This is a genomic window from Pseudomonas sp. GW822-FHT02D10, assembly GCF_058802345.1.
Genome location: NZ_JBXAOB010000002.1, coordinates 344,714 through 399,992, shown reverse-complemented (window position 1 = coordinate 399,992; position 55,279 = coordinate 344,714). Strand labels below are relative to the sequence as shown.

Below are 55,279 nucleotides of genomic sequence, written 5' to 3'. Positions count from 1 at the left end.
CAAGCCCATGATCGGCGCCCAGGAACACATCAAACAGCTGCGCCACGGTGCCTTCATCGCAGCTTTCATCGAGACTCAAACCCAGTTGCCCACGCCCGAGAATCCGCAGGTTGATCTGCGCCGCTCTGGCGCTTTCGAGGATTGCGGTCTGACTGCCGCCGACTTCCAGGGTCAAGGTGTCGAAGAACTGTTTGTTCAGCCGGGTAATGCCGTTGCGCTCAAGCCCGGCGGCGAGGATGCAGGTCAACCGATGCACCCGCTGAGCGATGCGTTTGAGCCCCTGCGGGCCATGGTAGACCGCGTAAAAACTGGCGATGTTGGCCAGCAATACCTGGGCCGTGCAGATGTTCGAGTTGGCCTTCTCGCGGCGGATGTGTTGCTCGCGGGTTTGCAGGGCCATGCGCAGCGCGACGTTGCCGCGAGCATCTTTCGAAACGCCGATAATCCGCCCGGGAATCGCCCGTTTGTATTCGTCGCGGCTGGCGAAGAACGCTGCGTGAGGGCCGCCATAGCCCATCGGCACGCCAAAGCGCTGGGACGAGCCGAACACCACATCGGCGCCCATTTCACCCGGCGGCGTCAGCAATAACAGGCTCAGCAGATCAGCCGCCACGCAGGCCAGCGCCTGCTGCGCATGCAAGTGATCGATCAGCGGGCGCAGGTCGCGGATCTCACCGTGGGTATCGGGGTACTGCAGCAGTGCGCCAAATACCTGATGCTGTTTCAAGTTATCCACAGCGTCGACGATCAGTTCGAAGCCAAAGCCTTCGGCGCGGGTCTGCACCACGGAAATGGTTTGCGGGTGGCAGTTTTCGTCGACGAAGAACAGATTGCTTTTCGACTTCGCGACACGCTTGGCCAGCGCCATGGCTTCGGCCGCCGCTGTGGCTTCGTCGAGCAACGAGGCGTTGGCCAGTTCCAGGCCCGTAAGGTCGATGGTCAATTGCTGGAAGTTGAGCAGCGCTTCGAGTCGCCCTTGAGCAATCTCTGGCTGATACGGGGTGTAAGCGGTGTACCAACCGGGATTTTCCAGCACGTTGCGCAAGATCACCGCCGGCAGGAGGGTGCCGTGGTAACCCATGCCGATCAGGCTGGTCCAGACCTGATTCTGTTCGGCATAGCCACGCAGTTTTGCCAGCGCGGCCTCTTCATCGAGCGCTGGCGGCAAGTCCAGTTCGCGGTTGAGGCGAATGCCCGGCGGCACCGTCTGCTCGATCAGCTCGACACGGCTGCCGAGCCCGAGGCTGTCGAGCATCGCCTGCTGCTCGGCGGTGTCCGGCCCCAAGTGGCGCCGCAGAAAGGCATTCGGGTCTCGTAACTGGCTCAAGGATGGCAACTGGGACATGACGGGCTCTCTCTTGAATGGCGCTCAACGTCGATGCAACTCGATCAAAGCAGCATAGCTCCCCCTGTGCACTCGGCATGGCGTCTTTGCTCAATCAGGCTCATCATGTGCGGCGCATACATCTACCGTCAGCCAATCGGGTGCACTGATCGTCATGAGCCAACTGCCTTTTCTGCCGTTTTCCAAACCTACTATCGATGAAGCCACAATTGCCGCTGTCGGCGATGTCCTGCGCTCCGGCTGGATCACCAGCGGGCCCAAGGTTCAGGCGTTCGAAGCCCAGCTCTCGGAGTTTTTTGGCGGCCGTCCGGTGCGCACGTTCAACTCCGGGACCTGCACCATGGAGATCGCCCTGCGCATCGCCGGGATCGGTGCCGGTGACGAAGTCATCACCACGCCGATTTCCTGGGTCGCCACGGCCAACGTGATTCTCGAAGTGGGCGCCACCCCGGTGTTTGCCGACATCGACCCGATCACCCGCAACATCGACCTGGACCAACTCGAAGCGGCCATTACCCCGCGCACCAAGGCCATCATCCCGGTGTACCTCGCCGGTTTGCCGGTGGACATGAGCCGTCTGTATGCGATCGCGAAGAAGCATGGCCTGCGCATTGTCGAAGACGCCGCCCAGGCACTGGGTTCGAGCTGGAATGGTCAGCGCATCGGCGCTACGGGCGACTTCGTGTCGTTCAGCTTCCAGGCGAACAAGAACGTCACCTCCTCGGAAGGTGGCTGCCTGGTGTTGAACAACGCTGAAGAAGTACGGCTGGCCGAGAAGTATCGCCTGCAAGGCGTGACCCGCACTGGTTTCGATGGCCTGGACGTCGATGTGCTGGGTGGCAAGTTCAACATGACCGACGTGGCGGCCGCCATTGGCCTGGGCCAATTCGCGCACATTGATGCCATCACCGCTCATCGTCGCGAGCTGGCCAAGCATTACTTCGCTTGTTTCGGCAATGATTTCGAAGCCAAATACGGTGCGCAGCTGCCACCGGCGGACTTCACCAACAGCAACTGGCACCTGTTCCAGCTGGTGCTGCCAGAGCGCAAGGACGGCAAACCGGCCCGCGCGACGTTCATGGAGCAAATGCAGGAACTGGGCGTCGGCATCGGCTACCACTACCCGCCGATCCACCTGCTGAGCCTTTACCGCGAACGCGGTTTCAAGGAAGGCATGTTCCCGGTGTCCGAGCGCGTCGGTCGTCTGATCGTTTCGCTGCCGATGTTCACGGCCATGAGCAAAAGCGATGTCGAGCGTTCAGTGGCGGCGGTGAAGGCCGTTTTGCAGGCTTGATACATGCCTGACTCACCGTAGGAGCTGCCGCAGGCTGCGATCTTTGTTCAGAAGATCAAAAGATCGCAGCCTGCGGCAGCTCCTACGGGCGAGCATTACTCGCCGATGGCGTTCTTGTAGCCAGTAGGGTCGAGCAACTTGTCCAGTTCAGAGGTATCACTTGGCTCGAGCTTGAAGAACCAGCTGTCGTATGGCGCGCTGTTGACCAGTTCCGGGTTGTTGGCCAACTCTTCGTTAATCGCAATGACGGTACCGGAGACCGGCGAGTAGATATCCGACGCGGCCTTGACCGACTCGACGACGCCCGCAGTCTCACCGGCAGCGAACACCTTGCCGATTTCCGGCAGCTCGACGAACACTACATCACCCAAGGCTTCCTGAGCGTGGTCTGAAATACCGACTTTTACGCCGCCATCTTCATCCAGACGGGCCCATTCGTGACTTTCGGCAAAACGCAGGTCGGCAGGGATATCGCTCATGTTCTGTGTCCTCAAGAAGAAATGTCAGCGGTTGATTGCCCGCCAGAAAAAGTTAGATCAGGGTTTTGCCATGACGCACGAAGGTCGGTTTGACCACCCGAACCGGGTACCACTTGCCACGAATTTCCACTTCTGCCCGGTCGGCGGTCGCCATCGGCACACGCGCCAAGGCGATCGATTTGCTAAGCGTAGGAGAGAAACTACCACTGGTGATCTCCCCTTCGCCAACATCAGCGATGCGAACCACCTGATGGGCGCGTAAAACTCCACGTTCTTCGAGCACCAGACCGACCAGTTTGTGCTTCACGCCAGTCGCCCGTTCAGCCTCTAACGCCACCCGGCCGATGAATTGACGGGTGGCCGGTTCCCAGGCAATGCTCCAGGCCATATTGGACGCCAGCGGTGAGACGTCCTGATGAATGTCCTGACCGTAGAGGTTCATTCCGGCCTCAAGGCGCAGCGTATCGCGAGCGCCGAGGCCAATGGGCGATATGCCGGCGCCGACCAGATCGTTGAAAAACCCCGGCGCCTGATCGGCCGGCAGGGCAATCTCCAGACCGTCTTCGCCGGTGTAGCCGGTACGGGCGATGAACCAGTCACCGTCACAGTGCCCTTCGAACGGTTTGAGTTGCTGGATCAGCGTGCCACGGGACTGGGTCACCAGTTCGGCGATTTTTTGCCGCGCGTGCGGACCTTGAATCGCCAGCATCGCCAACTCGCTGCGCTCATGCAGTTGCACCTGATAGTCGCCAAGCTGGGCCTGCATCCAGGCCATGTCCTGATCGCGGGTGGCGGCGTTTACCACCAGACGGTAAGCGTTTTCCAGGCGATAGACGATCATGTCGTCGACCACCCCGCCCCGCTCATTGAGCATGGTGCTGTACAAGGCACGGCCGACACTGTGCAGACGTTCGACATCATTGGCCAGCACATGCTGGAGCCAAGCCTTGGCCTGAGGGCCGCTGACATCGATTACGGTCATATGGGAGACATCGAAAACCCCACAGTCGCGGCGCACCTGATGGTGTTCCTCGACCTGCGAGCCGTAATGCAATGGCATATCCCAACCGCCAAAATCGACCATCTTCGCGCCGAGTGCGAGATGAAGGTCATACAGAGGCGTACGCTGTCCCATGGGTTTCTCCTTCCGGGCGTGGCGAAGGTACGGACAGGCGCTGCATGGTTGAAAGCCTTGAAATAGAGGGCTTCCAGCCAATTTCAGCAACCCGGTCTGAAGGACGATCCGCACCGAATGCCGCGCATTGTAGCCGCAAGGTGTAGGACTGACACCTAGCCGTTTCGATGTGCCGAGCGGCGGATCAATCCGATGACCGGTAACAGTCCCACCAGAATCAACGTCAGCGCGGGCAACGACGCCCGCGCCCACTCGCCTTCGCTGGTCATTTCGAAGATCCGCACCGCCAGCGTGTCCCAGCCAAACGGGCGCATCAGCAAGGTCGCGGGCATTTCCTTGAGCACATCGACGAACACCAGCAACGCCGCGCTCAGCGTGCCGGGCAGCAACAGCGGCAGATACACCTTGAAAAACAGTCGTGGCCCACTGACACCCAAACTGCGTGCAGCTTCCGGCAATGACGGGCGGATCCGCGCCAGGCTGTTTTCCAACGGCCCGTAGGCCACCGCAATGAATCGCACCAGATACGCCAGCAGCAACGCCGACAAGCTGCCCAGCAGCAACGGTTTACCTGCACCGCCGAGCCAGCCTGACAGCGGCACCACCAGTTCGCGGTCCAGATAACTGAACGCCAGCATGATCGATACCGCCAGCACCGAACCGGGCAAGGCGTAGCCGATATTGGCCAGGCTGACTCCGGAGCGAATCGCCCGTGTCGGTGCCAGGCGTCGGGCAAACGCCAGCAGCAGCGCGACGCTGACGGTGATCAGCGCGGCCATGGCGCCCAGGTACAGCGTCTGCGTGATCAGCCCGGTGTAACGCTCGTCCAGGTCGAAGCGCCCGCGCTGCCAGAACCACGCCACCAGTTGCAGCAACGGAATGACGAACGCACAGGCAAACACCAGCCCGCACCAACTGCTGGCAGCCGCAGCCTTGAACCCGCGCAGGTGATAGAGCGCCTTGCCCCGTGGCCGCTCGTTACTCGCCTGGCTGGCACCGCGAGCGCGGCGTTCGCCGTAAAGCAGCAGCATCACCACCAGCAGCAACAGGCTGGCCAGTTGTGCGGCGCTCGACAGGCTGAAGAAGCCGTACCAGGTTTTGTAGATCGCCGTGGTGAAGGTGTCGAAGTTGAACACCGACACCGCACCGAAATCCGCCAGCGTCTCCATCAACGCCAAGGCGACACCGGCACCAATCGCTGGCCGGGCCATCGGCAAGGCCACACGCCAGAATGCTTGCCACGGTGACTGGCCTAGCACTCGCGCAGCCTCCATCAAACCTTTGCCCTGAGCCAGAAACGCCGTACGCGCCAGCAGGTAGACATAGGGATAGAACACCAGCACCAACACCAGAATCACCCCACCGGTGGAGCGCACGCGCGGCAGCCGCAAACCGCTGCCGAACCCTTCGCGCAGCAGAGTTTGCACGGGGCCAGAGAAATCCAGCAGCCCGACAAAAACGAATGCCAACACATAGGCCGGGATCGCAAACGGCAGCATCAGCGCCCAATCCAGCCACCGTCGCCCTGGGAACTCGCAAAGGCTGGTCAGCCACGCCAGGCTCACGCCCAGCAGTGTGACGCCAACCCCGACGCCGAGGATCAGCGTCAGGGTGTTGCCCAGCAAGCGCGGCATCTGGGTGTCCCACAGGTGCGACCAGATCTGCAGGTCGACGGTTTGCCACGACAGCAGCAATACGCTGAGCGGCAGCAGCACCAGGGCGGCAACGACGAAAACCAGCGGATACCAACGGCGTTGGGCGAGATGGGCCAAGGAAAAGCTCAGTTCCAGCCCGCGCGGTCCATCAGGCGAATGGCTTCAGCCTGACGCAGACCCGCCACTTCAACCGGCAGGGTATCCGGGATGAACGTGCCCCAGGCCTCGACTTCAGCGGACGGTTTCACCGTCGGGTTGGCCGGGAATTCCTGGTTAACGTCGGCGAAGATTTTTTGCGCTTCGGGGGTGGTCATCCATTCCACCAGAGCCTTGGCGGCTTCCGGATGCGGCGCGTATCGGGTCAGGCCAATGCCCGACAGGTTCACGTGTACGCCACGGTCAGCCTGGTTTGGCCAGAACAGTTTGACCGGCAGATCCGGCTTCTGCTGGTGCAGACGGCCGTAGTAGTAAGTGTTGACGATACCGACGTCGCATTGCCCGGCGCTGATCGCTTGCAGTACGGCGATGTCGTCGGAGAACACGTCAGTGGACAGGTTGCGAACCCAGCCCTTGATGATTGCTTCGGTTTTATCCGCGCCATGGGTTTCGATCAGGGTGGCGGTCAACGACTGGTTGTAGACCTTCTTCGCGGTACGCAGGCACAGGCGACCTTCCCACTGCTTGTCAGCCAATGCTTCATAGGTGGTCAGTTCCGAAGGTTTTACCCGCTCGGTGGAATAGGCCAGCGTCCGTGCCCGCAGGCTCAGACCGGTCCAGGCATGAGAAGCGGCGCGGTATTGCTGCGGGATGTTGGTGTCGATCACCTTGGAGGTGAACGGCTGCAGGATGCCCATTTGCTCGGCCTGCCAGAGGTTGCCGGCATCGACGGTGAGCAGCAGGTCGGCGGTGGCGTTCTCGCCTTCGGCCTTGATGCGCTGCATCAGCGGCGCTTCCTTGTCGGTGATGAACTTGACCTTTACGCCGGTTTTTTGGGTGTAGGCATCGAAGACCGGTTTGATCAGCTCGTCGATACGCGAGGAGTAGACCACCACCTCGTCAGCGGCCTGAGCGGTGGTGCCCAGCAGAGTCAGGGCGAGGGCTGTCAGTAGACGCTTCGGTGCCAACATGGGAGCGGTCTCTCGAAATCAAAAATGAGCCGAAATGATAAGGACTCACATTTAGCTTCTCAACCGATCCTGCCCCGGAGGAGTTACCGGATGTTGCACCACCGGGGATTGATGGTGAATGTGCAGCCGCCATCGCGAGCAAGCTCGCTCCCACAGGGGAGCACCTGTCATCACAAAACCTGTGAACACCGGGGATACTGTGGGAGCGAGCTTGCTCGCGATGGCGGCATCGGCTCCGACGCAAAATGTCAGGCCTTGGCGAGCTCCGGCAGATCCCCGATCAATCCAAGCGCTTCGCGCACGAACAGCGCCTTGGCTTCGGGCATCTGGTCGACCATTTTCAACCCGGTGTTGCGCAACCAGCGCAGCGGCAAAGGGTCGGCCTGGAACAAGCGCTCAAAGCCTTCCATCGCCGCCATCAGCGCCAGGTTGTGGGGCATGCGACGGCGCTCGTAGCGACTCAAGACCTTCACATCCGCCAGGCGCTCGCCACGGCTGGCCGCGTGCAGCAGCACTTCGGCCAGCACCGCCGCATCGAGAAAACCGAGGTTGACGCCCTGCCCGGCCAACGGATGAATGGTGTGAGCGGCGTCGCCGATCAGCGCCAGGCCCTCAGCCACATAGCGCTTGGCGTGGCGCTGACGCAGCGGCACGCACAGTCGCGGGTCGGCGCTCAGCACGCTGCCCAGGCGCCCTTCGAAGGCGCGCTCCAGCTCATGACAGAAGCCTTCGTCATCCAGCGCCATCAGGCGTTCGGCTTCGCTCGGGGTGGTCGACCAGACGATCGAGCACCAGTCTTGCTGACCGTCACGCTCCAAGGGCAGGAACGCCAGCGGACCGTGGTCGGTAAAACGCTGCCAGGCCGTCATCTGGTGCGCCAGCGTGCTGCGAACGCTGGTGACGATGGCGTGATGCAGATAATCCCACTCGCGAGTCGCGACACCGGTGAGGCGGCGCACAGCCGAGTTGGCGCCGTCCGCCGCGATCACCAGGGGGGCACGCAGCGTGCGGCCATCGGCCAGGGTCAGCAGCCAGTCGTCGCCGGAACGGCGCATCTGCTCCAGACGCGCGTTGGCCAGCAGGCCCAGGTCGCAATCATGCAGGCGATCGAGCAGCGCATCCTGCACCACCCGGTTCTCGACGATATGCCCGAGCGTCTCGGCGTGGACGCTGGTGGCCGAGAAATGAATCTGCCCGGTGCCGCTGCCGTCCCAGACATGCATGTCGGTATAAGCGCTGCAGCGCCGACTGACGACGCCCTCCCACACACCCAGACGCTCGAGAATCCGCTGACTGGCGGCCGACAAGGCACTCACCCGAGGCTCGAACGCCGACTGTGCGTCGAAGGGTTTCACGCTCATGGGGCTGCCGTCGAGCAGCAGGACTTCCAGCCCACTGTTCTGTAACGCCAGCGCCAACGCGCTCCCAACCATTCCGGCCCCGACAATCAGCAGATCTGCGCGCATTTCCATGCTTTAAGCCTGTCTCGCTTGCGGCTTGAGCCGCACGTAAAGGGTTTTATCGACCAAGGTGCCGGCGCCGTCGTGAATATCTAAACGCTGGGTTAACCACTCAACCATCGGAACGTGTTCCCAAGCCCATGGCTTGCCGGGCGAACCAGCGTTTGGCCGGCGGCAACAGATCGAGGCCCAGCAGGCCAATATTGCGGCCCAGCGATACCAGCGGTTGGGTACTGCCGAACAACCGGGTGACCTGATCGGAGAAACCTACGGTGAGGTTCTGGTCCAGGCGCTGGCGTTCGCGGTAAGCCTGCAAGGTCGCGAAGTCGCCCGGTGCACTCTGGCTGGCGAGCAGCGCTTCGGCCAAGGCCTGAGCGTCGCGCAGCGACAAATTGAAGCCCTGGCCGGCAATCGGGTGCAGGCTGTGGGCGGCGTTGCCCAGTACAGCCAGATGCGAACGCACCTGTTCTTCGGCTTCGATCAACGACAACGGGTACAAATGCCGCGCGCCAACCTGTTTAAGCGTGCCGAGGCGATAGCCGAACACACCCTGCAACTCGCTGAGGAAGCTGCGCTCATCCAGTGCGGCCAGACGCTGCGCGTCCATGCCAAGGCGAGTCCAGACCAGCGCGCAGCGGTTTTCCGGTAGCGGCAGCAAGGCCATCGGACCATCATCGGTGAAGCGCTCGAACGCCATGCCGTTGTGGGCTTCGCTCGGGGTAATGTTGGCGATCAACGCACTTTGATTGTATGGACGCTTTTTGACGCCGATCCCCAGCTGCTCGCGCAAGCCCGAACGGCCGCCATCGGCCAGCACCGCGAGGTCGCATTCAAGGCTGGTTTCGTCGTTGAGGGTCAAGCGGTAGCCGTCTTCCAGCGGTTCCATGCGCGTGACTTCGGCCGGGCAACGCCAGCTGATCACGTCCTTGTCCAGGCCCTGCCAGAGGCATTGGCCGAGCCAGGCGTTTTCCACCACATAACCCAGGGCCGGAACGCCCTCTTCCATGGCCGACAGCCGCGCGGTCGAGAAGCGCCCACGGTCGGAAACATGGATTTGTTTGATCGGCTCGGCGCGGCGGGAAATTTCCTGCCACAGGCCCAGCCGCTGATAAATTTGCCGAGCCCCAAAGGACAGCGCCGAAGAACGCGCGTCATAGCTTGGCTGGTAGGTGTGGCCGGGCGCGAACGGTTCGATCAGCACGATCTTCCAGCCACGGGCACGGGCACCGGCTTGCAAGGCCAGCGCCAGACTGGCGCCCACCAGACCGCCACCGATGATTGCCAGATTGACTCTGCTCATGCTGCTTCAATCCGTGCAGCGGCCATCAGGGCCTCGATCTCGACGACCGTTCTCGGCACGCCATTGGTGAGGATTTCACAGCCCTGTTTGGTCACTACCACGTCATCCTCAATGCGCACGCCAATGCCGCGCCATTTCTTCGCCACGTTCAGATTGCCCGAGGCAATGTAGATGCCCGGTTCGACGGTCAACGCCATACCGACTTCCAGCACCCGCCACTCACCGCCGACCTTGTACTCGCCGACATCATGCACATCCATGCCCAGCCAATGACCGGCGCGGTGCATGTAAAACGCCTTGTAGGCTTCGCTGGCAATCAACTCATCGACCTCGCCCTGCAACAAACCGAGCTTCACCAGACCGGCGGTAATCACCTGAACCGTCGCCTCGTGCGCCTGATTCCAGTGCTTGTTGGGTGCGATCTGGGCAAATGCGGCTTCCTGCGACGCCAACACCAACTCGTAGATCGCCTTCTGTTCCGGCGAATACTTGCCATTGACCGGCCAGGTGCGGGTGATGTCGCTGGCGTAGCAGTCGATCTCGCAACCGGCGTCGATCAGCACCAGATCGCCGTCCTTGAGCTGCGCGTCATTCTGCTGGTAATGCAGGATGCAGCTGTTGCGCCCGGCAGCGACGATCGAACCATATGCCGGCATTTTCGCCCCACCTTTGCGGAACTCGTAATCGAGTTCGGCTTCCAGGCTGAACTCATGCAAACCGACACGGCTGGCCTGCATGGCGCGGACGTGCGCCTGCGCGGAAATCCGCGCAGCTTCGCGCATCACCTTCACTTCTGCCGCCGATTTATACAGGCGCATGTCGTGAAGCAGATGATCCAGCGCAACGAATTCGTTCGGCGGCTGGGCGCCCAGGTGCGCTTTAGAGCGGATCACGTTGATCCAGTCCATCAGGTGGCGATCGAATTCGGGATTGCTGCCCATCGCCGAATACACCCGGTCACGACCTTCGATCAGGCCCGGCAGGATGTCGTCGATGTCGGTGATCGGAAAAGCGTCGTCGGCACCGAAATCGCGAATCGCGCCTTCCTGCCCGGCACGCAGGCCATCCCACAGTTCGCGTTCGGCGTTGCGTTCACGGCAGAACAGGATGTATTCGCCATGCTCACGACCGGGCATCAGTACGATGACGGCCTGAGGCTCGGGGAAACCACTGAGGTACTGGAAGTCGCTGTCCTGTCGGTAAACGTGCTCGACGTCGCGATTACGGATCGCCACGGCGGCGGCCGGCAGGATTGCGATGCTGTTGGGTTCCATCTGCGCCATCAACGCCTTGCGGCGGCGGGTGTATTCCGATTTAGGGATATGAATCATGGGCAGATGGCAGTCCCTTACAAACGATCAGTGCAGAGAAGGTTTGGCAGCAGCGGCTTGCGCCGGTTTTTTGGTCTCGGTGAACAGCAGCAATGGCGCGACCCGCAGGTACTCCATGACTTCCATATAGTCGCTTTCGCCGTCGTCGGATTCTTCCAGTGCATCCTGAACCTGGGCGATGGCCGCCAGATCCTGCAACACCTCAGTGGCCTCGGTGCTCAGGGTGCTGCTGTCACGGCAGTTCAGGCCGAAGCCGCTGAGGAAGCCATGGCACCACTGGCCCAGTGCAGCGGCACGTTCGGCGAGTGGCGCGTCGTCAGTCGGCAACAGCAGAACGACGGTCATGTCGTCGCTGGTCAGCTCGCCCTTGACCATCTCCTGCAGGCCGATCAGGGCGTTGCGGACGTTGTCTTGTGGCTCGCCTTCGAGCAATTCGGCGGCGTCGACTAGCCAGCCGTCGACTTCAAAACCGGCACCGGCGCAACTGCGGCCGAGCAGCAGGCCGTGAAGTTCAGCAGGCGAGGCAGGATGGCCGCTGGTGCTCAGCAGGGTGGCGAAGGCTTGATACGGAGAATTCTGAATGGGCATGGGCAGCTAGGCGCCAGACGGCGCTATGTCTAGAATGAAGGCCTTGTATCCTACATCGACAGACTCGCCAAGACTATTAAAGGCTGCCAGTTACCACCCATCAGACAAATCCCGTGGAACACTATGGAAGACAACGACCTGCAAGCGCTGATGGCCAGACTCGAGCTGCTAATTACCCGAGTCGAGCAACTTAAGAGCCAAAACGGACTCCTATTAGCTCAGGAAAAGACCTGGCGCGAGGAACGCGCGCACCTCATTGAAAAAAACGAAATCGCCCGGCGTAAGGTCGAATCGATGATTTCGCGCCTCAAGGCCCTGGAGCAAGACTCATGAGTTCAAGCAATAGCGTTACCGTGCAGATCCTCGATAAAGAGTACTCGATCATTTGCCCCCAGGAAGAGCGCAGCAACCTGGTGAGCGCCGCCCGTTACCTGGACGGCAAAATGCGCGAAATCCGCAGCAGCGGCAAAGTCATCGGCGCCGATCGTATCGCCGTGATGGCCGCGTTGAACATCACTCACGATCTGTTGCACACCCGAGAACGTCCTGACGTACAGGCCAGTGGCTCGACCCGCGAGCAGGTGCGTGATCTGCTTGATCGAGTGGATCTGGTGCTCGCCACCGATCCGGATGTCAGCAAAGGCTGATTCCTGGGGGTGGTTGCGGTATACTCGCGCCACTCCCTGGGGTGCTTGCCAGTTGACGATGTCCCTGAGCCGATTCGCACTACCCTGGAAGTTGCACGTTGGGCTGGTGTGCATGTCCGCTAGACGGAAAGCCTTAAAGCCTACTGCATCTTCCACCTTGAACTTTCGGGTTCAAGGGCTAAGTCGACAGCGGTTCATCCGGGGAGCCTGATTCAAGCCGATGCCAGTTTATTGCTGGCATCGGCTTTTTACGAAGGCACCAATCTGGTGCCCTCGACACTCGAACAGCCCATGACGATGACCGAACCTGCGCCGCTTTCCCGCCCGCAACTTCGACGCATGCTGCGCAAGGCCCGTCGCGCACTGAGCAACAGTGAGCAACGCCAGGCCGCCCGCGGGCTGTATCGGCAATTGGCGCAACATCCGCTATTTCGCCGCGCCAAACACATTTCCCTGTACCTGCCCACCGACGGTGAAATCGACCCGCGCCTGCTGCTGCGCGCCGCTCAACGTCGGGGCAAGGCAACTTACCTGCCGGTACTCAGCGCCTGGCCGCGAACCAAGATGGTTTTCCAGCGGATTCGCCCCGGTGAAAAGCTGCGGCCTAACCGCTTTCGCATTCTCGAACCACGGGTCAACCGGGCTAAGCAACGCAAGGTCTGGGCACTGGATCTGGTGCTGTTGCCGCTGGTCGGTTTTGACGAACACGGTGGACGTCTGGGGATGGGGGGCGGTTTCTACGATCGCAGCCTGGCCTATCTGGCGCGCCGCAAAAACTGGCGCAAGCCGACGCTGCTGGGCCTGGCCCATGAATGTCAGAAAGTCGAAAAACTGGCTCAAGCGAGCTGGGATGTACCGTTGCAAGGAACGGTGACTGACAGGAAGTGGTATTTCGCAGACTAGACTCAGACGCCACTGCCATCAGCGGCGTCGCTTGCAGCGGGTTTAGCGCTTGTGCGGCTTTAGATGTTGTTGCTGTTGCGCGACGTCGATCGGTGCATCGGTCTTGTTAGCCCAGAGGCTTTGCGCATAACCCGTGGTTACGACGCCCAGGCCGAACACAATAACCAAAATCCACAGTAAATCCGGTTTGCGTTTCATCGATTGCCCCCCTCAAGGCATGTCGCACACGATGACAGCAACGGTACCGAAATAGGCCGTGCTTGCCGCGTCTCGCTTAAAAGTCCGGCATTTTGCGGTAACGTGAAGCGACACGCAAACGCTGGCGTCAACCGACCGTCGGTTTGTCATAAAATTGCCGGGCACCTTTCCCGGCCACCGCTTTCGGAGCAAAAAAGATGGCCTATTGGCTTATGAAATCCGAGCCCGACGAGCTCTCGATCAAAGGCCTGGAGAAGCTCGGCGAAGCCCGCTGGGACGGCGTTCGCAACTACCAGGCACGCAATTTTTTGCGGGTCATGGCCGCCGGTGACGAATTTTTCTTTTATCACTCCAGCTGCCCCGAGCCGGGCATCGCCGGGATCGGGCGGATCATCGAAGCAGCGTATCCGGACCCGACGGCGCTGGAACCCGAAAGTGTTTATTTCGACCCGAAGGCCACTCCTGAGAAAAATGCCTGGAGTGCGATCAATGTCGCTCACGTCGAGACATTTCCCAAGGTGCTGAAGCTCGACTATCTGAAACAGCAGGCAGCACTGGCAGAGATGCCGTTGGTACAGAAAGGCTCGCGACTGTCGGTGATGCCGGTGACCGCCGAACAATGGGCGGTGGTGCTCGACCTGCGCTAAATAACGCAGAACCGCCCGGTCACCCGATCAATCGGGTTAGGCTTGGCCCTCAGTTGACGGACATCAAGTCGCCTCGGCGCTCGTCCGTTCAAACTAGGACGTTACCGTCGCAGGATGCCCGAATGTCTATACACAGCCGTTCTTCGATTTTTTTTGCCAGTTCTCTGAGCATTCTGCTGCTGGCCGCCGGAGGCTTCGGTTACTGGAAGTCGATGCATGACCGCCTGCCTGAGGGCCTGAATGTCGGTAACGGTCGCCTCGAAGCCACTGAAGTGCAAATCGCCAGCAAAACGCCCGGGCGACTGGCTGAAGTGCGCGTCAATGAAGGCGACAAGGTGATCAAGGGGCAATTGCTGGCGCGCATGGACACCCGCACCCTCGAAGCCCAGCGCAACCAGGCCGAGGCCGAGGTACTGCGCGCCCGGGAAAACCTCTCCGCCGCCCAGGCCAATGTGCAGCTGCGCCAGAGCGAACAATTGCTCGCCCAACAGGAACTCAAACGCTCCCAGGAACTGTTCAAACGCGGTTACGCCAGTGGCCAGATCATCGATCAACAACAGGCGCGCTTCGACACCGGCAATGCCGCCGTCGCTGCTGCCCGCGCCCAGGTTTCGGCCGTCGGGGCCGCCATTGGCGCGGCTCAGGCGCAGGTCGCCCAACTGACCAGCGAAATCGACGACAGCAGTTTGCGGGCGCCAATCGACGGCGTCATCCAGCTGCGCATGGCCGAGCCCGGCGAGGTGCTCGCGGCGGGCGGCCGCGTATTAATGCTGATCGATCCGAATGATCAGTACATGAATCTTTACCTCTCAGCGTCCGTAACCGGGCGCCTGACCGTCGGCGATGAAGCCCGGATCCTGCTCGACGCCCTGCCCGGCCATCCACTGCCGGCAAAAATCAGTTTCGTGGCGGCCAAATCGCAGTTCACGCCCAAAGAGGTCGAAACGCGCGACGAGCGGCAAAAACTGGTGTTCCGCGTCAAGCTGCGACTGACTGACCCGAGCACCATGCCCCAGGCCAAACCGGGCATGCCCGGTGCCGGCTATGTGCGCACCGCCCCTGTTGACTGGCCGGCTAATCTGCAATGACCGGCCTGGCGCTGCGCACCACCGGCCTCCAGCACCGTTACGGCAAACAGCAGGCACTGACCGACATCGCGTTCAGCCTGCCGGCCGGCACTCGCTGCGGGCTGATCGGCCCGGATGGCGCCGGCAAGTCGAGCCTGCTGGGGCTGATTGCCGGTGTGAAGACCCTGCAACAAGGCCAACTGGAGGTGCTCGGCGGCTCAATCCAGGATCGTCTTCATCGCAAGAGCCTCTACGCCCGCATTGCGTTCATGCCCCAGGGCCTGGGCGGCAATCTGTACCCCGAGCTGTCGATCCGCGAGAACATCCACTTTTTTGCCACCCTGTTCGGGCTCTCGAAAGCCGACTTCGAGCAGCGCATGCGTAGTCTGTTGCTGGCCACTGATCTGCTGGGTTTTGCCGATCGTCCTGCGGGCAAGCTGTCGGGAGGCATGAAACAGAAGCTCGGACTCTGTTGTGCGCTGATCCACGAGCCGGATTTGCTGATCCTCGACGAACCCACCACCGGCGTCGATCCCTTGTCACGGCGGCGCTTCTGGGAGCTGATCGACGATGTGCGTCGCCAACGTCCGCAACTGACGTTGCTGGTCGCCACCGCCTATATGGAAGAAGCCGAGCAATTCGAACATTGCCTGATGCTCGACGGCGGCAAGCTGATCGCTACCGGCATGACGCACGAACTGGTCGCTGTCACCGCCGGTGGCAAACTCGATGAAGCGTTCACTCATTTTCAAGGCGGCCACGACCACGACAGCCAACCACTGGTCATTGCCCCCAGAACCCGCGCCAGCGCCGACATTGCCATCGAAGCCCACGACCTGACCCTGCGCTTCGGTGACTTCACCGCAGTAGACAAGGTCAGCTTCGCCATCGGACGTGGGGAGATTTTCGGCTTCCTGGGCTCCAACGGCTGCGGCAAAACCACCACCATGAAAGTCCTCACCGGGCTGATACCGGCCAGCGAAGGCCGCGCCGCGCTCCTGGGCAACCCGGTGAATGCCAAGGACCTGGCCACCCGCAAACGGGTCGGTTTCATGTCTCAAAGCTTCTCGCTGTATGGCGAGCTCAGCGTGCGGCAGAACCTGGATTTGCATGCGCGACTGTTCGATTTACCCAAAGCCGGCAGCGCCCGGCGCATCGACGAGCTGATCCAGCGCTTCAACCTGGGCAGCGTCGCCGAACAGCAATCCGGCGCATTGCCGTTGGGCCTGCGCCAGCGTTTGTCGCTGGCGGTGGCGGTGCTGCACCGCCCGGAAGTGCTGATCCTCGACGAACCGACCTCCGGCGTGGACCCGGCAGCACGGGACGATTTCTGGCGGCTGCTGATCGAATTGTCCCGCGAGCAAGGTGTAACGATCTTCCTCTCGACCCACTTCATGAACGAAGCCCAGCGCTGCGACCGCATTTCGCTGATGCACGCAGGCAAGGTACTGGCCTGCGATACCCCGGCAGCGCTGCAACAGCAGTTCCGGGGGCAGACGCTGGAAGCGGCATTTGTTACCTGCCTGGAACAAGCTCAAGGCCCGGCCGAGTCACCGACGCCTGCTGTCCCCGCCGACGCGACGATCAACCCGGTCATGTCGTTGAAGGATCGCGGCTTCAGCCTCCGGCGCCTGCTGGCGGTCGCCAGTCGCGAAGGCAAGGAATTGCTGCGGGACAAAGTTCGGATGGCCTTCGCCCTGTTGGGGGCGATTTTCATGATGGTGATCTTCGGCTATGGCATTTCCCTGGACGTGGAAAAGCTCGCCTTCGCCGTCTACGACCAGGACCAGACGCCGCAAAGCCGCGCCTACCTGGAAGCTTTTCGCGGCTCTCGCTACTTCACCGAGCAGCCGTCCATCCGCGATGCCGCTGAGCTGCATCGCCGTCTTCAGCGCTCGGAAATCAAATTGGCGCTGGAGATCCCGCCAGGCTTTGGTCGCGACCTGTACGCCGGTCGCCAACCGACCGTGGCGGCCTGGCTCGACGGCGGCATGCCGTTTCGCGCCGAGACCAGTCGCAACTATGTGGAGGCCGTGCATCTGGCCAACATTGAACAACTGGCCGAGCAGAGCAGTCCTGCGCTGAATCGACAGCCAGCCGCCAAACTGGAAACCCGTTTCCGCTACAACCAGGATGTGGTGAGCGTCAACGCCATCGGGCCCGGGGTGATGGCGCTGATCCTCGCGTTCATTCCGGCCATGCTCACCGCGCTGGGGATCGTGCGGGAGAAAGAACTCGGCTCGATCACCAATTTCTACGCCACGCCCCTGACCCGCCTGGAGTTTTTGCTGGGTAAACAGGCGCCGTATCTGCTGGTGAGCCTGATCAACCTCGCGGTCCTGACGGCCATGAACCGCTGGCTCTTTGGCGTACCCTTCAAGGGCAGCGCGTTGACCCTGGCCTTCGGCGGGCTGCTGTATGTGCTGGCAACCACCAGCATGGGTCTGTTGATTTCGGCGTTCACCCGGACCCAGATCGCCGCCATCCTCGGCACCATGATCATCACCAGCCTGCCGACCATCCAGTTTTCCGGACTGATCGTGCCGCGCTCATCCCTCGATGGATCGGCGGCGGTCATGGGCATGCTGTTTCCGGCGGGCTATTTCCTCGATATTGCCGTCGGCACCTTCACCAAGGCGCTGGATATGCGGCAGTTATGGCCGCAATGCCTGGCGCTGTTCGGATTCTTTGTCGGGTTCACCGGGCTCAGCCTGGTCATGTTGAAAAAGCAGGAGGCCTGATGCACAAGCTCGCACACATACTGCGCCTCGGCCTCAAGGAGCTGAGCAGCCTGCAGCATGACAGCGTCTTGCTGCTGTTCCTGTTCTACGCCTTTACGGTAGCGATCTACATGCCGGCCGCAGGCTCGGTGATCGGCGTGCATAACGCCAGTGTGGCCATCGTGGACGAAGATCACAGCAACCTGTCGCGACAATTGGCCCAGAGCCTGCAGCCCCCGGAATTCCAGCGTCCGGTGCTGTTACCTTACGGGCAACTGGATCAGGTCATGGACAGTGGCCAGTACACCTTTGTCATTAACGTACCCGCCAGTTTTCAGGCGGATATGTTGGCCGGGCGCCAGCCTGCGGTGCAGGTCAATGTCGATGCCACGGCCATGAGCCAGGCGTTCATGGGCGCGGGTTACATCGCACGGATTTTCCAGCGCGAACTGTTGAGCTACAGCGGCCAAAGCGACCCGACCGGCAAAGCCCCCGCCCTGCTGACAACCCGTTCGCTGTTCAATACCAATCTGGAAGGCGGCTGGTTCCTGGCGGTGATTCAGATCGTCAACAACATCACCATCCTCGCCATCATCTTGACGGGCACGGCACTGCTACGCGAACGCGAACATGGCACGCTCGACCATTTGCTGGTGCTGCCGCTGACGGCACTGGAAATCATGCTGGCGAAAATCTGGAGCAACATGCTGGTGGTGGTGCTGTGCACCTGGGCATCGCTGGAGGTGATCGTCAAAGGCGCACTGGGAGTGCCGCTGGCGGGCTCCATGACATTGTTTTTGCTGGTAACCGCCGTGTATTTGTTCGCCAGCACGGCGCTGGGTATTTTCCTCGCGACCCTGGCCCGCTCGACGCCGCAGTTCGGCCTGCTGGCCATTCCAGTGATTATTCCGATGCTGCTGCTGTCCGGCGGCAGTACACCGCTGGACAGCATGCCGCAATGGCTGCAATGGGTGATGCAGGGCTCGCCGTCAACGCACTTCGTCAGCCTCAGCGCCGCAATACTGTTTCGCGACGCCGGAGTCAGCGTGGTCTGGCCGGACTTACTGGCGCTGAGCGCCATTGGCTTACTGTTCTTTGCGATTGCGCTGAAGCGGTTTCGCAAAAGCCTGGCGTCCTGAACACATCATCTGGCGAGGGGCTTGCCCCCGCGCCACAGTCTGTTTACTGGATGATCAGGTTATTGAACAACAGATCTTCAACCACCGGTTTGCCGGTTTCGTCATTCATCACTTGCTGGGTCTGCTTCAAGGCTTCCTGACGCAACTTCTCTTTGGCCTCGACGTTGTTCATGGTTTCAGTGGTTTGCTGGGCGAACAGTGCCACCAACTGATTGCGGATCAACGGCTCGTTGGCCTTCACCGCCTTGACCGCGTCGTCACCGGTTACCCGCAACGCCACGTCAGCCTTGTAGACCTTGAGCTTCGGGGTGCCATCCAGCCCGTAGTTACCCACGAACGGTGGGGTCAGGCTGACATAGCTGACTTTCGGCGCTTCGCCTTCTTTGGCTTCTTTGGCTTCTTCGGCCATCGCTGCCACAGGCAGAGACAGGGCCAGCATCAACATGATCCACGCTTTCACAATTCGCTCCTCGTCCGGTTTGCGGCCTAGCATAACGACCCGCAGCCCAAGCACAAAGCTTATGGCTGACTATCAGGGTCAGGCATGCTCGTTGACCCGTTGACTCACACACCTACACTTATCGGCCATCACTCCCAAAGGAATAGCCCTGATGAAAGCCGTGCTGTGCAAAGCCTTCGGCCCTGCCGAATCGCTGGTGCTGGAAGACGTCGCGAGTCCTGTCGCCAAGAAGAACGAAATCCTCCTGGACGTGCATGCGGCCGGGGTGAACTTCCCGGACACGCTGATCATCGAGGGCAAATACCAGTTCAAGCCACCCTTCCCGTTTTCGCCGGGCGGTGAAGCCGCTGGAGTGGTGAGCGCGGTAGGCGAAAAGGTCAGCCACCTCAGGGTCGGTGACCGGGTCATGGCACTGACCGGATGGGGCAGTTTTGCCGAGCAAGTCGCGGTGCCGGGCTACAACGTACTGCCCATCCCGCCGTCCATGGACTTCAACACCGCCGCCGCGTTCAGCATGACCTACGGCACTTCGATGCACGCCCTGAAACAGCGTGGCAACCTGCAACCGGGGGAAACCCTGCTGGTGCTCGGCGCTTCGGGTGGTGTAGGCCTGGCCGCCGTGGAAATCGGTAAAGCCATGGGCGCCCGGGTCATCGCTGCCGCCAGCAGCGCCGAGAAACTCGCCGTGGCCAAGGCTGCCGGTGCCGATGAGCTGATCAACTACAGCGAAACCAACCTCAAGGACGAAATCAAACGCCTGACCGACGGCAACGGCGCCGACGTGATCTATGACCCGGTGGGTGGCGACCTGTTCGACCAGGCGATCCGCGCCATTGCCTGGAACGGTCGCCTGCTGGTGGTTGGTTTCGCCAGCGGACGCATCCCGGAACTGCCGGTAAACCTCGCCCTGCTCAAGGGGGCAGCCGTGCTTGGCGTGTTCTGGGGCTCCTTCGCCCAGCGCCAGCCGCAAGACAACGCCGCAAACTTCCAGCAACTGTTCGGCTGGTTCGCCGAAGGCAAGCTCAAGCCGCTGGTATCGCAGGTTTACCCGCTGGCTCAGGCTGCCAACGCCATTAATGACCTGGGCCAGCGCAAGGCCGTTGGAAAGGTGGTGGTGCAGGTACGGTGAACAAGACTCCCTGCTACGCTTCGAGTCTGTTTACCCATCACAGGACGGAGGTTGAGCATGATGCTGCGTAAATTGTTATTGGGTCTGGCTGTCTTGCCTGCGCTGGTGACTTCAACGCAGGCACCGGCAAATCAGAGTGACAAGGCGGCCCAGGGTCTGAAAAATGTCACGGTGCTGATCGTCCGGCACGCGGAAAAGCCCGATCAGGGCATAGGGCTTAGCCCTCGTGGCGAGCAACGCGCCGAGGCTTATGCGCGCTATTTCGACCCGCTGCAGCTGAGCGGTAAAAACCTGGTACCGCAACGACTGATCGCCACCAGCGACAGTAAGTCCAGCGCACGACCACGGCTGACCCTGACACCGCTGTCGCAACGTCTGCACATTCCAATCGAGCAACCCTATGCCGATGAAGAAGTCGACAAACTGGTTAAATCGCTCGGCAAGAAAAACCAGGCCCCGGTCGTATTGATCGCCTGGCATCACGGGCATATCGACAATCTGATCGAAGCGTTCGGTGGCGATGGCCAAGCGTTGACCGGGCAGAAATCCTGGCCAGAGGACGTCTATGACTGGCTGATCGTATTGCGCTTCGATGACCAGGGGCAATTGGTCGAATCCCACAGCCAGAAGATCCAGGAACATCTGTTGCCCGGAGATGGCAGCTGATTATCGGGGTGGCAAAAGCAAGTCGCCCGTCAGGATCGTAAAGCGCTCGCTTAATGCGCTGCTGATTTACAACGCTTGAGCCGCGCTTCCAGATTCCGGTCTGGCATGGCGTGGCTACGCAGGGCGTTGACGGTCTGCTCGACATAATCGCGCGTGGTGCCGTAACGCCCGCAAGCGCTTTCGAATACCTGGCTCAGCACATGGTCCGGCAAGTTGCCGGCGTAGCTGGGCAGGTGCCGCTCCAAAACAAACCCCAATGCCTGAACCTTGCTTCCGTCTTCCAGTCGGCAATTGAGCCAGTGTGGACGATAAGACGGCACCGGCATCTCGCGCTGCCACAAGGCAAACAGCGAGGCTTCCAACTGGTCTTCCGGCAGTCGATAGGCAAAACCGCTGCAAGAGCCACCGCGATCCAGTCCAAATACCAACCCCGGCATTTCCGGTGTACCGCGGTGTTCGTGGGACCACAGGTACAAGCCGCGATGATAACCATGCACGCGCCCGCGAACCCGCTCGACTGCCGTGCATTCCGGGCGCCAGATCAATGAACCGTAAGCGAATAACCAGACGGGCCCACCCTTGTGCCTGGCCATGGTGGCCTGCATCGAGCTGAGCAATTGTTCGTGAGTCAGCTGCGCGCCCAGATCGAGCCGCGGAGGGTAAGCCAGATTCAAACAAGCAGATTCGATGGCGGTCATGGTGAATGGTGTTCGGCCCCACAAGTATTACAAGATGTAAGCAAGATTAACGTCATAGAACATATAGCAGTAAACGTAAAACGAAAAGTGCTAAAGGACGTATGACCCTTCTATATCAAGGACTGCAACCCATGAAATAGCCTGATATATAGCCTGATACTCTTTTGGAAATACCTTAAATACCCGAATGAAATATGCATAAGCCTTGCTTCCGTTCAGAATCAACGGTCTCTTAACAGATCTTTCTGACGTATTCGTCTGATACCCTGCCGCCCCTTCTTTGAATGCAGGCGTATAGCAGCCTCCACCGGCGCAAGCCGAATTGCCCAATAGAGGTCGCAAGATGAAAAACCTGAGAATTTACGGTCTGCTGTTACTGGCGCTGGCCAGCCCGGCGCTCGCAGTCGAAAACCCGACTCAAGAAGACAAGGGTTTCTGGTTCCTGCAAGGTAGCCTCTACACCAAACACTATTCGCCAGATCCCGATCACAATAACAATCAGGACCTGATCGGCCTTGAACGCAATGAAGCGTCCGGCTGGTTGTTTGGCGCAGCGACTTTTCGTAACTCGTTCAGTCAGCGCTCGTATTACGCCTATGCGGGGAAACGTTACGAGAGCGCCGACTATCCGGTTTATATAAAGCTGACCGGTGGATTACTCCAGGGTTACAGCGGCGAGTACAAGGACAAGATTCCGCTCAACCACTTCGGCGTAGCGCCCGTGATCATTCCATCACTGGGCGCTCATTACGGCCCGGTCGCCGCCGAGCTGGTTCTGCTCGGCTTCAACGCCGCCATGATCACCACCGGTATTCGTTTCTAGCTTGCTTGCGGCCGGGGCGCGTAGGCGAAGACGTCAGCGCGCATCTGGTGCGCGTCCATCCCGGCGTTGACCAACGCATCCAGGGTGCCGTAAACCATCGCCGGCGAACCGCTCGCATACACATGCAGGGATTTCAGGTCGGGGAAATCCTCGCAAACCGCCTCGTGCAACATGCCACAACGCCCCTCCCAATCGCACAGATCGCTGACGACCTTGTGCAGGAACAGGTTGGGCAGCTTCAGCCATTCATCCCAGTGTTCGATCTGATAGAAATCTTCCGGTCGCCGCACGCCCCAGTACAAATGCACCGGATGCTTGAAGCCCTTGGCCCGGCAATGCTCGATCAGGCTGTGGATCTGCCCCATGCCGGTACCCGCAGCCATCAACACCAGCGGACAGGCAGGCAACTCGGCCAGATGCGTATCGCCGAAGGGCATTTCGATGCGCACCATACGATTACGCTGCAACTGCTCGATCAGCCTGAGCGCACTGGCTTCGCGCGCCAGCACATGAATTTCCAGGTCTCGCCCCGAATGGGGTGCCGAGGCCAATGAGAAGGCCGACTTTTCGCCATTTTCGCGTTCGATCAACAGGTACTGCCCGGCGTGATAGCGCGGTGGCTTGCCAGCTGGTGCCCGCAGTCGAACCCGCCAGGTATCACCGCCAACGTCTACGCATTCGATGACCTGACACGACAGGCTGCGCACCGGCAGTTCTCCCAGCGCAAGGACGCCATCCCACAATACGATGCAGTCTTCCAGCGGCTCTGCTATGCAAGTGTAGAACTCGCCGTGATCGCGCACATCACCGGTCTGTTCGACCCGACCTTCGACCAACAACGCCGCGCAAACGTGGCAGTTGCCATTACGGCAGCTTTGCGGGCATTCATAGCCCAGGCGCCGCGCCCCATCAAGAATCCGCTCGCCGGGCAGTATCTCAAGCACTGCTCCGGACGGCTGCAAGGTTACACGCATCAATCTATTCCTAACTGATTCCAGATGGCATCGATCCGGCGTGTCACCGCCTCATCCTTGACGATCACCCGGCCCCACTCGCGGGTGGTTTCACCGGGCCATTTATGCGTGGCATCGAGCCCCATCTTCGAACCCAGGCCGGAAATCGGCGAGGCGAAGTCGAGGTAGTCGATCGGCGTGTTATCGATCATCACCGTATCGCGCTTGGGGTCCATCCGCGTGGTGATGGCCCAGATCACGTCGTTCCAGTCGCGGGCGTTGATATCGTCATCAGTGACGATAACGAACTTGGTGTACATGAACTGTCGCAAAAACGACCAGACACCGAGCATTACCCGCTTGGCGTGGCCGGGATACTGCTTCTTCATGGTCACAATGGCCATGCGGTACGAGCAACCTTCTGGCGGCAGGTAGAAGTCGGTGATCTCCGGAAACTGCTTTTGCAGGATCGGCACGAACACTTCGTTCAGCGCCACACCAAGAATCGCCGGCTCATCCGGCGGACGGCCGGTGTAGGTGCTGTGGTAGATCGGCTTGATGCGATGGGTGATGCGCTCGACGGTGAACACCGGGAAGCTGTCGACTTCGTTGTAATAGCCGGTGTGATCGCCGTACGGACCTTCATCGGCCATTTCGCCTGGATGGATCACGCCTTCAAGGATGATCTCGGCGGTGGCCGGCACTTGCAGGTCGTTGCCACGGCACTTCACCAGCTCAGTGCGGTTACCGCGCAAGAGGCCGGCAAAGGCGTACTCGGACAGGCTGTCCGGCACTGGCGTCACCGCGCCAAGAATGGTCGCAGGGTCGGCGCCCAGCGCCACGGACACCGGGAACGGTTGGCCGGGATGCTTTTCGCACCATTCTCGATAGTCCAGCGCGCCGCCACGGTGGCTCAACCAGCGCATGATGACTTTGTTGCGGCCAATCACTTGCTGGCGATAGATGCCGAGGTTCTGGCGGTCCTTGTTCGGGCCTTTGGTGACCGTCAGGCCCCAGGTGATCAGCGGGCCGACGTCGCCGGGCCAGCAGGTCTGCACCGGCAGCATCGCCAGGTCGACGTCGTCACCTTCGATGACCACTTCCTGGCAGATCGCGTCTTTGACGACTTTCGGTGCCATGGCAATGATCTTGCGGAAGATCGGCAGCTTGGACCAGGCGTCTTTCAGACCCTTTGGCGGCTCAGGCTCTTTGAGGAAGGCCAGCAGCTTGCCGATCTCGCGCAGTTCGCTGACAGCTTCGGCGCCCATGCCCAGCGCCACGCGCTCAGGCGTACCGAACAGGTTGCCGAGCACGGGAATGTCATAACCGGTCGGGTTTTCGAACAGCAGCGCCGGGCCCTTGGCCCGCAAGGTGCGATCGCAGACCTCGGTCATTTCCAGCACTGGGGACACCGGAACCTGGATGCGCTTGAGCTCGCCGCGCTGTTCCAGGCCGCTGATAAAGTCGCGCAAGTCGCGATACTGCATGCAAAAGCCTCGTGTTGGCCATGGCGTTCGGGGCTGGCAGTTTAGCGCCGAACCCCGCTGTTCAGAACAGTGAACTGCCGGTTCATCAATAATCAGATAGCAAAAAGCCGGGTTTCCCCGGCTTTTGCGTTCCCGCTCGACTTACTTGCGTTTCATCGACAGGAAGAACTCATCGTTGGTCTTGGTCTGTTTCAGCTTGTCGACCAGGAACTCGATGGCAGCGACTTCATCCATAGGATGCAGCAGCTTGCGCAGGATCCACATGCGCTGCAACTCGTCGTCGGCGGTCAGCAACTCTTCGCGGCGGGTGCCGGAGCGGTTGATGTTGATGGCCGGGAAGACGCGCTTTTCAGCGATCTTGCGATCCAGAGGCAGTTCCATGTTGCCGGTGCCTTTGAACTCTTCGTAGATCACTTCATCCATCTTCGAGCCGGTTTCAACCAGCGCGGTAGCGATGATGGTCAGCGAGCCGCCTTCTTCGATGTTCCGAGCAGCACCGAAGAAACGCTTTGGTTTCTCCAGGGCGTGGGCATCGACACCACCGGTGAGAACCTTGCCGGAGCTCGGGATCACGGTGTTGTAGGCACGCGCCAGACGGGTGATGGAGTCGAGCAGGATGACCACGTCTTTCTTGTGTTCAACCAGGCGCTTGGCCTTCTCGATGACCATTTCAGCAACCTGCACGTGGCGGGTTGGCGGCTCGTCGAACGTCGAGGCAACCACTTCGCCGCGCACGGTGCGCTGCATTTCGGTGACTTCTTCCGGACGTTCGTCGATCAGCAGCACGATCAGATGAACTTCAGGGTTGTTACGAGCGATGTTGGCAGCGATGTTCTGCAGCATGATCGTCTTGCCCGCTTTTGGCGGAGCAACGATCAGACCGCGCTGGCCTTTACCGATCGGGGCGCACAGGTCGATGACACGACCGGTCAAGTCTTCGGTGGAACCGTTACCGGCTTCCATCTTCATGCGCACGGTCGGGAACAGCGGGGTCAGGTTCTCGAAGAGAATCTTGTTTTTCGCGTTCTCGGGACGATCGTAGTTGATCGTGTCGACCTTGAGCAGTGCGAAATAACGCTCGCCTTCCTTTGGAGGGCGGATCTTGCCAACGATGGTGTCACCGGTGCGCAAGTTGAAGCGACGGATCTGGCTCGGCGAGACGTAGATATCGTCTGGGCCGGCAAGATAGGAAGCGTCAGCAGAGCGGAGGAAGCCGAAGCCGTCCTGGAGAATCTCCAGCACGCCATCACCGGAGATTTCCTCGCCGCTTTTCGCGTGCTTTTTCAGCAGGGAGAAAATCACGTCCTGCTTGCGCGAACGGGCCATATTTTCTATGCCCATCTGTTCGGCCAATTCGAGCAGTTCGGTAATCGGCTTTTGCTTGAGTTCAGTCAGATTCATATAGGAATGACGTAATCATTTATGGAGGGGGGAAATTAAGCTTTTGGCTTAATGAGGCCGCGCCGCAGAGAAGGCGACAGGATCGCGTACTTATTCGAAAAGGAGATCGTCGGCGACGGCTTGCAGGGGGCGCTGGAGGAACCAGTGCGGGGCCGAATGTAACACCTGAGTTTCGGAGCGTCTAGCCCTGAATAACGAAAAAGCCCCGCTCATTGCGGGGCCTTTTGGATGACGCTTGCAGCGACGCTTAGATGTTGGCGTCGAGGAAAGCAGCCAGTTGTGACTTCGACAGCGCACCGACCTTGGTGGCTTCGACGTTGCCGTTCTTGAACAGCATCAGCGTCGGGATACCACGCACGCCGTGCTTGGCCGGGGTTTCCTGGTTTTCGTCGATGTTCAGTTTGGCAACAATCAGCTTGCCAGCGTAGGTACCAGCAATTTCGTCCAGAACCGGGGCGATCATTTTGCAGGGGCCGCACCACTCAGCCCAGTAGTCAACGAGCACAGGGCCAGCAGCCTTCAGTACTTCTTCTTCGAAGTTAGCGTCGGTGACGTGCTTGATAAGATCGCTGCTCATGGATGTCTCCGGGGTTGTAAGCAAAAAAAAACGTGGCCCATCATAGCCGCCCTTCCCTCGTTCAGGAAGCCGCAGATGATTGAGTCTCGCTATGGTGGCCCATGAGTTTGGGTATAGCTCAAGTCACGGCGGGGCGGGGGTCGCAAAGGAAATTCCAGTGCGCAAAGCCGCGTTGCGCACGTGCTCCTGCATAGCCTTCTGGGCGGCACTCGAAGCCCGGCGGGCCAGCGCGCGGAGGATCTTGCGGTGTTCTTGCCAGGTTTCCATGGCCCGTTCGGCCCGGATGAACGGTAGTTTCTGGCTCTCCAGAAACAGCTCGGCACTCGCCGTCAGAATGCTCAACATCGCCTGATTGCCGCTGGCCAGCAGGATTCGCCGATGAAATTCGAAGTCCAGCCGCGCCGCCGCGTCAAAGTCTCCGGCACGCAATTCGTCACGCATCGCTGCGACGTTATCTTCAAGGGCATCGAGCTCATCGGCGCTCAACGTCACCGCCGCCAACCCTGCCGCAAAACCCTCCAGGGCATAGCGCAGTTGAAAGATATCCACAGGCGAGGCTTGAGCCGCGAACGGCCAACTCACCCCCGACACCGACGGGGATGGTTCAACCGCCTGCACGAACACCCCCTTGCCCGGCTGCACGCTGATCACCCCCAAGGCACTCAAGGATGACAGCGCCTCGCGCAGCGACGCCCGGCTCACGCCCAGTTGCAGTGCCAGATCACGCTGCGAAGGCAGCACATCCCCCGGCCCGAAACCCTGTTCGGCAATCAGTTTACGGATGGCGTGCAGCGCCACTTCGGGTACGGCGCGGGAGATAGAATTCATGTTTTTTCAGACGAGCCAGACCAGTGAGCGGCTAGTTGTAAAGCTAATCGCCGAGTCAGGCAAGTCGTGCCCCACGAGGGTTCGAGCGCCTTGGACGATGCCCGATCAAGGTGCGAAAAAATCACTGACTGTTCAGACCAGTAAGACCGAGCCACCCCAGTAGAACCGTGGGCTAACAGCCGTTTCGCCGAGCGTTGGCACGGGCTGTGCTCTGTCGATTCGCAGAAATCACTTGCCGAATCCGGAGATTTGCCATGACCCAGCGTTGCAGCGCCCTGCTCACTGCCCTGTTTGCCAGCCTGATGCTCTGTCAGCTCCCCGCCCATGCCGACGGTCTGGAGGATGTGGTCAAGCGCGGCACGCTCAAGGTTGCCGTGCCTCAAGACTTCCCGCCGTTCGGCTCGGTGGGCCCGGACATGAAACCCCGTGGCCTGGACATCGATACCGCTGCACTTCTGGCCGACCAGCTCAAGGTCAAACTCGAACTGACGCCGGTCAACAGCACCAACCGCATTCCGTTCCTGACCACCGGTAAGGTCGACCTGGTGATCTCCAGCCTCGGCAAAAACCCTGAGCGCGAGAAGGTCATCGACTTCTCCCACGCCTATGCGCCTTTCTATCTCGCGGTGTTCGGCCCGCCGGACGTCGCCATCAATGGCCTGGATGACCTCAAGGGTAAAACCATCAGCGTCACCCGTGGCGCCATCGAAGACATCGAGTTGACTACCGTGGCTCCGCAAGGCGTGACCATCAAGCGCTTCGAAGACAACAACTCGACCGTCGCCGCTTACCTCGCCGGCCAGGTCGACCTGATCGCCAGCGGCAACGTGGTGATGGTGACCATCAGCGAACGCAACCCGAAACGCATTCCAGCGCTGAAAGTGAAACTCAAGGACTCGCCGGTCTACGTTGGCGTGAACAAAAACGAGCCGGCGCTGCTGGACAAGGTCAACCAGATCCTCGCCACGGCCAGGACCGACGGCAGCCTGGAGAAAAACTCCCAGACCTGGCTCAAGCAGCCGCTGCCGGCCGATCTCTGATTGTCGCCGGACGCCGTTTAGACAAGGAGCCCGATCATGGCTTATCAGTTCGACTTTTTACCGGTGGTGCAAAACACCGACCTGTTGCTGCGCGGTGCGCTGTTCACCCTTGAACTGACAGCCATCGGCGCGCTGCTCGGAGTGAGCCTGGGAATTGTGGGGGCGGTGGTGCGGGCGTGGAACATCCGTCCGTTTGCCGGGATTTTCGGGGTTTACGTCGAGTTGATCCGCAACACACCGTTTCTGGTGCAGCTGTTCTTCATCTTCTTCGGCTTGCCGTCGCTGGGACTGCAAATCTCCGAATGGCAGGCCGCGGTGCTGGCGATGGTGATCAACCTCGGCGCCTATTCGACGGAAATCATTCGCGCGGGCATTCAAGCGATCCCGCGCGGGCAGCTGGAAGCCGCAGCGGCGTTGGCGATGAGCCGTTTCGAAGCGTTCCGCCATGTCGTTCTGCTGCCGGCGCTGGGCAAGGTCTGGCCGGCCCTGAGCAGCCAGATCATCATTGTCATGCTCGGTTCGGCGGTGTGCTCGCAGATCGCCACGGAAGAACTGAGTTTTGCCGCCAACTTCATCCAGTCGCGCAACTTTCGCGCCTTCGAAACCTACGCCCTGACCACGCTGGTCTACCTGTGCATGGCCTTGCTGATCCGCCAATTGCTGAACTGGATCGGACGGCGGTATATCGCTAAAAGCAGCGCGAGGAGTGGCCAATGAGCGATTTCACCTTCTGGGACATCGTGCGCAACCTGCTCACCGGCCTGCAATGGACCTTGGCACTGTCACTGGTGGCGTTTATCGGTGGCGGGCTGATCGGCTTGCTGATCATGACCCTGCGCATCTCGAAAAACGCCCTGCCACAGGGTTTCGCCCGCACCTGGATCGAGCTGTTCCAGGGCACGCCGTTGTTGATGCAGCTGTTTCTGGTGTTCTTCGGCGTGGCGCTGCTGGGGATCGAGATTTCGCCGTGGCTGGCCGCGGCGATTGCCCTGACGCTGTTTACCAGCGCTTACCTGGCGGAGATCTGGCGCGGTTGCGTCGAGTCGATCGCCAACGGCCAGTGGGAAGCGTCGGCGAGCCTGGCGCTCAATCCCTTTGAACAGCTGCGTTACGTGATCCTGCCGCAAGCCCTGCGCATTGCCGTGGCGCCGACCGTGGGCTTCTCGGTGCAGGTGGTCAAAGGCACTGCGGTGACCTCGATCATCGGTTTCACCGAACTCACCAAAACCGGCGGCATGCTCGCCAATGCGACCTTCGAACCCTTCATGGTTTACGGCCTGGTCGCGCTCGGTTACTTCCTGCTCTGCTACCCCTTGTCCCTCAGTGCTCGCTATCTGGAAAGGAGACTGCATGCCTCTGCTTAGAATTTCCGCCCTGCATAAATATTACGGCGATCACCATGTGCTCAAAGGCATCGACCTGAGCATCGACGAAGGCCAGGTGGTGGCGATCATCGGTCGCAGCGGCTCGGGTAAATCGACCCTGCTGCGCACCTTGAACGGCCTGGAGTCGATCAACGACGGGGTGATCGAAGTCGACGGCGAGTACCTCGACGCCGCTCGCGCCGATCTGCGCAGCTTGCGACAGAAGGTCGGCATGGTATTTCAGCAGTTCAACCTGTTCCCGCACCTGACGGTGGGTGAAAACGTCATGCTCGCACCGCAAGTGGTGCAGAAAGTGCCCAAGGCCAAGGCCGCCGAACTGGCGCGGCAAATGCTGGAACGAGTTGGGCTGGGGGAAAAGTTTGATGCCTTCCCCGATCGACTCTCCGGCGGACAGCAACAGCGGGTAGCCATTGCTCGGGCGCTGGCGATGTCGCCCAAGGTGCTGCTGTGCGATGAGATCACCTCGGCACTGGACCCTGAACTGGTCAACGAAGTACTGAGCGTGGTCCGGCAACTGGCCAAGGACGGGATGACGCTGATCATGGTCACCCACGAAATGCGCTTCGCCCGCGAAGTCGGCGACAAACTGGTGTTCATGCACCAGGGCAAGGTGCATGAGGTGGGGGACCCCAAGGTGTTGTTTGCCAATCCGCAGACGGCGGAGCTGGCGAATTTCATTGGCACGGTTGAGGCGGCAGGCTAAGAGATCTTCTGCGCCTACGCGTTGGCGGCAGCGGTCGATCGTGGCACGATGGTCGGGTTATCGACCGAGACCTCTAAACCATGCCTCAATCCCAAGCCACGAATCTGTCCCTGATCGCCGCTATAGACCTGGGCTCTAACAGCTTTCATATGGTCGTGGCCAAGGCCATCCACAATGAAATCCGTATTCTCGAGCGGCTTGGCGAGAAGGTTCAGCTGGCCGCCGGGATCGACGAAGAGCGCCAACTCAGCGAAGAGTCCATGCAGCGCGGGCTCGATTGCCTGAAGCGCTTTGCCCAACTGATCAACGGCATGCCACAAGGCGCCGTGCGGATCGTCGGTACCAACGCCCTGCGCGAGGCGCGCAACCGCGGCGAATTCATCCGTCGCGCCGAAGAAATCCTCGGCCACCCGGTAGAAGTCATCTCCGGTCGTGAAGAAGCCCGTTTGATCTACCTTGGCGTCTCCCACACCCTCGCCGACACCCCAGGCAAGCGTCTGGTGGCCGACATTGGCGGTGGCAGTACCGAATTCATCATTGGCCAGCGCTTCGAACCCTTGCTGCGCGAAAGCCTGCAAATGGGCTGCGTGAGCTACACCCAGCGCTACTTCCGCGACGGCAAGATCACTCCGGCCCGCTACGCCCAGGCGTACACCGCGGCGCGGCTGGAGATCATGAGCATTGAACACGCCCTGCACCGCCTGACCTGGGATGAAGCCATCGGCTCCTCGGGCACCATCCGTGCCATCGGTCTGGCGTTGAAGGCTGGCGGCCACGGGGCTGGCGAGGTCAACGCCGAAGGCCTGTCCTGGCTCAAGCGCAAGCTGATCAAACTCGGCGACGTCGAAAAAATCGACTTCGAAGGCATCAAACCGGATCGCCGGGCGATTTTCCCTGCGGGTCTGGCGATTCTCGAAGCGATCTTCGACGCACTCGAACTGCAACGCATGGATCACTGTGAAGGCGCTCTGCGTGAAGGCGTGCTCTACGACCTGCTGGGCCGTCATCACCACGAAGACGTCCGCGAACGCACCCTCAGCTCGCTGATGGAGCGTTACCACGTCGATGTGGGACAGGCCGATCGCGTCGAACGCAAGGCGCTTCACGCGTTCGACCAGGTGGCCGAGGACTGGGATCTGAATGACGGAGTCTGGCGCGAGTTACTGGGCTGGGCGGCCAAAGTCCACGAAGTCGGGCTGGACATCGCCCACTATCAATTCCACAAGCACGGCGCCTACCTGATCGAACACTCCGATCTGGCCGGTTTCTCTCGTGAAGACCAACTGATGCTGGCGCTGCTGGTACGCGGTCACCGCCGCAACATTCCCAAGGACAAGTTTGCCGAGTTCGGCGATGAAGGCATCAAGCTGATTCGCCTGTGCGTGTTGCTGCGCTTTGCGATTCTGTTCCACCACATCCGCGGCACCCAACAGATGCCGCAGGTCACACTGCACGCCAACGGCGACAGCCTGGATGTGTTGTTCCCGGAGAACTGGCTGGACGAAAACCAGCTGACTCAGGCCGATTTCGCGCTGGAAGCGGAATGGCTGACCCGCGTCAACTTCGTGCTTAACGTTCGCTGAAAACAAAAGGGCGATCCTTGCGGATCGCCCTTTTGCATCACGCCGGCCCCTCTCCCGCGTTAATTAACACTCAGAATCGGGCTGCCCAACCGCTCCAGCAAGGTGACCTGGGCACTGCGCGGGTTCTGGTTGCCGGTCGGCGTGTTGCGGATGTAACGGCCGTCCGACTGCAGGCTCCAGCTGTGGGTGTTATCGGTGAGGTAAAGCTCCAGCTCTTTCTTGACCCGAGTAATCAGCTTCTTGCCCTCCACCGGGAAGCAGGTCTCGACGCGCTTATCGAGATTGCGCTCCATCCAGTCGGCACTCGACAGGAACATCTGTTCTTCACCGCCGTTGAGGAAGTAGAAGACCCGCGTGTGCTCCAGGAAGCGGCCAATGATCGAGCGCACGTGGATGTTGTGCGAAACCCCGGCGATACCCGGCCGCAGGCAGCACATGCCACGGATGATCAGATCGATCCGCACCCCGGACTGACTGGCCTTGTACAGCGCGCGGATGACCTTCGGGTCGGTCAGCGAGTTGAACTTGGCGATGATGTGCGCCGGTTTGCCCTCGAGGGCGAACTGGGTCTCGCGGGCAATCATGTCGAGCATGCCCTTCTTCAGCGTGAACGGCGCGTGCAGCAGTTTCTTCATGCGCAGGGTTTTACCCATGCCGATCAACTGGCTGAACAGTTTACCGACGTCTTCGCACAAGGCGTCATCGGAGGTCAGCAGGCTGTAGTCGGTGTACAGACGGGCGTTGGCCGCGTGGTAGTTGCCGGTACCCAAGTGGGCGTAACGGACAATCTCGCCGGCCTCGCGGCGCAGGATCAGCATCATCTTGGCGTGGGTCTTGAAACCCACCACGCCGTAGATCACCACCGCGCCGGCCGCTTGCAGACGGCTGGCCAGTTGCAGGTTGGATTCTTCGTCGAACCGCGCACGCAATTCGATCACCGCAGTGACCTCTTTGCCGTTACGTGCAGCATCGACCAGGGCATCGACGATTTCCGAGTTGGCGCCGCTGCGGTAGAGGGTCTGACGGACCGCCAACACGAACGGGTCCTTGGCCGCCTGGCGCAGCAGGTCGACCACCGGGGTGAACGATTCGAACGGGTGCAGCAGCAGGATGTCCTGCTTGCTGATCACGCTGAAAATGTTTTCGCTGTTCTGCAGCAGTTTCGGGATCTGCGGGGTGAACGGCGTGTATTGCAGCTCTGGGTGACTGTCCAGGCCGGTGATGCTGAACAGCCGCGTCAGGTTGACCGGACCGTTGACCCGATATAGCTCGGTCTCTTGCAGGTTGAACTGCTTGAGCAGGTAGTCGGACAGGTGTTTCGGGCAGGTGTCCGCCACTTCCAGACGCACCGCGTCCCCGTAGCGACGCGAGAACAGCTCGCCGCGCAGGGCGCGGGCCAGGTCTTCGACGTCTTCGGTGTCGACCGCCAGGTCAGCGTTTCGGGTCAGACGGAACTGATAGCAGCCCTTGACCTTCATGCCCTGGAACAGGTCATCGGCGTGAGCGTGGATCATCGACGACAGGAACACATAGTTGTCACCCGTGCCACCGACCTCTTCCGGCACCTTGATGACACGCGGCAGCAAACGCGGTGCCGGGATGATCGCCAGACCGGAATCGCGACCGAACGCATCGATACCTTCGAGCTCGACGATGAAGTTCAGGCTCTTGTTCACCAGCAACGGGAACGGGTGCGTTGGGTCGAGACCGATCGGGGTGATGATCGGCGCGATCTCGTCGCGGAAATAGCGGCGCACCCAGGTCTTGAGTTTGGTGGTCCAGTAGCGGCGGCGAATGAAGCGGACCTGATGTTTCTCCAGTTCCGGCAACAGGATGTCGTTGAGGATCGCGTATTGGCGATCGACGTGGCCGTGCACCAGATCACTGATGCGCGCCAGCGCCTGATGCGGTTGCAGGCCATCGGCACCGGCCTGCTCACGGGCGAAGGTGATCTGCTTTTTAAGCCCTGCAACGCGAATCTCGAAGAACTCGTCCAGGTTGCTGGAGAAGATCAGCAAAAACTTCAGCCGTTCCAGCAAGGGATAGGACTCATCCAGCGCCTGTTCCAGCACGCGGATGTTGAACTGCAGTTGCGACAGCTCGCGATGGATGTACAGGCTGCTGTCATCCAGACCAGGAATCGCGACTGCCGGCGCCGCCGGCGCAACTTCGGCTACCACCGCGGGTGGAGCAGGCGCAAGCGCAGGCTCGGTTTCGACGACGGGCTCGACCACGGGTTGAGCTTCTTTTACGGCAACTTCAGAGAGTCCTTCGGTATTCATCGAATGTTCCTGGGAGGGCTATTGTTGCTCTCGTAGCAATTGAGCGGCACGCACGGCAAAGTATGTCAGGATGCCATCAGCGCCAGCACGTTTAAAAGCGGTCAGGGATTCGAGAATAATCCCTTCGCTCAACCAGCCATTCTGGATCGCTGCCATGTGCATCGCATACTCACCGCTGACCTGATAGACAAAGGTCGGCACTTTAAATTCTTCTTTGACGCGGTAAAGGATATCCAGGTACGGCATGCCTGGCTTGACCATGACCATATCCGCGCCTTCTGACAAGTCGCTGGCCACTTCGTGCAACGCTTCGTTGCCGTTGGCCGGGTCCATTTGATAGGACGCCTTGTTCGCCTTGCCGAGGTTCAGCGCCGAACCGACCGCATCGCGGAACGGACCGTAATAGGCGCTGGCGTACTTGGCCGAGTAAGCCATGATCCGCACGTTGACGTGATCGGCCAGTTCCAGCGCTTCACGGATCGCCTGGATCCGGCCATCCATCATGTCCGACGGAGCAACCACCTGCGCACCGGCAGCCGCATGGGACAACGCCTGTTTGACCAGCGCATCGACGGTGATGTCGTTCTGCACATAGCCTGCTTCATCCAGAATACCGTCCTGGCCATGGGTGGTGAACGGGTCCAGCGCTACGTCGGTAATCACCCCCAGCTCCGGGAAGCGTGCACGCAGGGCACGGGTGGCGCGCTGGGCAATACCGTCCGGGTTCCACGCTTCAGCCGCGTCGAGGCTTTTGAGTTCGGCTGGCGTCACCGGGAACAGTGCCACGGCTGGAATGCCCAACTCGACCCACCGGGCCGCTTCTTCGAGCAACAGGTCGATGGTCAGACGCTCGACGCCTGGCATCGAGGCGACCGCTTCGCGACGGTTTTCACCGTCCAGCACAAACACCGGAAGAATCAGGTCATTGGTGGTCAGGACGTTTTCACGGACCAGACGGCGAGAAAATTCATCACGACGGTTGCGACGCAGGCGGGTTGCAGGAAACAAACGGTTGGCGGGGGTAAAGCTCACGGCAGACTCCTGAGCCCGCGCTGGCGGGCGAGCGTGACAGTTATAAGCGACCATTATGACCAACACATTACAGTTATGTGCACCCCTGCGACCTGAAGTCGCAACCATTGTCCTTGCAGGAAATGTTCACGTCGAGACACATCTCGACACTTTCCTGAATGTGCCTGAAGGGTTAGGCTGCGCGTTCATTTCGCCAGCACCCAGACAATGCTCCAACAATTTCTGCATGACTTCGGCTACTTTGCCCTTTTCCTCGGCACGTTTTTCGAAGGCGAAACCATTCTGGTACTCGCAGGCTTCCTCGCGTTCCGCGGATACATGGACATCAACCTGGTGGTGATCGTGGCGTTCTTCGGCAGCTACGCCGGCGATCAGCTGTGGTACTTCCTGGGGCGCAAGCACGGCCGCAAACTGCTGGCGCGCAAGCCACGCTGGCATCTGATGGGTGATCGGGCGCTGGAGCATATCCGCAGGCACCCGGACATCTGGGTACTGAGCTTTCGCTTCGTCTACGGCCTGCGCACGGTGATGCCCGTGGCCATCGGCCTGTCGGGTTATCCGCCGGGCCGCTACCTGCTGCTTAACGGCCTCGGCGCGGCGATCTGGGCCACGGCCCTGGCGGCGGCGGCCTATCACTTCGGCGCGGTGCTCGAAGGTTTGCTCGGCAGTGTCAAGAAGTACGAGCTGTGGGTACTCGGCGCCCTGCTGGTGCTGGGCTTCTGCCTGTGGCTGCGTCGGCGCTTCAAGAATGCCCGCCTCGCCAGGCAAATCTACGAAGACGAACAGGTCCAGCAGGCCGAAAAGGCCAAGACCAGTGAACCTACGACGCCAGTCGAGTGATGCGGTTTCTGCAGCAGTAGAGACCGATGCCGCTGAGCAGGCTGTAACTGAGCAGGCCGACCCAACCCACCGCGCTGGCCGGCCATAGCCCTGCCAGCGGCGCCAGCCAGATCAGCGGCAGGTTCAGCGCCAGCCGCAACAGCTCCAGCTTCAACGCCTGCAGGCGATTCTCCAGGGCCACGCCCAGCACAAACAAACCCAGCGCCACCGCCCCCCAGCCCAACACCAGAGCCGCGGTCGGCAAGCTTCGTTCGAGATTCATCAAGTAGCTACCCAGCGCGATGTACACGCAAAATTGCAGCGCGACATACAATTGCTGACGACCGTCCAGCGGCACCTCGAACTTGCGGAACTGACTCAGGTCCGGCTTGTTCATCGGGTACTTCGCCGCCACGTCCGCCGGCCGCCAGCCGGTGCGCATGAACCAGATCCGCAGCTTGTCCCACAGGCTCTCGGCACGTCGCGCATCGGCCCATAACTGCGCATAGAACTGCACGTTCGCCCACAACGGATTCCAGCTCGCCAACGGTGTGGTCACGCCAAAAATCACCGGTTCGTTGTCGTCCTCTTCCTGGAACGAGCCAAACAGCCGATCCCAGATAATGAACACCCCACCGTAGTTGCGATCCATGTAGAGCGCGTTCTGCGCATGGTGAGCCCGATGGTTGGACGGCGTGACGAAGAACCATTCGAACCCGCCGAGCTTCGGGATGTGTTTGGTGTGAACCCAGAATTGATACAGCAGGTTCAGCGCCGCAACGCTGACGAACACCAGCAGCGGCAGGCCGAGCACCGCCATCGGCAGGTAGAAGATCCAGCTCAGCAGGAACCCGGTGCTGGTCTGGCGCAACGCCGTGGAGAGGTTGTAGTCCTCGCTTTGATGGTGCACCGAATGCGCCGCCCAGAGGATGTTGCGTTCATGGCCCATGCGGTGCAGCCAGTAGTAGCAGAAGTCGTAAAGGACAAAGGCAAACAGCCAGACCCAAAGGCTCTCGGCCGATAACTCGAACAACGCCAGATGCTTCAGCGCGAACGCGTACGTCACCAGCCCAACACCTTTGGTCAACAGGCCGGTAGTGGTCGACAACACGCCGGTGCTGAGGCTGTTGATCGCATCCGCCAGGCGATAATTACTCACCCCGCGCCAGCGGTCCGCCAGCAGCTCGACGGCGATCAATACAAAGAAAAACGGTACCGCATACAGAATGAAGTCCATGACGCGACCTGATCGCAATGGTGATGACAGATCCTAGGTGTAGCCGTGAAATAACCCTATGGCAACGAGTGACAAATTAGTGGACATTTAACGCCATGAATCTGGAGAAGACCCATGAGCAAAAAAGTTGCAGTGATACTTTCCGGCTGTGGCGTGTATGACGGCGCCGAGATCCATGAAAGCGTGATTACCCTGCTACGCCTCGACCAACACGGCGCGCAGGTCCAGTGCTTCGCCCCTGATATCGCGCAATTGCAGGTGATCAACCACCTGACGGGCGAAGAAATGCCCGAGTCGCGCAACGTGTTGGTGGAGTCGGCGCGCATTGCCCGCGGGCAAGTGAAAGACCTGCGTGAAGCCAACGCCGAAGACTTCGACGCGTTGATCGTACCCGGCGGTTTTGGTGCGGCGAAGAACCTGTCCAACTTCGCCAGCGAAGGCGCCGGTTGCGTCATTCAGGCTGAAGTCCTGGCGCTGGCCGAAGCCTTTGCCGAAGCCGGCAAACCGGTTGGTTTGATCTGCATCTCGCCGGCGTTAGCGGCGAAAATCTACGGCCCGGGCGTGACCTGCACGGTCGGCAACGACGCCGATACGGCCGCCGCCATGACCCGAATGGGCGCGACCCATGTCGATTGCGCCGTCAGCGATTTCATCGAAGACAAGGCACGTAAACTGGTCAGCACCCCGGCCTACATGCTCGCGCAGTCGATCAGCGAAGCGGCTTCAGGGATCAATAAGTTAGTGGATCGGGTTTTAGAGCTTACGCATGAGAATGATGCGTAACACTGACTAATGTGGGAGCGAGCTTGCTCCCACAGGGTTCACTGCTAGGCTCAAGACTTTCGGGTCAGCCGAGTGATGATCCGATCCAGCGCATTGGCGAACGCCTGCTTCTCTCGATCACCAAACGGCGCTGGCCCGCCGCTCATCTGGCCCTGTTCGCGCAGATCGGTGAACAGGTTGCGCACTGCCAGGCGATCGCCCATGTTCTGCGCATCGAACTCCTTGCCCCGAGGATCCAGCGCCGCCACGCCCTTTTTCACCAAACGGTCGGCCAGCGGCACATCGCTGCAAATCACCAACTCACCCGGTACCGCGTGCTCCACCAGGTAATCGTCGGCCGCGTCTGGACCGCTCGGTACCACGATCAACTTCACCAGGGCCAGGCCCGGCTTGATCTGCGGCTGACCGGCCACCATCACCACTTCGAACTGACGCTTGAGGGCGAACTTCACCACCAGATCCTTGGCCGCCCGAGGGCAGGCATCGGCATCGATCCAGACACGCATTGTGTATTTCCTTTTAAGAAACCTGCACCCGCCGCTTCTCGGCCATCCGACTGCGGCTGTAGAGCACGATAATCGCCAGAATCGCCACAGCCTGTGCACTCAGCGAATAGGCATCAGCGTGAATCCCCAGCCAGTCGAAGTCAAAAAATGCCACCGGACGAGTGCCGAAGATCCCGGCCTCCTGCAAGGCCTTGACGCCATGCCCGGCGAACACCACCGACAGCGCGCAGAGCAATCCGGCATTGATCCCGAAAAACAGCGCCAGTGGCAGTTTCGCCGAGCCGCGCAGGATCACCCAGGCCAGACCGATCAACAACACCAACGCCGTGGCGCCACCCGCCAATACCGCGTTATGCCCAGCCGGACCTGCTTGCAGCCACAGGGTCTCGTAAAACAGCACCACTTCGAACAGCTCGCGGTAGACCGAGAAAAACGCCAGCGCCGCAAAACCAAAACGCCCGCCGCCGCTGACCAGGCTGCTCTTGATGTAATCCTGCCAGGCCGCCGCATGGCGACGATCGTGCATCCAGACCCCAAGCCAGAGCACCATGACACTGGCGAACAGCGCGGTGCAGCCTTCGAGCAGTTCACGCTGGGCACCACTGACATCGATGACGTACGCCGCCAGCGCCCAGGTCGCCAGCCCCGCCACCAGCGCCAGACCCCAGCCAATATTGACGCTGCGAATCGCCGATTGCTGGCCGGTGTTGCGCAGGAACGCCAGCACCGCAGCCAGTACCAGAATCGCTTCCAGCCCTTCGCGCAGCAGAATCAGCAGACCCGATACGTAGCTCAGCGACCAGCTCAATCCATCGCTGCCCAGCAGGTCGGCTGACTCTTTCAACTTGGCCTTGGCAAACGCCAGACGTTGCTCGGCTTGCTCGATCGGCAGCCCGTCCTGCAACGACTGACGGTAAGCCATCAGGGATTTTTCAGTGTCTTTGCGCACCACGGTGTTGACGTTATCCAGCGAGCTTTCGACCAGTTCGAAGCCCTCCAGATACGCCGCCACCGACAGGTCATAGGCTTGATCGTGCGCGCCGGCACGGTACGCGGCGATGCTCTTGTCGAGGGTCGCCGCGGTGTAATCGAGCAACTGCGCCGGACCGCGTTTGACTTGCGGTGGTTGGGCACGCTGAGCACGGAACGTCGCCGCCGCTTCAGGGCCTTCGGCCGCCAGTACCTCGGCGGGCGTCTGGCGCGCCAGGTCAGCCAGGTTGTAGGTTTTCTGGCTTTTCGCGGCCGCAGGGTCGGCACTGAAACTGGCGATATAGGTTGCCAGGTCCCAACGCTGACGCTCGTCGAGCTGATCGGCGAAAGACGGCATGTCAGTGCCCTCGACGCCCAGCCCAAGGGTGCTGTAAATCGCATAGAGGCTCAGGCGATCCTGGCGCGAAGCATCACGCAGGTTCGCAGGCGCCGGCTCCAGGCCGACGCCTGCGGGGCCATCACCAGCGCCGGTGTCACCGTGACACACCGAGCAGTGCTGGGCGTACAGCGGCTCACCACGCGTGGGATCCGGGGTGATAATCGGCGCCTGGCTGACTTCATACGCCACCGCCAGTTTCGCACCCAGTTGCCGCGCCTGACGCGCCACGCTCGCGCCGTCCTGACGCTCAGTCACGGCCGTTTGCAAAGTCGCGACGCCCTGCTCCAGCTCAGCCTTTTGCGGCTTGGCCGGCAACGCCGCGATCAAACCTTGCAGCGCCTGGAGAAACTCCAGTTGCTCCCGGTATTCGGCCTCATCGATGACCTTGCCTGCCTCGACCGCAGCCGGGTAATCGGCGCCAATGTAATCGAGCACGTGCAGAGCTTGAGGAGCGCCTTCCACGGTGTCGGCCAGCAGGTTGAAACTGCACAAAGCAAACAACGGAAAGACCAGCCAGGCCAGGAAACGGGACGGGGCAGTCATGAATGAATCTCAATTGGTAATAAGAAGTAACGCATTGTTCACTTCCAATGACTTTCACTCAAGCTTTGTTGCAGATCGTATGGGTTTTCAAAACGCACAAACGAAAAAGGCGACCTCACCGGGTCGCCTTTCTTTATGGCTGAAAAATGGCTGAAAACGTTATACCGCGGCTTTACGAATGGTCGCCAGCAAACCTGCCGCGCCAATGAACAAACCGGCGAAGGTGCGATTCATACGGCGCTGCTGCTTGGGTGTACGCAGCAAGCGCAACACCTTGGACGCGAGGCCGGTGTAACCCGCCATCACAATCAGATCGACGCAGATCATGGTCACGCCAAGGATCAGATACTGCGCCACCAGCGGCGCGTGGGGGTCGATGAACTGCGGCAGCACCGCCAGCATGAACACCAACGCCTTGGGGTTGCTGACATTCACCAGGAAACCGCGAAACACCAGCGCCAGTGGCTTGCCGATCTGCCGAATGGCTGCGTCATCGCTCATGTTGCTGGGCAGCGCACGCCATTGCTTGACCGCCAGATACACCAGATAAGCCACGCCAAACCATTTGATCGCGTAGAAAGCCGTGGCCGAGGTGGCGAGGATTGCGCCCACACCGGCGGCGACAATCGCGATCTGCATCGCCAGACCCAGTTGCAGGCCCAAGGCGTTCCAGTAGCCGCGCCAGAAACCGTATTGCAAGCCGCAGGACATCGACGCAATGGCGCCGGCGCCCGGGGAAAGGCTGATCACCCAACAGGCGGCAAAAAACGCCAGCCATGTCTCAAGCACCATCGCACACCTCGACTCAGACTCGTTATAGACGTCTAAGCTAATGTGCTGGCCTGCGAATGACTATCGATTTTTTGCAGAAAAACTACCCTGCCGACCAGCGTTACCGGCAGCCTGGCCACTTTCGAAGCCGCTCGGCAACACGTCGCTGCCGTGCCTGCGTCGTACCGAGCGCTGGAAGGCCTCCGTCAGGACAGCGCCTCCAGCTCCGCCTGCATGCTTTCGAGCAGTTCCAGGGCTTCCATCCAGGTTTCTTCAAGCTCGGCTTCGCGAACTTTCAGCTTGGCCTGTTCGGCCAGCAGATCACGCAGCTCGTTCTTGCGCGCCGGCTCGTACATATCGCTATCGCCGAGGCTGGTGTCGATCTTCGCCAGCTTCTCGTGCAACTTGCCCAACTCGGCTTCGAGCTTGTCAGCTTCGCGTTTATGCGGCGCCAGTTGCTGACGCAACGCAGCAGCGGCCTGACGCTGGGCTTTCTTGTCGGTCTTGTCCGGGTTGACTGGCGAGTTGTTCACCGGTGCATTGCGCTGGCGATAATCGACTAGCCAACGGGCGTAGTCTTCCAGATCGCCGTCGAACTCTTCGACCTTGCCATCGGCCACCAGGAAGAAGTTATCCGTGGTGCTTTTGAGCAGGTGACGATCGTGGGAGACCACCAGCACTGCGCCACTGAATTCCTGCAGGGCCATGGTCAGCGCCAGACGCATTTCCAGGTCCAGGTGGTTGGTCGGTTCGTCGAGCAGCAACAGGTTCGGCCGGCCCCAGGCGATCAACGCCAGCGCCAGTCGGGCCTTTTCGCCGCCGGAGAAATTCAGCACCGGCTCGTCGATCCGCGCACCGCGGAAGTCGAAACCACCGAGGAAGTCGCGCAGGGTCTGCTCACGTTCGGTCGGCGCCAGACGCTGCAAGTGCAGCAACGGGCTGGCCTTGGAATCCAGCGAGTCCAGTTGATGCTGGGCAAAGTAGCCCACGACCGTGTTCTCGCCACGGGTCAGTCGGCCGGACAATGGCTCGAGTTCACCGGCGAGGTTTTTGATCAGCGTCGATTTACCGGCACCGTTGGGGCCGAGCAAACCGATCCGCGCGCCGGGAATCAGTTGCAGTTTGACCTTCTCCAGCACGGCTCTCTCGCCGTAACCCAGACGGGCATCGGAGAGGTCGATCAACGGACTGGAAATTTTCACCGACTCGCGGAAGACGAAGTCGAACGGCGAATCGACGTGGGCGGCGGACAACTCTTCCATCCGCTCCAACGCCTTGATCCGGCTCTGGGCCTGACGGGCCTTGGTGGCCTGGGCCTTGAAGCGGGCGATATAGCTTTCCATGTGCGCACGTTGCGCCTGTTGCTTCTCGTAGGCCTGTTGTTGCTGGGCCAGACGTTCGGCACGGGCACGTTCGAACGCCGAGTAGCCACCGCGGTAGAGGGTAATCTTGCGCTGATCGACGTGAGCCACATGATCGACCACGGCGTCGAGGAAGTCGCGGTCGTGGGAAATCAGCAGCAAGGTGCCGGGATAGCTCTTGAGCCACTCTTCCAGCCAGATGATGGCGTCGAGGTCCAAGTGGTTGGTCGGTTCGTCGAGCAACAACAGGTCCGACGGGCACATCAGCGCCTGCGCCAGGTTCAGACGCATCCGCCAGCCACCGGAGAAATCTCCGACCTGACGATCCATCTGCTCATTGGTGAACCCCAGGCCCGCGAGCAACTTGCGCGCCCGGGCGTCGGCGGTGTACCCGTCGGCGCTGTCGAGTTCTGCGTGCAGACGCGCCTGCGCGGCACCGTCATGGGCCGCTTCGGCTGCGGCGAGATCACGTTGCACCTCGCGCAGGCGCAGGTCACCATCGAGCACATAGTCGACCGCGATGCGATCGAGGGTGTCGATCTCTTGGCGCATGTGGGCGATGCGCCAGTCGGCCGGCAAGAAGCAGTCACCCGAGTCCGGGTGCAGGTCACCCAGAAGCAAGGCGAACAGGCTCGATTTGCCGGCGCCGTTGGCACCGATGAGGCCGGCTTTGTGGCCGGCGTGCAAGGTCAGCTCGGCGTCTTCTAGCAGACGTTGCGGGCCACGCTGTAAAGTAAGGTTCTGAAGTCGGATCATAATGGCGGCGGAGTCTACCAGCTTCGCTCGCAACTGGCGCGAGTAGCACTATGTCCTCTGACCTGTGGAGCTTTTCCCTTACCCTTTACACCCGACCGGGTGTTGAAGACGCCTGCCTGAAGCTGCAAGCAGCCGGGGCCAATGTTTGCCTGCTGTTGTGCGCAGCCTGGCTCGGACATCGCGGCGTGAGATGCAATGCACAACGCCTGCAACAACTCCAGCACCTGGCCGGGCCGTGGCATACGGAAGTCGTGCAACCGCTGCGACAACTGCGCACGCAGTGGAAGGCCGCGGCCCTCGACGACGAGGAACTGAACACGTTACGAGCGCAAGTCAAAGCTTTGGAGCTGGAAGCGGAGCGGCAACTGTTGTTGCGCCTGGAGAACGCGGCGCAAGCATGGCCGGAAGGTCAAGCCAAAGACTTGGCCGTGTGGCTGGAAGGATTGACGGCGGGCGCCGCCAACCTGAACCGCGACGCGCTGCATCAGCTGCGCGTCGCGGTGACCGGCACTTAGGAAGCGCGGGTCGGGGTGCTGATAGTGCTTGCAGCCGCTGCCGGTGCAGGCGAAGCGGCTGGAGCTGGCGAAGCAGCCGGTGCCGGCGTCGCTGGTTTGGCGGCCGCTGGTGCGGTTGCCGGTTTTGCAGCCACTGGCTTGGCGACAGCAGGTTTTGCCGCGACTGGCTTTTTCACCGCTGGCTTGGCAGCGGGTTTCGTAACAGCGGGTTTGGCCGCGCTGGAAGTTGCCGGCTTGGCAGCGGCAGCTGGCTTGGCCGGTGCTTTGGCAACTGCTGGCTTGGCCGCTGCGGTTTTCGCTACTGCAGGTTTGGCGGCCGGTTTGGCAGCGGCAGTTTTAGCAGCCGGTTTGGCTGTTGGTTTGGCGGCAGCTGGTTTAGCAGCGGTCGGTTTGGCAGCCGGTTTAGCGGCGCTGGCAGCGACTGGTTTTTTCACTGCAGGTTTGGCTGCTGCTTTCGCTGGAGCCTTGGCCGGTGCTTTCGCGGCTACCGGTTTGGCAGCTGGCTTTTTCGCGGCGGTAGCTGCGGTGGCTGGCTTGGCCGAACGCAAGGTCAGCGTTTTGCCGACAGCCTCTTTCACGCGACCAATACCCTGGGCCAGTTTCAGGCTTTCCTGGGCATCGCGCTTGAGCTGCAAAATGTAGCTACGCGTCTCGGACTGACGATCCTTGAGCGCATCAAGCAGATCTTCAAGTTCTTGTATCGCATCTTTGGCCTTGGCTTGTGCCTTGGCTTTGCCGGCCGCCGCAGCGTCCTGCAATTTGGTGCGAGAGTTGTGCAGTTTTTCCTGTGCTTTTCCGCGCTGCTTTTCCAGTTTGGCGAGCAGTTTTTCAGCATCAGCCAAGGCTTGGGAACAAGCGTTTTCCAAATGCTCGAGCAAGCTGCCCGAAAGCTGATGGAGTAGGTGCAACGGAGTATTTACAGGCTTCTTATTGGCCGACATGGTTTACCTCCTGGCTGACGTGAGTGCGGCTCATACTAGACCTCTGCTGCTACCGCCGCTAGGGCATGTTGACAGTATCGATTGCTGTGCGTTGCACCCAATTGAAAATGTTCTGCACACACGTCAAAGCAGTTCACCGGTCACGGCATCCTCACTGGCATAATCCCCCGCATCTCAGGCTGGAGAGTGCCCATGTCGCGTTACCTTTTTTTACCCTTATGCGTGTTTTTTTCGATGGCCCAGGCCGCGGAAAAAACCACGGAAAATGACGCCCATGATCTCGCCTACAGCCTGGGTGCAAGTCTGGGTGAACGTCTGCGCCAAGAGGTTCCCGATCTGCAAATCCAGGCATTGGTGGAAGGCTTGCAGCAAGCCTATCAAGGCAAGCCACTCGCGCTGAAAGATCAGCAGATCGAAAAGATCCTGGCCGAGCACGAAGCGCAAATTGCCGAGCAGCCAGCCATACCGCAAAGCGAAGTTGCGCTGGACAAGGAACAACGTTTCCTGACGGCCGAGAAGGCAAAACCCGGAGTTCGCGAACTGGCGGATGGCATCCTGCTGACCGAACTGGTCGCGGGCAATGGTGCCAAGCCCGGCCCCAATAGCAAGGTGCAGGTTCGCTACATTGGCAAGCTGCCCGATGGCACGGTGTTCGATCAGAACAGTCAGGCGCAATGGTTCAGCCTCGACAGCGTGATCAGTGGCTGGCGCAGTGCACTGCAACAGATGCCGGTGGGTGCGAAATGGCGCCTGGTGATTCCATCGGCCCAGGCCTATGGCGCTGACGGCGCAGGTGACCTGATCGCACCGTTCACGCCTCTGGTGTTTGAAATCGAATTGCTCGGCGCGACCGGCTGAGCAATCCTGCAAACGAAAAACGGCGCGCAGAGCGCACCGTTTCAAAGACCGGTTACAACAAGGGAAACTCAGGCTTGCTCTGGAGTTTCTTCCTTGTGAGCCGTGTGCAGCACTTCGATCAGGCAATCTTCCAGTTCGAAGCGCTCGTGCAACAGACCGCCGAGCTCCTGGAATTTCTCGGCAACGCACTTGCCTTGATCGCAGAGATCGTTGAAAGCCAGCAGCTTCTCGGTGATCACATCGATGCGCGGATAAATGGTTTCGGCCAATTCAAGCCCGCGTGAGTCACCGAACGCCTTGGCTTCGCCCGTCAGCTGTTCGTAGATTTCGAAGTGGCCGGCAGAGACGTAATCGACCAGGACACCACAGAACTCCTGCAACGGCTTGCGGTTTTCGCCCAGAGCCTCAGGCTTGGCGCCGAGAGCATCATAGGCTCGAACCAGTTCGTGACGCTCCTGCAACCAACGATCGATCAGCAGATGCACTCCACCCCAGCGTTCCTGAGCATTCTGACAACTTTCGAGCATGGTGATCTCTCTTCCCTTATGGGTAATGCCGCCCGCACTCGCCGCAAGACTTGAAGATCAAGATTTGGCCAGGCAGAGCACCATCGAGTAACAATTCCAATGATACGTGCGGGCCAGATTATGCCCGCGCGCCAACAGCTTCAAGGTACGCAGGAGATAAAGTTCATACAAGTGTTTAATCGTCCAGCCTGCCCCGGTGCGACGACTCGCCGCTGATCGGTCGCTGATACGCGTACCAGACCAGCCGCTCGATCTGAAAAGCCCCGAGAATCGTCACTGCGACAAAAAACAACAGACTCCATTCGGGAATACTCAGGTCGAACAGCGTCCAGGAAATTTCCGCACAGTCAGCGGTTCCGCTGAATACCCGTTTCACAACACACAGCCAGGGCATGTCGGTGAACAGACCTTCCAGGCCGGGAGAGCACCCCGACACGTGTTGAGCCGGATCGCTTTGCAATACTACCTGGCGCCACGCCGTCACCATTCCCGCTAGGCTACTGAACAGGCCGAGCAACCAATAGAGTAAACAGCCCAGGCGCATGGGCCCGTGCAGCACGGCAATCAGGCAGACCGTCGTGAACAGGGCCAGAAAAAACCGCTGTACCAGACACAGTGCGCACGGCTTGAGCCCGATTGCGAACTCCAGATAGTACGAAGCACCCAAGGCCAGGGCACCCGCGATGAAAGCCATGAAAAACAAGGAGCGTGTGCAGGCCAAAGACATGGCTTATCCGTAACAGAAGAGACAGGTAGTTACGGTAGAGGAAAGCCCTCTGGCCTTTCAAGGCAACACCGTGTGGAGACTTCGCCACAGATGTAAGGAATTCCCGACAGAAGAGACAGGACCAAATGTAGTCCATTGTAAGACGCTGCCTACAGCCGGCGTACCGGGGGGAAATTTCGCGGTTTTCAAACGGCCGGGTCGCCTGCTCGGGCGACCCGGTCATCCAGCACCTTATGCTTGTGCGCGCGCAGGCACCGGCAAAGGCGAGGCCAGCAGGCGCTTGTCTAGCAGGCCCAGGCCTTCCTGGAAGAGCTGATTACTACGCTCGGTATCACCCAGCTGAGCCAGCAGGCGTGCGAGCTCGGCACAGGCCTCGGGATTACGCTGTACACGCAGACTGCTTTCCAGATAGTCCCGCGCCTTGCCCCACAGGCTGCTTTGCAAGCACAACCGACCCAGGGTCAGCAGCAAGCTCGGGTCACCAGGATGGTCCTTCAACCAGCCCTCAGCCGTCTGCAATTGCCGCGCCGGGTCGCTGCCACGCAGCAAGCCATACAGTCGTGCCAGATGGCTGTCATATTTACGCTTGAGTGCCCCGCGCAAAACTTCCTCCGCCTCGACCTCCGCGCCCAGTTGTCGCAACTGTTCGGCATAGGCAAGCACCAACTGCGACTCTTGGCGCTGAGCGGACGTCAGCTGTTGCCAGGCGCGGTTGAGCGCCTGTAAACCAACGGCGCCGTCTTCCTCCCGACGAGCTGCCAAGGTGAGGTTTTCACCCCAGGCCCGACGCTCCAGCTCCGTCAGCTCGCTGGCCGGCAGAACCTTGTCCTTGCGCAATTCCGGCAACAGGCGGATGACCGCCGACCAGTCGCCGCGCTGCGCAAGCAAGCGTTGCAACTGACGCAAGACCTGAACGCTATGAGGATGACGTTCGTGCATGGCCTGCAGTGTTGTCAGCGCACCGTCGGTATCACCACGGTCGGTCTGCAACTGCGCGTGACTCAAGGCAATCGCCAACTCGGCCTGAGGCTGACGCTCCAGCGCACGCTCCAGCAGGCTGTCGCTTTCGTCATAGTGGCCCTGCTCGTTCGCCGCTCGCGCGGCACCCAGGTAGTAGAGCAGCGGCTGGCGTTCCGCTTCAGCGGCGCGATACAGGTGACGCTGAGCGCTGGCCCAACGACCTTCAGCAAGGTCCAGCTGACCGTGCTCGATCGCCACTTGCACACGACGACTGCGGTTGCGGTTCGACCATGGGTTGACCACACCACTGGAAGTGGCCACCAACTCGATCAGCATCTTGATCCCCCACAGCACCAGCCAGATCACCGCCACCAGTGCCAGGGTCGCCCACAGACTCGATTCGTAGCGGAAGGTCTTGTAGGCGATCAGCACGTAACCCGAGTGTTGGGCGATGGCCAGCCCCAAGACCCCGGCGGCGGCGATGAGCAAAAACACAATCACATAAAGTCGCTTCATGGGCTGGTCCCCGGCGCAGTGCCCGCGGCTGGCTTGACGACAGGTTTCACCGAGTCCTCGGCACTGACGTTACGCCGCTCCAGGTAAGCCTGCACCGTGCTCAGGGTGGTGGTCAGGTCAGGCGTGATAACCGTTACCGGTTGCTTGCTCAACTCGGCAACCTGTTCGAGCATCACTTTGCTTTGCGGGTTGTCCTGATTGAAGCTGCCCTTGAGTACATCACGTGCTTCGGCCAGCGCCTGGGTGTACACCGACGCCTGGCCGTTGAGCGCGGCCCATTGCGCTTGCTCAAGTGTCAGGCCCAGAGCCAGACGAACCTGGGTCAGGCTTTGCCCGGCGAGCAATGGACGAATGTTTTTATCGGCGTTGAAATCGATGCGAATGTAGCGCGAGATCTGGTCCCACCATTGCGCCCAGCGACTGGCACCATCGCCTTCGGCAGTCAGGCCCGACAGCGAATCGCGCTCATGAAACTCGGGGGCGAGCTCACTGAGTTCGACCACTTGATCGCGCAGGGCGCCCAGTTGCAGGAACAACCCGGTGCGATCCGGTTGCTCGGTACTGCGCAGCGCTGCAAGACTTTTTGCGATCTGCTCGCGGGCGGCGAAAGAGCCCGGATCATTCTGCTCGCGGAGGATTTCATCGGCACCTTGCACCAGCGCCTGAGCGCTGCTGATGTCCTGCAAGGCAGACAGACGCAAGCTGGCCAGACGCAGCAGGTGCTCGGCCTCGGCCAAACGCCAATCCTTGCGGCTGGCGCCCAGAACCGTTTCCAGACGCTGATTCAAGCGCTGCTGGTCGCCCTGCAACTGAATCACCAGGCGTCGCCGGTCTTCCAGTTCATCGGCAGGCGGTAATTGTTCAAGCCGGGCCGTCAGACGCTGTTCATTGAGCTTGAGGCTTTGCGCCTGATCATTCAGGGCCTGCAATTGCCCCAATTGTTGCTGGTTGTTGGCTTGCAGGCTACGCACCTGCCAGATCCCCCAACCACCAGCGGCAACACCCGCGGCGCCCAGCAACATTGCCAGGATTACCAGCCCGTTGCCACGACGCGGCTCAGGGCTCTTCACAGTTTCAACCGGCGCATCAAGCGCAGGCTGGACTTCATCTTTAGGCAAGGCTGTTTCGCTCACGTATCCATCCTTTGCATTAGAGAACGGGCCGGGTTTCCCGCAACGCCGTTAGCAAAGCCGTAGCACTGGCGCCACGACAATCCACAACTGTTTGGGCGCCTGCGGCCAGCGCCATCTCGGCTACCCGAGGGCTCGGAACAAACAATGGCAACCGCGCCAACTCAGACCAGGCACTGCCCGCCAATAGACGCAGGTGCTCAAAACCCTGTCCACTGCTGACCACCAGGCCATTCAAGCGTTCCGATTGAATCCGCTCAGACAACGCGCCCTTGGCATACTGCGGCAAGCCGCGACGGTACAACTCCAGATAATCGACACTAGCACCTTGCTCGCGCAAACGCTCTGCGAGCAGTTCACGTCCACCCTCGCCGCGCATGATCAACACACGAGCATCGGGCCGTGCGATAGCCTCGCGCAATTGCCTCAGTTCAAGCAATGCTTCGCTGTCATCGCCCTCATCAGGACAACTCACATCGAGGCCATAATCCGCGAGAATCTGCGCCGTCGCCGCGCCCACGCTGAACCAGCGCTGGACCGGTGGCTGCGGCCAGCACTGGCCGACCAGATCCAGCCCGATCCGCGCTGCTGGCTTGCTCACCACAATCACCGCACAATACTGATCCAGCGCCAGAATCATCGTCCGCTGCGCATCGGCATTCGGCAGCGGTTCGATGTCCAGCAACGGCAGGCTGCTGCTGAACACCCCGGCCTCGGCCAGAACGGTCGCCAGCGCCGCCGACTCATCGATTGGGCGCGTCAGCAGCAAGCGCCAGTCCGTCACTCTGGATCGGCCTCGCCGTAGACCGCACGCAGAATGTCATCGGCACCCTGCGCCAACAGGTCTTCAGCAACCTGAACGCCCAGCGCCGCTGCCGCACTTTGCGGACCACGAGCCTCGGCAGTCAGCAGCAGACCACCCTTCGGATCACCCACCAGACCACGCAGCCAGATCTGCTCGCCTTCGAGCACCGCATAACAAGCGATCGGCACCTGACAGCCGCCATTCAAATGCTTGTTGAGCGCACGCTCGGCGGTGACCCGGATGGCGGTGTCCTGGTGATGCAGAGGGGCGAGCAGTGCATGAATTTCACTGTCGGCGCTGCGGCATTCGATGCCGACCGCGCCCTGACCGCCAGCGGGAAGACTGTCGTCGACGCTGATCGAAGAGGCGATGCGATCTTCGAAGCCCAGGCGAATCAAACCGGCTGCCGCGAGGATGATCGCGTCGTACTCACCCGCATCGAGCTTGGCCAGGCGCGTGTTGACGTTGCCACGCAGGAAGCGGATTTGCAGGTCCGGGCGACGGGTCAGCAACTGTGCCTGGCGGCGCAAGCTGGAGGTGCCGACCACGCTGCCCTGTGGCAGTTCGTCGAGGCTGACATAGGTGTTGGAAACAAAGGCGTCACGAGGGTCCTCGCGCTCGCAGATGCAAAACAGACCCAGACCTTCAGGGAAGTCCATCGGCACGTCTTTCATCGAGTGCACGGCAATGTCGGCTTCGTTTTCGAGCAACGCGGTTTCCAGCTCTTTGACGAACAGACCCTTGCCGCCGATTTTCGACAATGGCGAGTCGAGCAGCTTGTCGCCGCGACTGACCATCGGCACCAGCGTCACGACCAGACCCGGGTGGGCTTGTTCCAGACGAGCTTTGACGTATTCGGCCTGCCACAAGGCCAAGGCACTTTTGCGGGTAGCGATGCGGATTTCGCGAGGGGACATGGATCAATCCGTACTGAATAGATACGGCAGATAATAACAGCTCAGCCAAATCCGCTTTGACTTGTATCAGAAACTTCGCGGCCTCCCTGGCCTCACCTGCCCGGCAATGGGGAGTGAAATCCGTGCGCGAACAGCGGGCTAAAGCTGTTGCATCATCTTGCGCACACCTGCGACATGACGCCTGCTGACAATCAGCGCGTCACCGTTAAGACCCTTGAGAAATAGCTGGAAGTGCCCAAGCGGCGTGCGCTGCAATCGCTCGATACGCTCGCGCGCCACCAGCGCATTGCGGTGAATACGCACAAAGCGGTCGCCAAATTCGTCTTCGAGGGCTTTCAACGGCTCGTCCAGCAGAACCTCGCCCGCTTCGTGGCGCAAGGTCACGTATTTGTGGTCGGCGATAAAATAGACCACTTGAGCCAACGGGATCAGCTCGATGCCTTTGCGGGTTCGTGCACTGATATGGCTGCGAGGGCCACTGCCGCTTTCTGCCGCTGGCCGAGTCAGCGCCGCGAGCTGAACGCGGTTGGGGCGCTCGGCTTTTTTCAGGGCGTCGAGCAGCTGCTCCGAACGCACCGGTTTGACCAGGTAACCCACCGCGCTGGTTTGCAGGGCGTCCAGGGCAAATTCATCCTGGGCCGTACAAAATACCACCGTCGGTGGCGTCTCGCGCTCACACAAGCGGGCAGCGACTTGCAAACCGTCGAGGCCAGGCATGCGGATGTCGAGCAGCACGATATCGGGCTTCAGGCTGTCGATCAGGGTCAATGCCTCATCGCCATTGGTGGCGCTGGGCTCCAGGACACTGTAACCCTCGAGCTCGCCGACCATACGGCTCAGGCGCTCGCGGGCTTGGGGTTCGTCATCAACGATCAGGACATTCATATTGCGCTGGATTCCTGCGTGAGTCTCGCACAAGGATAGCGTAGACAGGTGAAGTGACGTCCGTCACCGCGATCCACGCTAAGACTAGCGCGAGCGCCGAAAAGTGCCGCACGTCGGGTTGCAATATTTATCGGTGCCTGCGCAGTTCCATTCGAAGCCAGCCGCGGCGTGGCGTCACCGTAGGGATTGCTGATACACAATATGAACACCCCTCTTCTCTTATAGTCGGCGTCGACGCTGACGTTGCGCGCTTTACAGCAATGCGGTTGAGGTTCACCACACGATCGACAATTGCGCTGACCCTCAAGTCCAACTGTAGACGTTTGCCACGACGAAAGTGCTCATTTGACAAATATCGTTGCGTAATCGCAGAGGCAGCCCTTTGAGTATGGCCGGCCAAATAAGAAAAAAACGTATCGACCAGTGTCACCGACAGGATTGGCAACCCTGTTATTATCCGCAGCAGGTTTTACGCCATCTTCCTTCAGCCGATCACGAGCGAATTCATGAGCACTGACAAGACCAATCAGTCCTGGGGCGGCCGCTTCAGTGAACCCGTCGACGCTTTCGTCGCCCGCTTCACCGCCTCCGTCACATTCGACCAACGCCTCTATCGTCACGACATCATGGGCTCTGTCGCCCACGCCACCATGCTCGCCAAGGTCGGCGTGCTGACCGATGCCGAGCGCGACAGCATCATCGACGGCCTGAAGACCATCCAGAGTGAAATCGAGGCCGGTACCTTCGACTGGCGTATCGACCTCGAAGACGTGCACATGAACATCGAAGCGCGTCTGACCGACCGCATCGGCGTCACCGGCAAAAAGCTGCACACCGGCCGCAGCCGTAACGACCAGGTGGCGACCGATATCCGCCTGTGGCTGCGTGACGAGATCGACCTGATCCTGGGCGAAATCACCCGCCTGCAAAAAGGTCTGCTGGAACAGGCAGAGCGCGAATCCGGCACCATCATGCCCGGCTTCACCCACCTGCAAACCGCACAGCCCGTGACCTTCGGTCATCACATGCTGGCCTGGTTCGAAATGCTCAGCCGCGACTACGAGCGCCTGGTCGATTGCCGCAAGCGCACCAACCGCATGCCGCTCGGCAGCGCTGCACTGGCCGGCACCACGTACCCGATCGACCGCGAACTGACGGCCCAATTGCTGGGCTTCGACGCTGTTGGCGGCAACTCGCTGGACAACGTGTCGGACCGCGACTTCGCCATCGAATTCTGCTCGGCCGCGAGCATCGCGATGATGCACCTGTCGCGCTTCTCCGAAGAGCTGGTGCTGTGGACCAGCGCACAATTCCAGTTCATCGATCTGCCTGATCGCTTCTGCACCGGCAGCTCGATCATGCCGCAAAAGAAAAACCCTGACGTCCCGGAACTGGTGCGCGGTAAAAGCGGCCGGGTATTCGGCGCGCTGATGGGCCTGCTGACCCTGATGAAAGGCCAGCCACTGGCCTACAACAAGGACAACCAGGAAGACAAGGAACCGTTGTTTGACGCCGCCGACACCTTGCGCGACTCGCTGCGGGCGTTTGCCGACATGATCCCGGCGATCAAGCCAAAGCACGCCATCATGCGTGAAGCGGCACTGCGCGGTTTCTCCACGGCGACCGACCTGGCGGATTATCTGGTGCGCCGTGGCCTGCCGTTCCGCGACTGTCACGAAATCGTCGGTCACGCGGTCAAGTACGGCGTGGAAACCGGTAAGGATCTGGCGGAGATGAGCCTGGAAGAACTGCGCAAGTTCAGCGACCAGATCGAGCAGGACGTGTTTGCCGTTCTGACCCTGGAAGGCTCGGTGAATGCCCGTAACCACATCGGCGGCACTGCGCCGGTGCAGGTCAAGGCAGCCGTGGTTCGCGGCCAGGCGCTGTTGGCCAGCCGCTAAGCTTTCGCGGTCCCAAAAGATCGCAGCCTGCGTAGGAGCTGCCGCAGGCTGCGATCTTTTTTACTTCCTGGAAGCAATCATCGCCAAAAACCCTGGCATCGCCGCTTCCTTGTCCGCCGCAATCCGCTTGGCATGCGGTGTCTGCTCCAATTGCTCAAGCAATGCCCTGGCAGCCGGCAGTTCGGCCAACAGATCCAGATCGAAGAGCTTTTTGCCGACCGCGCAGGCCAGGCTGAGGCTATACAGGAAGTACAGATCCGCCACGCTCAGGGTTTCGCCCGCCACGTACGGCGCGAACTTGCCGTGACGTCCCAGCGACGCAATCCCCAGCAGCAGTTCGGCCTTGGCTTTTTCCTTGATCGCTTCCGGC

General features: G+C 60.5%; 54 protein-coding genes, 1 other RNA gene and 2 pseudogenes (2 of these 57 cut by a window edge). 22 read left to right on the top strand and 35 right to left on the bottom strand.

What is annotated here, in order from left to right; translation table 11 throughout:
• Nucleotides 1–1,345: the beginning of an aminomethyl-transferring glycine dehydrogenase gene (gene gcvP / locus AC1RPZ_RS05070; protein WP_493135447.1), read on the bottom strand. The gene continues 1,529 nt to the left of window position 1, outside the view; only the first 1,345 of its 2,874 coding nucleotides appear in the window; it begins with the start codon at nt 1,343–1,345; the stop codon falls past the left edge of the window.
• 154 nt (nt 1,346–1,499) lie between these two features.
• Between gcvP and AC1RPZ_RS05065 the strand changes: the two genes are divergently transcribed.
• Nucleotides 1,500–2,639: a DegT/DnrJ/EryC1/StrS family aminotransferase gene (locus tag AC1RPZ_RS05065; RefSeq protein WP_493135445.1), complete on the top strand. Its 1,140-nt coding sequence runs from the start codon at nt 1,500–1,502 to the stop codon at nt 2,637–2,639.
• Nucleotides 2,640–2,734: 95 nt separating this feature from the next.
• On the opposite strand, the gene gcvH is transcribed toward AC1RPZ_RS05065, so the two are convergent.
• From gcvH to AC1RPZ_RS05020, 9 genes and pseudogenes are all read right to left on the bottom strand, one after another.
• Entirely contained in the window at nt 2,735–3,118 is a 384-nt protein-coding gene (gene gcvH, locus AC1RPZ_RS05060; protein WP_493135443.1) for a glycine cleavage system protein GcvH, read from the bottom strand.
• Nucleotides 3,119–3,170: 52 nt separating this feature from the next.
• Complete coding sequence (gene gcvT, locus AC1RPZ_RS05055) at nt 3,171–4,253, bottom strand: glycine cleavage system aminomethyltransferase GcvT (RefSeq protein WP_493135441.1); 1,083 nt, start codon at nt 4,251–4,253, stop codon at nt 3,171–3,173.
• Nucleotides 4,254–4,408: 155 nt separating this feature from the next.
• A complete protein-coding gene (locus tag AC1RPZ_RS05050; protein WP_493135439.1) occupies nt 4,409–6,025 on the bottom strand; it encodes an ABC transporter permease in 1,617 nt (538 codons plus the stop codon).
• A gap of 8 nt (nt 6,026–6,033) precedes the next feature.
• The gene (locus AC1RPZ_RS05045; RefSeq protein ID WP_493135437.1) at nt 6,034–7,035 is read right to left on the bottom strand and encodes an extracellular solute-binding protein; all 1,002 of its coding nucleotides are present in this window, start codon (nt 7,033–7,035) and stop codon (nt 6,034–6,036) included.
• A 248-nt stretch (nt 7,036–7,283) separates the two neighbouring features.
• Complete coding sequence (locus AC1RPZ_RS05040; protein ID WP_493135702.1) at nt 7,284–8,501, bottom strand: 2-octaprenyl-3-methyl-6-methoxy-1,4-benzoquinol hydroxylase; 1,218 nt, start codon at nt 8,499–8,501, stop codon at nt 7,284–7,286.
• A gap of 9 nt (nt 8,502–8,510) precedes the next feature.
• A pseudogene (locus tag AC1RPZ_RS05035) lies at nt 8,511–8,594 on the bottom strand (tetrameric acyl-CoA thioesterase); the annotation flags it as partial.
• A 13-nt stretch (nt 8,595–8,607) separates the two neighbouring features.
• A complete protein-coding gene (gene ubiH, locus AC1RPZ_RS05030) occupies nt 8,608–9,795 on the bottom strand; it encodes a 2-octaprenyl-6-methoxyphenyl hydroxylase (protein WP_493135435.1) in 1,188 nt (395 codons plus the stop codon).
• Nucleotides 9,792–11,126 carry a Xaa-Pro aminopeptidase gene (pepP, locus tag AC1RPZ_RS05025; RefSeq protein ID WP_493135433.1) on the bottom strand — a complete coding sequence of 445 codons (1,335 nt, stop codon included), beginning with the start codon at nt 11,124–11,126 and terminating at the stop codon, nt 9,792–9,794. The genes ubiH and pepP overlap by 4 nt, the downstream gene beginning before the upstream one ends.
• Before the next feature lie 27 nt (nt 11,127–11,153).
• Nucleotides 11,154–11,714 carry a YecA/YgfB family protein gene (locus tag AC1RPZ_RS05020; RefSeq protein WP_493135431.1) on the bottom strand — a complete coding sequence of 187 codons (561 nt, stop codon included), beginning with the start codon at nt 11,712–11,714 and terminating at the stop codon, nt 11,154–11,156.
• Nucleotides 11,715–11,837: 123 nt separating this feature from the next.
• On the opposite strand from AC1RPZ_RS05020, the gene AC1RPZ_RS05015 reads away from it, so the two are divergent.
• The 4 genes from AC1RPZ_RS05015 (at nt 11,838) to AC1RPZ_RS05000 (ending at nt 13,264) form a co-directional block, all read left to right on the top strand.
• The gene (locus AC1RPZ_RS05015; RefSeq protein ID WP_401212767.1) at nt 11,838–12,047 is read left to right on the top strand and encodes a TIGR02449 family protein; all 210 of its coding nucleotides are present in this window, start codon (nt 11,838–11,840) and stop codon (nt 12,045–12,047) included.
• Nucleotides 12,044–12,361 carry a cell division protein ZapA gene (locus AC1RPZ_RS05010; RefSeq protein WP_019694181.1) on the top strand — a complete coding sequence of 106 codons (318 nt, stop codon included), beginning with the start codon at nt 12,044–12,046 and terminating at the stop codon, nt 12,359–12,361. Before AC1RPZ_RS05015 ends, AC1RPZ_RS05010 begins: the two co-directional genes overlap by 4 nt.
• Before the next feature lie 30 nt (nt 12,362–12,391).
• Nucleotides 12,392–12,570, top strand: a non-coding RNA gene (gene ssrS, locus AC1RPZ_RS05005) — 6S RNA.
• Between the two features lie 88 nt (nt 12,571–12,658).
• On the top strand, nt 12,659–13,264 hold the full coding sequence (locus tag AC1RPZ_RS05000) for a 5-formyltetrahydrofolate cyclo-ligase (protein ID WP_493135700.1): 606 nt from the start codon (nt 12,659–12,661) through the stop codon (nt 13,262–13,264).
• A 42-nt stretch (nt 13,265–13,306) separates the two neighbouring features.
• Here the strand turns inward: AC1RPZ_RS05000 and AC1RPZ_RS04995 are convergent, their stop codons facing one another.
• Nucleotides 13,307–13,462, bottom strand: a complete 156-nt coding sequence (locus tag AC1RPZ_RS04995; protein WP_493135429.1) for a hypothetical protein — start codon at nt 13,460–13,462, stop codon at nt 13,307–13,309.
• Between the two features lie 197 nt (nt 13,463–13,659).
• Between AC1RPZ_RS04995 and AC1RPZ_RS04990 the strand changes: the two genes are divergently transcribed.
• From AC1RPZ_RS04990 to AC1RPZ_RS04975, 4 genes are all read left to right on the top strand, one after another.
• Nucleotides 13,660–14,109, top strand: a complete 450-nt coding sequence (locus AC1RPZ_RS04990; RefSeq protein ID WP_493135427.1) for an EVE domain-containing protein — start codon at nt 13,660–13,662, stop codon at nt 14,107–14,109.
• Between the two features lie 122 nt (nt 14,110–14,231).
• Nucleotides 14,232–15,197: an HlyD family secretion protein gene (locus tag AC1RPZ_RS04985; RefSeq protein WP_493135425.1), complete on the top strand. Its 966-nt coding sequence runs from the start codon at nt 14,232–14,234 to the stop codon at nt 15,195–15,197.
• Entirely contained in the window at nt 15,194–17,917 is a 2,724-nt protein-coding gene (gene rbbA / locus AC1RPZ_RS04980; RefSeq protein WP_493135423.1) for a ribosome-associated ATPase/putative transporter RbbA, read from the top strand. The genes AC1RPZ_RS04985 and rbbA overlap by 4 nt, the downstream gene beginning before the upstream one ends.
• On the top strand, nt 17,917–19,035 hold the full coding sequence (locus AC1RPZ_RS04975; protein ID WP_493135421.1) for an ABC transporter permease: 1,119 nt from the start codon (nt 17,917–17,919) through the stop codon (nt 19,033–19,035). Before rbbA ends, AC1RPZ_RS04975 begins: the two co-directional genes overlap by 1 nt.
• 43 nt (nt 19,036–19,078) lie before the next feature.
• Here the strand turns inward: AC1RPZ_RS04975 and AC1RPZ_RS04970 are convergent, their stop codons facing one another.
• Nucleotides 19,079–19,495 (bottom strand): flagellar basal body-associated protein FliL, encoded by a 417-nt coding sequence (locus AC1RPZ_RS04970; protein ID WP_493135419.1) that lies wholly within the window; start codon nt 19,493–19,495, stop codon nt 19,079–19,081.
• Nucleotides 19,496–19,646: 151 nt separating this feature from the next.
• On the opposite strand from AC1RPZ_RS04970, the gene AC1RPZ_RS04965 reads away from it, so the two are divergent.
• Together AC1RPZ_RS04965 and AC1RPZ_RS04960 are read left to right on the top strand one after the other, a co-directional pair.
• Entirely contained in the window at nt 19,647–20,624 is a 978-nt protein-coding gene (locus AC1RPZ_RS04965) for an NADPH:quinone oxidoreductase family protein (protein ID WP_493135417.1), read from the top strand.
• Between the two features lie 57 nt (nt 20,625–20,681).
• Nucleotides 20,682–21,290, top strand: coding sequence for a flagellar basal body-associated protein FliL (locus AC1RPZ_RS04960; protein ID WP_493135415.1), 609 nt, complete (start codon nt 20,682–20,684; stop codon nt 21,288–21,290).
• 50 nt (nt 21,291–21,340) lie between these two features.
• Here the strand turns inward: AC1RPZ_RS04960 and AC1RPZ_RS04955 are convergent, their stop codons facing one another.
• A complete protein-coding gene (locus tag AC1RPZ_RS04955) occupies nt 21,341–21,988 on the bottom strand; it encodes a gamma-glutamylcyclotransferase (protein ID WP_493135413.1) in 648 nt (215 codons plus the stop codon).
• Nucleotides 21,989–22,331: 343 nt separating this feature from the next.
• On the opposite strand from AC1RPZ_RS04955, the gene AC1RPZ_RS04950 reads away from it, so the two are divergent.
• A complete protein-coding gene (locus AC1RPZ_RS04950) occupies nt 22,332–22,811 on the top strand; it encodes a sn-glycerol-3-phosphate transporter (RefSeq protein WP_493135411.1) in 480 nt (159 codons plus the stop codon).
• Here AC1RPZ_RS04950 and AC1RPZ_RS04945 read toward each other — a convergent pair.
• The 5 genes from AC1RPZ_RS04945 to AC1RPZ_RS04925 form a co-directional block, all read right to left on the bottom strand.
• A complete protein-coding gene (locus tag AC1RPZ_RS04945; protein ID WP_493135409.1) occupies nt 22,808–23,785 on the bottom strand; it encodes a CDP-6-deoxy-delta-3,4-glucoseen reductase in 978 nt (325 codons plus the stop codon). The two genes, AC1RPZ_RS04950 and AC1RPZ_RS04945, sit on opposite strands and share 4 nt — an antisense overlap.
• Nucleotides 23,785–25,251: a 4-hydroxy-3-polyprenylbenzoate decarboxylase gene (ubiD, locus tag AC1RPZ_RS04940; protein ID WP_123426241.1), complete on the bottom strand. Its 1,467-nt coding sequence runs from the start codon at nt 25,249–25,251 to the stop codon at nt 23,785–23,787. The genes AC1RPZ_RS04945 and ubiD overlap by 1 nt, the downstream gene beginning before the upstream one ends.
• Nucleotides 25,252–25,392: 141 nt before the next feature.
• Nucleotides 25,393–26,652, bottom strand: a complete 1,260-nt coding sequence (gene rho / locus AC1RPZ_RS04935) for a transcription termination factor Rho (RefSeq protein WP_019694195.1) — start codon at nt 26,650–26,652, stop codon at nt 25,393–25,395.
• Nucleotides 26,653–26,899: 247 nt separating this feature from the next.
• Nucleotides 26,900–27,229, bottom strand: coding sequence for a thioredoxin TrxA (gene trxA, locus AC1RPZ_RS04930; RefSeq protein WP_493135407.1), 330 nt, complete (start codon nt 27,227–27,229; stop codon nt 26,900–26,902).
• 123 nt (nt 27,230–27,352) lie between these two features.
• Nucleotides 27,353–28,057 (bottom strand): FadR/GntR family transcriptional regulator, encoded by a 705-nt coding sequence (locus AC1RPZ_RS04925; protein ID WP_493135405.1) that lies wholly within the window; start codon nt 28,055–28,057, stop codon nt 27,353–27,355.
• Between the two features lie 254 nt (nt 28,058–28,311).
• Here AC1RPZ_RS04925 and AC1RPZ_RS04920 point away from each other — a divergent pair, with 254 nt between their 5' ends.
• The 5 genes from AC1RPZ_RS04920 (at nt 28,312) to ppx (ending at nt 32,768) form a co-directional block, all read left to right on the top strand.
• The gene (locus AC1RPZ_RS04920) at nt 28,312–29,097 is read left to right on the top strand and encodes a transporter substrate-binding domain-containing protein (RefSeq protein ID WP_493135403.1); all 786 of its coding nucleotides are present in this window, start codon (nt 28,312–28,314) and stop codon (nt 29,095–29,097) included.
• A gap of 36 nt (nt 29,098–29,133) precedes the next feature.
• Entirely contained in the window at nt 29,134–29,814 is a 681-nt protein-coding gene (locus AC1RPZ_RS04915) for an amino acid ABC transporter permease (RefSeq protein ID WP_493135401.1), read from the top strand.
• Nucleotides 29,811–30,461, top strand: coding sequence for an amino acid ABC transporter permease (locus tag AC1RPZ_RS04910; protein WP_493135398.1), 651 nt, complete (start codon nt 29,811–29,813; stop codon nt 30,459–30,461). The genes AC1RPZ_RS04915 and AC1RPZ_RS04910 overlap by 4 nt, the downstream gene beginning before the upstream one ends.
• Entirely contained in the window at nt 30,448–31,185 is a 738-nt protein-coding gene (locus AC1RPZ_RS04905) for an amino acid ABC transporter ATP-binding protein (protein WP_493135397.1), read from the top strand. The genes AC1RPZ_RS04910 and AC1RPZ_RS04905 overlap by 14 nt, the downstream gene beginning before the upstream one ends.
• Before the next feature lie 80 nt (nt 31,186–31,265).
• Nucleotides 31,266–32,768 (top strand): exopolyphosphatase, encoded by a 1,503-nt coding sequence (gene ppx, locus AC1RPZ_RS04900; RefSeq protein WP_493135395.1) that lies wholly within the window; start codon nt 31,266–31,268, stop codon nt 32,766–32,768.
• Between the two features lie 59 nt (nt 32,769–32,827).
• On the opposite strand, the gene ppk1 is transcribed toward ppx, so the two are convergent.
• Together ppk1 and hemB are read right to left on the bottom strand one after the other, a co-directional pair.
• Complete coding sequence (gene ppk1, locus AC1RPZ_RS04895; protein ID WP_493135393.1) at nt 32,828–35,050, bottom strand: polyphosphate kinase 1; 2,223 nt, start codon at nt 35,048–35,050, stop codon at nt 32,828–32,830.
• A gap of 18 nt (nt 35,051–35,068) precedes the next feature.
• The gene (hemB, locus tag AC1RPZ_RS04890) at nt 35,069–36,082 is read right to left on the bottom strand and encodes a porphobilinogen synthase (protein ID WP_493135391.1); all 1,014 of its coding nucleotides are present in this window, start codon (nt 36,080–36,082) and stop codon (nt 35,069–35,071) included.
• 207 nt (nt 36,083–36,289) lie between these two features.
• Between hemB and AC1RPZ_RS04885 the strand changes: the two genes are divergently transcribed.
• A complete protein-coding gene (locus tag AC1RPZ_RS04885; RefSeq protein WP_493135389.1) occupies nt 36,290–36,922 on the top strand; it encodes a DedA family protein in 633 nt (210 codons plus the stop codon).
• Here AC1RPZ_RS04885 and AC1RPZ_RS04880 read toward each other — a convergent pair.
• Nucleotides 36,903–38,138, bottom strand: coding sequence for a sterol desaturase family protein (locus tag AC1RPZ_RS04880; protein ID WP_493135387.1), 1,236 nt, complete (start codon nt 38,136–38,138; stop codon nt 36,903–36,905). The genes AC1RPZ_RS04885 and AC1RPZ_RS04880 overlap by 20 nt on opposite strands.
• A 114-nt stretch (nt 38,139–38,252) precedes the next feature.
• On the opposite strand from AC1RPZ_RS04880, the gene elbB reads away from it, so the two are divergent.
• The gene (gene elbB, locus AC1RPZ_RS04875; protein ID WP_493135386.1) at nt 38,253–38,921 is read left to right on the top strand and encodes an isoprenoid biosynthesis glyoxalase ElbB; all 669 of its coding nucleotides are present in this window, start codon (nt 38,253–38,255) and stop codon (nt 38,919–38,921) included.
• 50 nt (nt 38,922–38,971) lie between these two features.
• Here the strand turns inward: elbB and AC1RPZ_RS04870 are convergent, their stop codons facing one another.
• The 4 genes from AC1RPZ_RS04870 to abc-f form a co-directional block, all read right to left on the bottom strand.
• Nucleotides 38,972–39,427, bottom strand: a complete 456-nt coding sequence (locus AC1RPZ_RS04870) for a YaiI/YqxD family protein (protein WP_401119972.1) — start codon at nt 39,425–39,427, stop codon at nt 38,972–38,974.
• 13 nt (nt 39,428–39,440) lie between these two features.
• Complete coding sequence (locus tag AC1RPZ_RS04865; protein WP_493135384.1) at nt 39,441–41,339, bottom strand: FTR1 family protein; 1,899 nt, start codon at nt 41,337–41,339, stop codon at nt 39,441–39,443.
• 159 nt (nt 41,340–41,498) lie between these two features.
• The gene (locus AC1RPZ_RS04860) at nt 41,499–42,131 is read right to left on the bottom strand and encodes a LysE family transporter (RefSeq protein ID WP_493135383.1); all 633 of its coding nucleotides are present in this window, start codon (nt 42,129–42,131) and stop codon (nt 41,499–41,501) included.
• Nucleotides 42,132–42,316: 185 nt separating this feature from the next.
• Entirely contained in the window at nt 42,317–44,227 is a 1,911-nt protein-coding gene (abc-f, locus tag AC1RPZ_RS04855; protein WP_493135381.1) for a ribosomal protection-like ABC-F family protein, read from the bottom strand.
• A gap of 50 nt (nt 44,228–44,277) precedes the next feature.
• Between abc-f and AC1RPZ_RS04850 the strand changes: the two genes are divergently transcribed.
• A complete protein-coding gene (locus tag AC1RPZ_RS04850; protein ID WP_493135379.1) occupies nt 44,278–44,742 on the top strand; it encodes a TIGR02444 family protein in 465 nt (154 codons plus the stop codon).
• Here the strand turns inward: AC1RPZ_RS04850 and AC1RPZ_RS04845 are convergent.
• Nucleotides 44,739–45,683, bottom strand: coding sequence for an AlgP family protein (locus AC1RPZ_RS04845; RefSeq protein WP_493135377.1), 945 nt, complete (start codon nt 45,681–45,683; stop codon nt 44,739–44,741). The genes AC1RPZ_RS04850 and AC1RPZ_RS04845 overlap by 4 nt on opposite strands.
• A 192-nt stretch (nt 45,684–45,875) precedes the next feature.
• Here AC1RPZ_RS04845 and AC1RPZ_RS04840 point away from each other — a divergent pair, with 192 nt between their 5' ends.
• Nucleotides 45,876–46,541 (top strand): FKBP-type peptidyl-prolyl cis-trans isomerase, encoded by a 666-nt coding sequence (locus AC1RPZ_RS04840; protein ID WP_493135376.1) that lies wholly within the window; start codon nt 45,876–45,878, stop codon nt 46,539–46,541.
• A gap of 68 nt (nt 46,542–46,609) precedes the next feature.
• Here AC1RPZ_RS04840 and rsd read toward each other — a convergent pair whose 3' ends face one another.
• The 8 genes and pseudogenes from rsd to AC1RPZ_RS04800 form a co-directional block, all read right to left on the bottom strand.
• Entirely contained in the window at nt 46,610–47,068 is a 459-nt protein-coding gene (gene rsd / locus AC1RPZ_RS04835; protein ID WP_493135374.1) for a sigma D regulator, read from the bottom strand.
• Between the two features lie 175 nt (nt 47,069–47,243).
• Nucleotides 47,244–47,795: a disulfide bond formation protein B gene (locus tag AC1RPZ_RS04830; RefSeq protein ID WP_493135372.1), complete on the bottom strand. Its 552-nt coding sequence runs from the start codon at nt 47,793–47,795 to the stop codon at nt 47,244–47,246.
• 231 nt (nt 47,796–48,026) lie between these two features.
• On the bottom strand, nt 48,027–49,271 hold the full coding sequence (locus AC1RPZ_RS04825; protein WP_493135370.1) for a heme biosynthesis protein HemY: 1,245 nt from the start codon (nt 49,269–49,271) through the stop codon (nt 48,027–48,029).
• Nucleotides 49,268–50,404: a uroporphyrinogen-III C-methyltransferase gene (locus AC1RPZ_RS04820; RefSeq protein WP_493135368.1), complete on the bottom strand. Its 1,137-nt coding sequence runs from the start codon at nt 50,402–50,404 to the stop codon at nt 49,268–49,270. Before AC1RPZ_RS04820 ends, AC1RPZ_RS04825 begins: the two co-directional genes overlap by 4 nt.
• Before the next feature lie 16 nt (nt 50,405–50,420).
• Complete coding sequence (locus AC1RPZ_RS04815; RefSeq protein ID WP_493135366.1) at nt 50,421–51,185, bottom strand: uroporphyrinogen-III synthase; 765 nt, start codon at nt 51,183–51,185, stop codon at nt 50,421–50,423.
• Nucleotides 51,182–52,123 (bottom strand): hydroxymethylbilane synthase, encoded by a 942-nt coding sequence (gene hemC, locus AC1RPZ_RS04810; protein ID WP_493135364.1) that lies wholly within the window; start codon nt 52,121–52,123, stop codon nt 51,182–51,184. Before hemC ends, AC1RPZ_RS04815 begins: the two co-directional genes overlap by 4 nt.
• A gap of 138 nt (nt 52,124–52,261) precedes the next feature.
• The gene (locus AC1RPZ_RS04805; RefSeq protein ID WP_493135362.1) at nt 52,262–53,008 is read right to left on the bottom strand and encodes a LytR/AlgR family response regulator transcription factor; all 747 of its coding nucleotides are present in this window, start codon (nt 53,006–53,008) and stop codon (nt 52,262–52,264) included.
• Nucleotides 53,005–53,250 (bottom strand): annotated as a pseudogene (locus AC1RPZ_RS04800) (sensor histidine kinase); the annotation flags it as partial. The gene AC1RPZ_RS04805 and the pseudogene AC1RPZ_RS04800, both read right to left, overlap by 4 nt.
• 264 nt (nt 53,251–53,514) lie before the next feature.
• Between AC1RPZ_RS04800 and argH the strand changes: the two are divergent.
• Nucleotides 53,515–54,909, top strand: coding sequence for an argininosuccinate lyase (gene argH / locus AC1RPZ_RS04795; protein ID WP_493135360.1), 1,395 nt, complete (start codon nt 53,515–53,517; stop codon nt 54,907–54,909).
• Between the two features lie 60 nt (nt 54,910–54,969).
• Here argH and AC1RPZ_RS04790 read toward each other — a convergent pair whose 3' ends face one another.
• Nucleotides 54,970–55,279, bottom strand: partial view of a glutathione S-transferase family protein gene (locus tag AC1RPZ_RS04790; RefSeq protein ID WP_493135358.1) — the 3' portion only. It continues 350 nt past the right edge of the window; 310 of the gene's 660 nt are visible here — the last part of the coding sequence; the start codon falls outside the window, past its right edge; the stop codon is at nt 54,970–54,972.

What these genes read in the sequence shown, in the direction of transcription:
- AC1RPZ_RS05065 (WP_493135445.1), top strand. Translation starts at nt 1,500, where the DNA reads ATGAGCCAACTGCCTTTTCTGCCGTTTTCCAAACCTACTATCGATGAA.
- gcvH (WP_493135443.1), bottom strand. Translation starts at nt 3,118, where the DNA reads ATGAGCGATATCCCTGCCGACCTGCGTTTTGCCGAAAGTCACGAATGG.
- gcvT (WP_493135441.1), bottom strand. Translation starts at nt 4,253, where the DNA reads ATGGGACAGCGTACGCCTCTGTATGACCTTCATCTCGCACTCGGCGCG.
- AC1RPZ_RS05045 (WP_493135437.1), bottom strand. Translation starts at nt 7,035, where the DNA reads ATGTTGGCACCGAAGCGTCTACTGACAGCCCTCGCCCTGACTCTGCTG.
- AC1RPZ_RS05040 (WP_493135702.1), bottom strand. Translation starts at nt 8,501, where the DNA reads ATGCGCGCAGATCTGCTGATTGTCGGGGCCGGAATGGTTGGGAGCGCG.
- ubiH (WP_493135435.1), bottom strand. Translation starts at nt 9,795, where the DNA reads ATGAGCAGAGTCAATCTGGCAATCATCGGTGGCGGTCTGGTGGGCGCC.
- pepP (WP_493135433.1), bottom strand. Translation starts at nt 11,126, where the DNA reads ATGATTCATATCCCTAAATCGGAATACACCCGCCGCCGCAAGGCGTTG.
- AC1RPZ_RS05020 (WP_493135431.1), bottom strand. Translation starts at nt 11,714, where the DNA reads ATGCCCATTCAGAATTCTCCGTATCAAGCCTTCGCCACCCTGCTGAGC.
- AC1RPZ_RS05015 (WP_401212767.1), top strand. Translation starts at nt 11,838, where the DNA reads ATGGAAGACAACGACCTGCAAGCGCTGATGGCCAGACTCGAGCTGCTA.
- AC1RPZ_RS05010 (WP_019694181.1), top strand. Translation starts at nt 12,044, where the DNA reads ATGAGTTCAAGCAATAGCGTTACCGTGCAGATCCTCGATAAAGAGTAC.
- AC1RPZ_RS05000 (WP_493135700.1), top strand. Translation starts at nt 12,659, where the DNA reads ATGACCGAACCTGCGCCGCTTTCCCGCCCGCAACTTCGACGCATGCTG.
- AC1RPZ_RS04995 (WP_493135429.1), bottom strand. Translation starts at nt 13,462, where the DNA reads ATGAAACGCAAACCGGATTTACTGTGGATTTTGGTTATTGTGTTCGGC.
- AC1RPZ_RS04990 (WP_493135427.1), top strand. Translation starts at nt 13,660, where the DNA reads ATGGCCTATTGGCTTATGAAATCCGAGCCCGACGAGCTCTCGATCAAA.
- AC1RPZ_RS04985 (WP_493135425.1), top strand. Translation starts at nt 14,232, where the DNA reads ATGTCTATACACAGCCGTTCTTCGATTTTTTTTGCCAGTTCTCTGAGC.
- rbbA (WP_493135423.1), top strand. Translation starts at nt 15,194, where the DNA reads ATGACCGGCCTGGCGCTGCGCACCACCGGCCTCCAGCACCGTTACGGC.
- AC1RPZ_RS04975 (WP_493135421.1), top strand. Translation starts at nt 17,917, where the DNA reads ATGCACAAGCTCGCACACATACTGCGCCTCGGCCTCAAGGAGCTGAGC.
- AC1RPZ_RS04965 (WP_493135417.1), top strand. Translation starts at nt 19,647, where the DNA reads ATGAAAGCCGTGCTGTGCAAAGCCTTCGGCCCTGCCGAATCGCTGGTG.
- AC1RPZ_RS04960 (WP_493135415.1), top strand. Translation starts at nt 20,682, where the DNA reads ATGATGCTGCGTAAATTGTTATTGGGTCTGGCTGTCTTGCCTGCGCTG.
- AC1RPZ_RS04955 (WP_493135413.1), bottom strand. Translation starts at nt 21,988, where the DNA reads ATGACCGCCATCGAATCTGCTTGTTTGAATCTGGCTTACCCTCCGCGG.
- AC1RPZ_RS04950 (WP_493135411.1), top strand. Translation starts at nt 22,332, where the DNA reads ATGAAAAACCTGAGAATTTACGGTCTGCTGTTACTGGCGCTGGCCAGC.
- AC1RPZ_RS04945 (WP_493135409.1), bottom strand. Translation starts at nt 23,785, where the DNA reads ATGCGTGTAACCTTGCAGCCGTCCGGAGCAGTGCTTGAGATACTGCCC.
- ubiD (WP_123426241.1), bottom strand. Translation starts at nt 25,251, where the DNA reads ATGCAGTATCGCGACTTGCGCGACTTTATCAGCGGCCTGGAACAGCGC.
- rho (WP_019694195.1), bottom strand. Translation starts at nt 26,652, where the DNA reads ATGAATCTGACTGAACTCAAGCAAAAGCCGATTACCGAACTGCTCGAA.
- trxA (WP_493135407.1), bottom strand. Translation starts at nt 27,229, where the DNA reads ATGAGCAGCGATCTTATCAAGCACGTCACCGACGCTAACTTCGAAGAA.
- AC1RPZ_RS04925 (WP_493135405.1), bottom strand. Translation starts at nt 28,057, where the DNA reads ATGAATTCTATCTCCCGCGCCGTACCCGAAGTGGCGCTGCACGCCATC.
- AC1RPZ_RS04920 (WP_493135403.1), top strand. Translation starts at nt 28,312, where the DNA reads ATGACCCAGCGTTGCAGCGCCCTGCTCACTGCCCTGTTTGCCAGCCTG.
- AC1RPZ_RS04915 (WP_493135401.1), top strand. Translation starts at nt 29,134, where the DNA reads ATGGCTTATCAGTTCGACTTTTTACCGGTGGTGCAAAACACCGACCTG.
- AC1RPZ_RS04910 (WP_493135398.1), top strand. Translation starts at nt 29,811, where the DNA reads ATGAGCGATTTCACCTTCTGGGACATCGTGCGCAACCTGCTCACCGGC.
- AC1RPZ_RS04905 (WP_493135397.1), top strand. Translation starts at nt 30,448, where the DNA reads ATGCCTCTGCTTAGAATTTCCGCCCTGCATAAATATTACGGCGATCAC.
- ppx (WP_493135395.1), top strand. Translation starts at nt 31,266, where the DNA reads ATGCCTCAATCCCAAGCCACGAATCTGTCCCTGATCGCCGCTATAGAC.
- ppk1 (WP_493135393.1), bottom strand. Translation starts at nt 35,050, where the DNA reads ATGAATACCGAAGGACTCTCTGAAGTTGCCGTAAAAGAAGCTCAACCC.
- AC1RPZ_RS04885 (WP_493135389.1), top strand. Translation starts at nt 36,290, where the DNA reads ATGCTCCAACAATTTCTGCATGACTTCGGCTACTTTGCCCTTTTCCTC.
- AC1RPZ_RS04880 (WP_493135387.1), bottom strand. Translation starts at nt 38,138, where the DNA reads ATGGACTTCATTCTGTATGCGGTACCGTTTTTCTTTGTATTGATCGCC.
- elbB (WP_493135386.1), top strand. Translation starts at nt 38,253, where the DNA reads ATGAGCAAAAAAGTTGCAGTGATACTTTCCGGCTGTGGCGTGTATGAC.
- AC1RPZ_RS04870 (WP_401119972.1), bottom strand. Translation starts at nt 39,427, where the DNA reads ATGCGTGTCTGGATCGATGCCGATGCCTGCCCTCGGGCGGCCAAGGAT.
- AC1RPZ_RS04865 (WP_493135384.1), bottom strand. Translation starts at nt 41,339, where the DNA reads ATGACTGCCCCGTCCCGTTTCCTGGCCTGGCTGGTCTTTCCGTTGTTT.
- AC1RPZ_RS04860 (WP_493135383.1), bottom strand. Translation starts at nt 42,131, where the DNA reads ATGGTGCTTGAGACATGGCTGGCGTTTTTTGCCGCCTGTTGGGTGATC.
- abc-f (WP_493135381.1), bottom strand. Translation starts at nt 44,227, where the DNA reads ATGATCCGACTTCAGAACCTTACTTTACAGCGTGGCCCGCAACGTCTG.
- AC1RPZ_RS04850 (WP_493135379.1), top strand. Translation starts at nt 44,278, where the DNA reads ATGTCCTCTGACCTGTGGAGCTTTTCCCTTACCCTTTACACCCGACCG.
- AC1RPZ_RS04845 (WP_493135377.1), bottom strand. Translation starts at nt 45,683, where the DNA reads ATGTCGGCCAATAAGAAGCCTGTAAATACTCCGTTGCACCTACTCCAT.
- AC1RPZ_RS04840 (WP_493135376.1), top strand. Translation starts at nt 45,876, where the DNA reads ATGTCGCGTTACCTTTTTTTACCCTTATGCGTGTTTTTTTCGATGGCC.
- rsd (WP_493135374.1), bottom strand. Translation starts at nt 47,068, where the DNA reads ATGCTCGAAAGTTGTCAGAATGCTCAGGAACGCTGGGGTGGAGTGCAT.
- AC1RPZ_RS04830 (WP_493135372.1), bottom strand. Translation starts at nt 47,795, where the DNA reads ATGTCTTTGGCCTGCACACGCTCCTTGTTTTTCATGGCTTTCATCGCG.
- AC1RPZ_RS04825 (WP_493135370.1), bottom strand. Translation starts at nt 49,271, where the DNA reads ATGAAGCGACTTTATGTGATTGTGTTTTTGCTCATCGCCGCCGCCGGG.
- hemC (WP_493135364.1), bottom strand. Translation starts at nt 52,123, where the DNA reads ATGTCCCCTCGCGAAATCCGCATCGCTACCCGCAAAAGTGCCTTGGCC.
- AC1RPZ_RS04805 (WP_493135362.1), bottom strand. Translation starts at nt 53,008, where the DNA reads ATGAATGTCCTGATCGTTGATGACGAACCCCAAGCCCGCGAGCGCCTG.
- argH (WP_493135360.1), top strand. Translation starts at nt 53,515, where the DNA reads ATGAGCACTGACAAGACCAATCAGTCCTGGGGCGGCCGCTTCAGTGAA.